The organism is Paenibacillus sp. NEAU-GSW1, from assembly GCF_009737085.1.
Taxonomy (GTDB): Bacteria; Bacillota; Bacilli; order Paenibacillales; family Paenibacillaceae; genus Pristimantibacillus.
In genome coordinates, this window is record NZ_WOVL01000006.1 from 57,672 (window position 1) to 115,342 (window position 57,671).

A 57,671-nucleotide genomic window follows, 5' to 3' on the forward strand; every position below is an offset into this window, starting at 1 on the left:
AACGGCCATCATGCCTTCGCGAAGGTCATTGCCTTCGAGGTTTTTGTCTTTTTCCTTGAGAAGCGCCGTTTTGCGGGCATAATCGTTCATGACGCGCGTATATGCGGTTTTGAAGCCCGTCTCATGCGTACCGCCGCCCCGCGTCGGAATCGAGTTAACGAACGAAGCGATCGTTTCCGTGTAGCCGTCATTATATTGAAGCGCTACCTCAACCTCGATATCATCGCGTTCACCGGTAAAATGAATGACATCATGAAGCACGGTTTTGTCATCGTTCAAGTATTCCACGAATTGGCGGGCGCCGCCCTCATAATGGAATACATCGCCTTTGCCGTTCCGGTCGTCTTTAATCGTGACCTTAAGACCCGAGTTCAAAAAAGCGATTTCCTGCAGCCGTTCCGCAAGCGTGTCGTAGTTCAGCGATGTGCCGCTTTGAAACACGCGTCCGTCAGGCTTAAACGTAACCTTCGTGCCTGTACGGTTCGTCGTCCCGATCACTTCAAGGCCGGTAACAGGCTCGCCGACATGCTCTTTACCGCTATCGTCAACCCAATATTCGAAACGCATCTTATGGATCTTGCCGTCGCGATAAATTTCAACTTCAAGCCATTCCGACAGCGCATTCGTTACGGAAGCGCCTACACCGTGCAGTCCGCCCGACTTTTTATAGCCGCCGCCGCCAAATTTGCCGCCTGCGTGCAATATCGTATATACGACTTGAGGCGTCGGAATGCCCGTTTTGTGCATCCCGGTCGGAATGCCCCTGCCGTTGTCCTGTATCGTAACCGAACCGTTCTTATGTAAGGTAACATCAATCGCTGAGCAAAATTTGGCCAAATGTTCATCCACTGCATTGTCGACGATTTCCCAAACCAAATGATGCAAGCCGGAGCTGCTTGTACTGCCGATATACATGCCCGGCCGTTTGCGCACAGCCGTTAATCCTTCCAGAACCTGTATATCATCAGCCTCATAATTTCGGTCAGCGGCCGGTGAATTCGGGAAAAAATCAAGTTGTTCTGCCATAGGGCCTGGCCCTCCTTATTGTCACGTATCCATACCTTCAAGTATTTTAAAGCAAATCATCCCGATTAGTAAAGACATTCCCTGCGCCGAAACTTGCTGCAATCGCTCGAATCGCAAGCCCCGCAAGGGCTGAGAGAAATGATAATTTCGACTTTTAGATGCCGGTAAGAGAATGAATGATGTCAGCAGCGCGCTGTAAGCATCAGTTTCTCCGAAAAACGAAAAGTTAAGCTTTTTCATTTGTCATTTGTTCAATCCTCAATCAAGAATGGGTCTATTCTCTATTGCTGGAGCACACACCATACTGCTAATCTTGCAATATATTAGCTCTAAATGCATAGTGAGGAGTCATACAACGATGACAATTGGAACAGAACTATATTTAGAGCTGCTCAAAAAAACGATATTGTTCGAGATTTGGCTTGAGCATGAAGGCGGAAACGCAACGTTTCAAAACCGGCTCGAAGGACTGGATTGGCCCAATATCGCACATAGCATGATCGGCAGACTGCGGATGAACCAGCTGCATCAAGCAATGAATATCGTCATTAACGAGCAAATTCCCGGCGACTTTATTGAAACCGGCGTTTGGCGCGGCGGGGCATGCATTTTTATGCGCGGCTTCTTAAAAGCGCACGCGATCCGCAATCGCCGCGTTTTCGTAGCCGACTCCTTTGAAGGGCTGCCCGCTCCCGATCCGAAGTATCCAATTGACGCGACATCCACTTTCCATACGCAAGATTTTTTACGCGTCACCTTGCCGGAAGTCCAGCAAAACTTCAATAAATACGGCTTGCTTGACCGGCAAGTCACGTTCTTGAAAGGCTGGTTCAAGGATACGCTGCCAACCGCGCCGATTACACAACTCGCGATCGCCCGCTTGGACGGCGACATGTATTCCTCAACGATGGATAGCTTGACTCATTTGTACCCTAAATTATCTATCGGCGGATTCCTCATTATAGATGACTATTCGATCGGCTATTGCTCGGCTGCCGTTCACGATTACCGCGCAATGCATGGAATAACCGACCCCATCTTGCCAATAGACAATTACAGCGTCTACTGGCGCAAGACGAAATAGTGGGAAGCGTAAGAAAGGACGGGGCAGTATGCTGCAACCCGTCCTTTCTTATCACTATTAGTATTCAATACGCAGCGATTCCGCTGCTTGGCGCGCAATATCGCGGGCTTGTTCTACATCGCCTGCGGAAGCAAGGGCAACCGCCATCCGGCGTCCAACCTTCGTCTCCGGCTTGCCGAACACACGAACTTGCGTATTGGGCAGCGACAATGCTTCTTCCACGCCGGCAATCCGGAAATTCGCCGCTTCACGATCGGCTTTAAGCGTATGCGAAGCGCCAGCCGTAAGCAATCGGATGGTCGGAATCGGGAAGCCCAAAATCGCCCGGACATGCAAAGCAAATTCGGACAAGTCCTGCGTCGCCATCGTCACCATGCCGGTGTCATGCGGACGCGGGGATACTTCGCTGAACAATACGCCATCCTTCGTAATAAACAATTCTACACCGTAGATGCCGTAACCGCCAAGCTCATCCGTAATGCGCTGCGCAATGCTTTCTGCTTCCGTGATTTGTTCAATCGTCATCGCATGCGGCTGCCAGGATTCGATGTAGTCTCCGTCTTTCTGCACATGTCCAATCGGCGCGCAAAAGCTCGTGCCGGAAACGGAACGAACCGTCAACAGCGTAATTTCCGATTCAAACGTTATAAAGCCTTCCACGATAATCCGTTGTTTCTTAGCGCGGCCGCCTTCCATTGCGTAATTCCAGCAGCCCTCAATATCTTCCTCCGTACGGCAAACGCTTTGGCCTTTGCCCGAAGAGCTCATAATCGGTTTAATGACGCAAGGCAGGCCAAGCTCTTTAACAGCCGCTTTCAGCTCGTCCAGCGAGTCGGCGAAACGGTAAGGCGCAGTCGGCAGGTCAAGCGTCTCCGCTGCCAAACGGCGAATGCCTTCGCGATCCATCGTCAGCCAAGCTGCGCGCGCAGTCGGAATAACGTGAAAGCCTTCCTTCTCAAGCTCAAGCAGCGTTTCTGTCGCAATCGCTTCAATCTCAGGAACGATAAAGTCCGGGCGCTCGTCTTCAATAATCCGACGAATAGCAGAGCCGTCAAGCATATCCGTTACATAATGACGGTGAGCAACTTGCATGGCAGGCGCATTCGCATAACGGTCTACTGCGATTGTTTCCACGCCAAGGCGCTGCGCTTCCAAAATAACTTCTTTCCCCAACTCTCCTGAACCGAGCAAAAGAATTTTTCGAGCTTGCTGCGATAATGGTGATCCGTACATAAAATCAAAGAACCTCCCGAAAGATTGTAAAGGAGCGCTGCAATAGTTCGTATTCAAAAAGTCCAGTTTCAGTTGGATGAAGCTAGGGAATGAGGATATTGGACTTTTTGAACAACCTCTAATAGGCATCATCGCTTTACGCTTTTTCTTTCATTTTGGAGGTTCTTTCATTAAAAATCAATACTTAAGCCGACAAGAATCGATATTGCGCCTCAATTAAGCCGTTATAGACGCCGCCTTTGGCGATCAGCTGTTCATGGTTGCCTTGCTCAACGATCCGCCCATGGTCAAGCACGATAATCTCATCCGCATTGCGAATGGTCGACAGCCGGTGCGCGATCATAAAGGAAGTGCGCCCTGCCAGCAGCGTTTTTAACGCTTCCTGAATATGAAGTTCCGTCTCCGTATCGATGCTCGCTGTCGCTTCGTCCAGAATGAGGACGCGCGGATCGGAAAGCAGCGCACGGGCAAACGACAGCAATTGGCGTTGCCCCATCGAAAGCACGCTGCCGCGTTCCTCTACTTCGGTGTCGTAGCCGTCAGGCAGCGACATAATAAATTCATGGGCGTGAACCGCTTTCGCCGCTTCTATAATTTCTTGATCTGTTGCATCAAGCCGCCCGTACCTAATATTATCGCGAATCGTTCCTGCAAAAATAAACGTATCCTGGAGCACGATTCCGACTTGTGAACGCAGGCTGTCGATTGTTACGTTTCGAATATCTGTTCCGTCTATCAGCACTCGGCCTTCAACCGGATCATAGAATCGGCAAAGCAAGTTAATAATCGTACTTTTGCCCGAGCCGGTATGACCGACCAGCGCTATCGATTGCCCTGCTTTCACGTCGATGCTGACGCCTTTAAGCGCAGGCCGTCCTTGCTCATATTCGAAAATAATGTTGTCGAACTTGACGTCGCCGCGAATGCTCAGCAACGGCTTCGCCGCAGCCGATTCGCCAACCGTTGGCTCTTCGTCGATAAATTCGAAAATCCGCTCCGACGAAGCCATTGCAATAAGCAATTGGTTGTACATTTGACCAAGACGATTTATCGGATCCCAGAAGTTTCCGATATAATTGGCAAATCCGACCAGAACGCCGACTGAAATTTCGTTCGACTGGATAAGATGCGCGCCGTACCAGAACAAAATCAAGGTGCCGACGGCAGAAGTGACTTCAATGACCGGACCGAACATTTGGTTAAGCGCGGATGCCCGGTTCCACGATTTCAAGTTGTCCTCGTTCATATGCTCGAAAAAGCTCATATTGTCTTTTTCTTGCACATAAGCCTGCGTAATTTTCATTCCTTGAATGCTTTCATTCAAATGCGAATTGATCCGGGATTGCTTCATCCTCACCGTCTGCCAAGCGTAACGAATTCGTTTGCGCAGCGTCGTTGAAACGACGAACATAAGCGGCACGGTTATCATAATCGCAAGGCCCAGCTTAAAGTTCCAAGCAAGCAGAATGACAACGATGCCGAGCAGCTGAACGCAGTCCATCAACAGGTTGATGACTCCGTTCGTAAACAAATCCTGGAGCGAGTTTACATCATTTGTTACTCGAACAAGAACGGAACCCGCCGGCCGCTTATCATAGAACCGGAACGACAGCTTCTGAATATGCTGGAACAGATGCTGCCTAAGATCGTAAATAACTTTCTGTCCAATAATGTTCGTATACTTGATGCGATAAGTATTGGATGCCCATTGAACGACGAACAGCGCAAGCATGCTGCCGGCTATCCAATAAAGCTTTGCAAAGCTTGGATCTCCATGTTTGGGAGCAATCGCTTCATCAATGGCTAGAATGACTAGCGCAGGTATCGCCAGCCTCGTCAGCGTGCCGAGAATCATCATTATAATGACAGGAATCAATTGCCTCTTATAAGGACTCATATAAACCATCAATCGGCGAACTTGCGCCCAGTTGAACGGTTTTTCAATGGCGTCGTCATCTTTATAAATGAAACGCGCGTTTTTATCGTTAATGTTGCTTTTATTGGCACTCATTAGACGCCGCTCCTTTTCCGCTCCGATTCGGGCATCGACTGATCAAGCGCCGGATGATCCGCATATTGAATATTGTACGTTTCGCGGTACGGTCCAGCCATCCGAAGCAGCTGCTCATGCGTGCCGCGCTGAACGATATGCCCTTTATCCAGCACGATGATTTCATCGGCATGACGCAGCGACGAAATCCTGTGCGCGATAATAAAGGTCGTTCGGCCCGCCATCAGCTCATTGAAGCCGGCTTGAATCTCATGTTCCGTTTCCATGTCGACAGCGCTGGTCGCATCGTCAAGAATGAGAATGCGCGGATTTTTAATGAGCGCGCGTGCAATTGCGATGCGCTGCTTCTGTCCGCCTGATAAGCCCATCCCCCGTTCGCCGACGATCGTATCGTAGCCGAGAGGCAATTCCGTAATAAAATCATGAGCTTTGGCCATTTTAGCCGCTTTGATGATCTGCTCTTCCGATACTTCCTTCACGCCGTAGGCGATGTTGGCGCGGATCGAAGCCGAGAATAAGAACGTTTCCTGGAATACCGGAGCAATTTGATCACGCAGGCTTTCGATATCCATATTGCGTATGTCGATGCCGTCGATTGTAATCGTTCCGTTCTTTACATTGTACGCACGCATGAGCAACTGGATAATCGTCGACTTGCCGGAACCTGTGGCGCCTAGCAAGCCGATGACCGAACCGGCCGGAGCATCTATCGAAATATCGGTCAATGCCGGCGATTTGTCCGGATAATTGAACGTTACACGATCAAAACGGACATGCCCTTTAACCGTCTCGCCGTTCATTACGATCGCATGCTCGATGTTTTTCACATGCACATGCTCGTTCAGCAGCCCCAATACGCGTTCGCCCGACGCCTTCGATTGCGTGTAGTTGTTAATGTGGAAGCCTATGCCCCACATCGGTCCGATAATGTACCAAATCAAGCTGAAGAAAGCAACCAGCTCGCCTAGCTTCAACTCATCCCGCATAACGAATGTTCCGCCGGCAACGAGCAGAATAACGACGCTCAAGTTTGCGAAGAGCTCCATATACGGGAAAAACTTTGCCCAAATCGAAGCCGCGCCGACTTGGTTCGTTTGATAGGCTTCATTGCGCGCCGAGAACTTGTTAACCTCGTGCGGCTCGCGAGCGAATGATTTTACAGTTCGTACGCCCGTAATATTTTCCTGCACGGCAGTCGTCAGATTGCTCATCGCTTGGCGCATTTCACGGAAAGCCGGATGAATTCTTTTCTCGAATCGGACAGCGCTGAATGCAAGAAACGGAATCGTAACAAGCGTAATCAACGTTAATTGCCAATGGATTGAAAGCATCATAACGCCGCCGAAAATGATCATCAGAAATACGTTCAGCAGCTGCGCAAAGCCGAAACCGATAAAGTTGCGGATCGCTTCAAGATCGGCCGTTAACCGCGACATCAAATCACCGGTTTTCGCTTTATCATAATATTGGAAAGAAAGCGTTTGTAATTTGTCGTAACAAGCGTTACGAAGACGCGAAGCTACCCGGTTGCCTAGCCTGCCGCCGAAAAGTCCGTGAAGAAATTGCATAAAGCCTTTAAGCGCCACGACTCCTACTACTGTCAACGCAAGCGCGGGGACTTTGCCAAACTGTTCATTCATAATGACATCATCGATTAGAATACGCAGCATATTCGGATAAACAAGTCCGAGCGCCGTCGCACACATTAGGCTAACGATGGAAGCCAGCAGAAACTTTCGTTCTACCCAATAAAATCGTTTTAATTGCCTAAAGACGTCCAAGTAAACCCATCTCCCCGTTCTGTTATTAAAAATCGTTTTGTATGAGTGAAATATTAACAGCATCAACATGGAGGAGCAAACCGGATAAATTTTCGAATAATAGACTGTTTGCGCCGATAATGGCGAATTGTTACATATGAGGGGGGTATGCTCTTAAATAGTCTCAAATCATCCCTATAGTGCGTGTATTGCTCCATTTTTGCACACAATCACACAACCGACAAAAAAATACACCAAGCGGCCAATGAGGCCCGCTTGGTGTATTCAGCGATTCATGCGATCAATATTTATTCAATTGTTGACAATTGGATATCAATTAATTGCTGATGCAATTGTTTCAGCTGTTCGACATTGGCGTTGTCGCCCAACGAGTTTTGCATGCCTTCCGCATAGCTCGACATGTCTTCCATCAGGTTAGCCCCCGCTGCTCCGGCCGCTTCCGACCACAGCTTCGCATAGGTCGCCGACCAGCTTTCATTATGGACGTTCATCCAAGATTGCAGCGCCGGCGTGATGAACTGTTCCATATCTTTGCGCATTGCCGATTTCCCTTCGCCTTCAAAGAAATGGCGCGGCGACTTAAAGCGGCTCCACAGCCATTTGGCGTCGATCTCGCTTGAAGCCTGCCATTCCGCAACAGCTTCCAATGTCGGCAACGGCGCAGGTTCAAACTTCGCATACTTGTAACCGGCAATTAACGACTCTGCATGCTCCCCGAACGTCCCGTATTGCTTCTGCAGCAATTTGTTCAAGTTACGCTCCATGCGCAGCGTCGTCGCCTGAAGCTCCTGCGACAGCTCCGTACCGACAAGCCGCTGCAGCTCCAGCCACGAAGTCCATATCATCCGCTTCAAATCGCGTCCGTCATCCTGAAGCGACGACGGATTGAAGGCATAATTGTAAAACTCGCCAAATCGCAATTGAATCCGCTGCACGACGTAGTACAGCAGCTCATTCAGCTCTTGCGTCAGTCCGGCTGGCGCAGCCGAGCTCATAAATTGCTGCAGCTGCTCCTCCGCCTGCTTACGGCGCTCCGTTAATTGCTCGCTTTCCCGCTTGCGCGAAGCGGCATCGCCCGCCGCGCTGGTCAACCAACCGCTGACCGTCGCCGCAGAACGGGCGATTTCCTGCTCGGCTGCGTCAACGGCAAGCTTGCCGAGATCGTTCTGGACAAAATGAAGGAATGATTGCTCGAATGCGGCTACGCCGGAACGCTGCAGCCTTTCTTCATTGTCTGCAAGCTTGGCGTCCAGCGCTTCCAGACTGGATACCGGATAAAGACGCGGATTGCGAATGCCGTGCTGAAGCAGATTTTGCTCCACATGCTTTAATACGCCTTGCAGCTCCTCCTCGTCCGCAGCCAAATCGGCGGCGTTGACTAGGAAAAACATTTTATCCAGCTCGAACTGGTCCTTCACGCGGCCAAGCTGCATCAGAAACTGGCGGTCGGCTTGCGAGAAGGCATGGTTATAATAAGTGACGAACAAAACGGCGTCCGCATTTTTAATGTAATTGAAGGCAACGCCTGTATGCCGGGCGTTGACGGAATCGGCTCCCGGCGTATCGACGAGCACGATGCCCTGACGCGTCAATGGGCAATCGTAATAAAGCTCGATTTCGCTCACGAAGCAAGAACGCGATTCCTCGGCGACGTAGCTCTCGTATTCTTCTTGCGGGACCGTAATTTGCTGGCCGAGCAGCTTTTCATGCTGCTCCCATCCTGTGCGGGCCGCCTTTAAAAAGCTGAAATGCGGCCGGCCGCCGGCATGAATCGCATCCGGCGACAGCTTGTCGATGGCGCGCATGATCGCCGCAGCTTCCGGCAAAGCCGATGCCGACGCGTCCTCGCCGAGCAGCGCTAGCGAATAGCGCAAGTCTTCGATAATGGCGTCGCGCGACTTCATGACGACAGTCGCGGTGCCGTGCTCGTGCCCGTCGCCAGGCGGCACGAGGCGGTTGATCGCTGCGGTCGTCGGATTCGGCGATACCGGCAAAGCCGAATCGCCGATCAGCGCGTTCGCAAGCGAGGATTTGCCGGCGCTAAACGCGCCGAACAGCGCGATAGTGAACCGGCTGTTCTGCAGCCGGTTTGCCTTGTCGCGCATCGCGTGCGCCGCTGCGGCGAGCAGCGCGTGCGGCGCGAGCAGCTCCGCCGCGCGCTCGAGCCGCGCGGCCGCTGTGCGCTGCTGCGCGAGCGCGGCGCGGCCGGCGAGCGCAGCGCCAGCGGCGCCGGCTTTGGCGCGCGGCGCGGCCGCTGCGGCGCTAGGCGCGGCGTCGCTGCTTGGCGCCGTCGCGCCGCTGCGCGCTGCTGCGCTGGCAGCTGCGGCGCTTGGCGCCGGCAGCGCCGGCCGCGGCGCCTGCGGCGGCAGCGCAGCCGCGAGCCGCGCCTCATGCGCAGCGGCGCGCTCGTCAAGCGCCGCCAGCTGCGACAGCGCGCCGGCTTGCGCGCCGAGCGCCGCCAGCTGCTGCTGCGCCGCTTCGGCGCCAGCAGAGCTTGCTGCTGCTGCATATTCCGTCAACGCCTCAACGATTTCGAACGCGCTTTTGCGGTACAATCCTTTCACTTGACTCTCCAGCTCACGAGAATAGACAAGCGTGTACTCATTGCCGAATACAGCGGCTGTATTTACTTTATCAATAAACCATTGAGCCTCTGCCTGCCAATCGAACAGCGCCTTGAATTGCTCCTCCAGACGATCTGCCCCAAAGCCGACCTTGTCGCCTGCTTTGCGCAAATAATCTTTCACATGCCAATCGATAGCTGCATTGACCTGACCGGCAAAGTCAGTGCGGAACGACTCCAGCCTGCGTTCTTGCTCAGCCGCCGTCTTAGCGCCCGCAAACAGCAATCCTGCTTTAAAGCCCGGTTTGCGGCTTTCCAGAAACGAATGCGCTTTATCCCGAACAGGCGCCGGCGTGACGATTGCGTTATCGATTAACGCTTGCAGCTCGCGCCTCATTTCAATCCGCACGCGCTCCGGCTCCTGCCGCAGCCGTTCGACTTCAGCTTGAAGTCTTGCCGTTTCATCCCCGACGCGAGCAGCCTCCTCCTCGCCGCCTGCTTCCGCGATGAGCTTCTCGCGCTCCGGCTCCGCGCGAAGCGCAAGCAGCTTCTTGTGCTCGCCGAGCAAGTGCCGCAGGGAGGCGTCGACGCTATAGGCTGCGAGTGGCTGTCTGATTTGCGCCAGCTTCGCAAGCAGTTCAAGCAGCTCCTCATATTGTTGATAAGGGTGATCCGGCTGCCTTAACGACAAATAAACGATTCCTGCCGGCTCCAAATGCCAGGCCTGAAACGCTTCGGCTACACTTTTACGGTATTGCTCGAATGAAAGCTCGCGATCGCGATGCTTATCGATTTGATTGACGATAAAGTATAAGGGCTTCCCCCAATCCTTCAACTGTTTGGCAAATGCAAAGTTTATTTCGGATTGGACATGATTATAATCCATTACATAAAATACGACATCGGCCAAATGAAGCGCCGATTCCGTCGCCATCCGATGCGCGTCATCCGTAGAATCAATGCCCGGCGTATCGAGCAGAACGGTATGATTGCCTAATCGTTCGGTCGGATAAGCGATCGAAACCGAGGCTATGCCTTCACCGTCTTTGCAATAATCGTCAAGCTGATCCAGGGGTATCTCCGCTTGAAAGCTTTGACCGTTTTGAATGCGTACAACTGTCGCTTGCGCTTTGTCTCCCCCGCGGATCGATACGACGTTCGCGCTTGTCGGTATCGGACTTGAAGGCAACAGCTTAGCGCCGCAAAGCTTGTTAATAAGCGTGGACTTGCCTGCGGAAAAATGTCCGCAAAAAGCAACAGTAAGCCGACCTTCGGTCAGCTTACTGCTCAGCTCCAACGCTTGCTTCGCATGAAGCGCATCTCCGGCGGCGTTCATTTCATCAGCCGCAAAGGCGATAGCATCCGCCATGCTTGTTAGCGTCGTTTCTACCATGGCTTATACAGCTTCCTCTTCTGACGGCAAGCAAATTTCAAATACGTTGCCGTGCTGCAAAATCATAATGTTGCGGCCTTTTTCCTTCATTACAACAACCTCAGGCTTTTGGCGCATGCGCTCGATGTATTGATCCGGCACGTCGCCCGAGCCGCTTACGGTTACGCCTTCAACGAGAATATCTTCGTTCTCTTGCGGCGGCGATTCCAGCACTTGCTCATAAATATCGGAGAACAGCTCAAAATTGTTCGTGTAAACGGAAATGCACTTCATCTTCATCATCCTTCATTGGCTATTTTCGGTTTTGTTGCCTTATTTTTAGTGTTCTTCATGACGCCTGGCTTCATACGTTTCTGTCCTTCTTTGCACAAATCAATAAGCGGACAGATCGGACATTGCGGATTTTGCGCTTTGCAGTGATATCGCCCGAAAAAGATCAACCGATGATGCGTAATGGTCCACTCGTCTTGCGGGACGAGCTTCATCAGCTTCTTCTCCACTTCAAGTACCGTATCGTCCGGCTTGGCTGCGCCCAGCCGCTTCGAAACGCGCTCCACATGCGTATCAACTGCAATCGCTGGCACTCCAAATGCATTGGAGACGACGACGTTAGCCGTCTTTCGTCCTACCCCGGGCAGCTCGGTTAGCTGCTCATGCAAATGCGGAACTTCGCCGTCATATTTATCAATCAATATGCGACAGAGCTTTTGAATATTGGAAGCTTTGCTTCGAAAGAGTCCAATTCTTCGAATATCCTGCTCCAGCTCATCGAGCGGCACTGCCAAATAATCCTCTGGCCGTTTATATTTCTCGAATAGCGTAACCGTTACTTTGTTGACTGTCTCATCCGTGCATTGCGCGGACAGCAGCACTGCAATGGTAAGCTCGAACGGATTGCTATGACGCAATTCGCAATGCGCGTCGGGAAACATTTCAGCTAATGTATCCAGTATATGGCGCATTTTCTGTTTCGCATTCATCGTCTTTCGCTCCCCCGTCCATACACTATCGTTCAAAGTGTAGCGAAATTTGTCACGGCGCGCAACCATTAGAACGGTTAAAAAACGAAAAAACTGCCCAATTGAGCAGTTTTTTCACAAAATAGTTTAAATCGCAACGATCGATTCGATCGATTTGCCGATGTAATTGATATTCAAGACAGTTCCAACCGCAAGCTTATCAACAGTCAGCTTCGTTCCTTCGCTGTCCACAATATCTATGCTCGACAAGTAAATTTCAAGCGTCGTTCCGTTCGCATGCTTGACCGTCACTTTTCCGAGATTCGTATTGACAGCGGTAATTGTATAAGGATGCGATTGTTGTACTTGAATTTTGCTGATGATCGTTTGCGTAGGATCCAGAGTAGCCGTTACCTTGTCCCCTGCTTTCAAATCAGTGAGCTCCGAATTGCTTTTGCCTAAAATATCCACCACGACATCGCTTGCTAGCGGAAGCGTAACTTCTATCCCGTTCTCAAGCATCGTCATTTCGCTCTTCGCGATATCGACCTTCTTGATTGTACCCTCGTAGCTGAAAATAAACTCGATCGAAATGACCGTTTCGCCCGATTTCACAATGTTGATTTTTCTGCCTTCAGAGAAGAAATCATTCGCTTCCTTCAAGGTCAATTCTTCGCCGTAGTAATCGATTTTCGTCTTGTCGGTCAAATAAATGACGGAAGCTTTTTTACCGGAAGCATCAAATACGAATAACACTTTCTTTTCTTCGGAATAGCTGTCAATTTCCATATTGGACAACGTTTCAACCTTACGGTTTACGACTTTAATGGCCGTCACTTGATCTTTCTCGTTCAACGTAAGCTCCAGCTGGTCGGCTTGCTCAAACAAGTCGTCCAAGCTTGGGGCAGCCAAGCCGTCGATCGTAATCGTTACTTTGCTCGTCATAAATTTAGAGACTGGCTTGTTATCCTTGTCCAAATAAGTAATCAAATTATTATTGACGTTATAGAAAAGTCCGGTAATCGTTTTTGTTCCGCTTTCTGACGGCGCAACCAGCTTCACGGCAAGACGCTGTTCACGGAACGTGTCCATCGTAATTTGCAGCTCGCTGTCTCTCTTCAGATCGGTCAGCGATAATGTTTTGCCAGCCGTATCGGAAATGGCCACTTCGCTGTCATAGTAAATTTTCACCGGCTCATCGTTGATCCACACGTACAAAAATTTGCCTGACTCGTTTACGCGGTCCAGCTTCGCGGTAATCGTCTCCAGCTGAACCTTGTCGCTCGTAGATTCGATATAAAGCGCGCCGCCCAATTTTTCAATCAGCGTAACGTTCGTAAAAGCCTTCAAATCCGCAGCCGTAATCGCCTTATCGCTGTCGCTCCGGTAGAACAGCGTATTCGCGCCGATCGTATACGTCAGCTCTTTGCCTTCTGAGTAAATGGTAACGGAATCGCTTTTCAGCTTCGTAATGACACCGTTGTGTTGTCCTTCGTAAGCAACCGGGAAAATCGCTTCCGCGCGGCTGAACAAAGCAGCAAGGCTCATCCGGTTCACCGGTGCCTTCGGATCGAACTTATCAGCTGTCACGCCTTTAACCAGACCGAGAGAGACAGCCGCATTTACGTATCCGCGATAGGTAGATGCGATTTGAGCGTCATCCTTAAAAGCAGACTGCGTCGTATTCATCGCTTTTGCTGTACTTTCCTCTCCGATTGCACGGACGAGCAGCTTCGTAATCCATTCCCTTGTTGCCGGCAGCGTGCCCCAGCCTTTGCCTTCATTGCCGGCCGCAATCGCATACTCTTCAGACTCTTCCAAAATCCCTTTGCTCAGCGCAAGCTTGACAAAAGGCTTAAAGTATTTGCTCACTTGGAACGACTCCGGAAATTCAACCGTTTCCGATTCCTTCACTTCACTTTGCAAACCGGCGAAACGGATCGCCATAACGACCGCTTCTTCTTGCGTTACGCTATTTGCTGGACGGAACTCGGACGTTCCGTTTACGGTATTATAGCCGTTAACAATGCCTTGCAGCGCAAGCTTTGCGATATGCTTCTCAGCCCAGTGGCCGGCGGCGACATCGGTGAAAGGCGTATTTAGCGTCGCTGCATAAGCCGATTGAACGGGCAGAACAGTTGCCGCGCCGCCTGTAAGCAGCGAGAACGCCAGTGCGCCGGCAACGATTTTAGTACGAGTAGACTGAATAGACATGATGAACACCCTCCTAAAAGTTTTGCGAAGCAAAACTGCTTCGTAAAGCATGAACCTAACTTTGTAAATCAAACTGCTTCGTAAGCGTAGAATTAGCAGTTTTGCTTCGCAAAACTGCTAATTACATTTCCTTATTGCGCTGCTTGGCGCTGCTTGGGATGCTCAAGCTCCAAATGTCCCATTAAGCTTTCGGCAGGCTCGCCCTCCACTAACAAATCATACGATTTCACAAAATCAAATTGGAACAAGGTTTTCTCCAGCGTTTCGAGTACGAGCGCTTCACCCGGAGCGCCAAGACGCGCCTCATCCGGCAAATGAATATCGATCGTTACAGCGCCGTCGTTCAGCTCCGTCTTGCGAATTTCGATGAGTTTCCAAGGCGATTGAATTTCGCCGTCTTGTTCGATCTGCAATGCGCCAACCGCTTGCTGAACCAGCTCTTGATCGCTTCCATAAGCAACTTCAACTTGCTTCTGAACAGAGCTGCTAAATTCTTTATCGGCATAATAGACCGAAATTGTTGAATTTCTTTTTGCCGGTGCTTCGGATTGTTCTGGCGTAGGTTCAGGCGTCGCTTCTGGCGATACGGACGGTGATGCTTCCGTTGAAACGATTGGAGAAGCAGAAGGCGAGGCGGCCTGATCCGAACCGTTCTTCGTTGTTGATTGGTTTCCGCACGCCGATGCAACGATGGTTACGAGCAGCAGCATGACAGCCAAGTTGGTCGGTTTGCGCATGATGACATTCACTCGCTTTCTACGAAAGTTTCAAATACTCTTTTATTCCCGCAACGATGGCCGCGGCCATCTTGTTTTGCGCGGATTCATTGAACAGCACTTTGGAATCCGATTCATTGGACAGAAACCCTGCTTCAAGCAATACAGCCGGCATGGTCGTCTCCCGAATAACCCGGAAGCTTTGTTGCTTCACTTTTCTGTCTTTAAGTCCTGTCGCTTTTACGAAATGCTTATGAATGACGTCTGCAAACGCTTTGCTGTCATCCCGCGTATAATACGTTTCCGTTCCTGTAACATCTTTGTTTGTATTGCTGTTTGCATGAATCGATACAAATAAGTCCGCCTTATTGTCTTTCGCGAATGTAACCCGATTGGCCAGCGTTACAAAATTGTCATCCGGACGGCTAAGCATCGGTTTGATCCGTTTCTCTTTATCGAGCAGCGCTTTCACTTTCAGCGATACGGCCAAATTGAATTCCTTTTCCCATTTCCCGCTCAAAACGCTTTTTGCGCCTGGATCTGTTCCGCCGTGTCCCGCATCAATAACGACGGTATATATCTTCTCCTCGTCTGGAGGCGGCGTTGCGGACGGAGATGGCGTTGTTTCCGGTGAAGGCGACGGTGTTGGTTCCGCAGGCTTTGCAGGCGCTGTCAATTGGATGATCAACTCGTTCCCGCCTTGCGCGAGCGCCACATCCGCATCTGCAGTCAAATCCAGCACAAGCCGGGCAGCGGCAGGCGATGATGAGTAAATCGAATATCGTACCTGTTGCAGCGCGGAGTGGCCTGTAATCGGCATTTTCACTTCGGCGCCTGTAAACTGTGAGGCAAGCGTATCGGAATATCCGACATTGGGAATATCAATAACGATCCGTTTCGGATTGTCCAGCTTGAACGGTTGCTTGGGAGCAATCTTTCCTTCAAAATTGACAATCACATTATTAATGCCGTCATATGCGATTGATGTCAGCTTGCCTGTCGGCTCAGCCGGCACTGAAGGCTTTTCCGTTTCCACAGGCTTGTCCTCTTTGTACAAATAAGCAGACTTGGTTTCATTAACCCACTTTACCCGAATCCCAAGATTCTCGGCAACAAATCGCAGCGGAATTAATGTCGTATCGTCTTGCAATATTGCCGGCGTATCCATTGGAACTTTCTCGTTGTTTACGAGCGCTATGTTGTCATTGATCTTGAGAGAGATTTCGTCAGTATCATTATGTATGATGACGGTTTGCGTTTGTTTCAGCCAAGTAACGTCGTATCCGATATTCTCCGTAATAATTCGGATCGGAACAATCGTATACTTGTTTTGAATGATCTGCGGAGCGACTGAAGTCTGCAGCAGCTTATCGTTTAAATACAGCTTCGGGACAACATTTGTGCCGGATGCTTGTCCGACGCCAGGAAAAAGAGTAAACAAAACCGACAGAAACAACAGAATAGGTACAAACTTCTTCATTTTTCACCTCGATGACTGAAATTGCCCGCATCGAAATTGCTTATTCGACTTAACCAGACAAAATTTAGACGCAATCCGTCAAAAAAAGTTGCGAATTAGAACAAAAAAAACGGATTTTCCTTCCTCGGGCGGAAAAACTTTCGCACTTAAGCTGAATTGCCGCCTTATTGTAGCGTCAGACACCCCCTCCCTGCACAAATGCGACAAAAAACCGCCGACCAGAGCACATACTCTGATCGGCGGTTTCATTCAATGGCTATTAGCCAAGTTTTGCGGCATGTTTTTGCTCGTATGCCGTAATTTTGTCTTCATGCTGCAGCGTCAGGCCGATGTCATCCAAGCCGAGAAGCAGGAACTGGCGGCGGTGCTCGTCGATGTCGAACGAAAGATCCAGACCGTAGTCGTCAGTCAGGCGTTTGTTTTCCAAATCGACAGTCAACTTGTAGCCGTCGTTTTTAGCTGTGCGTTGGAACAAATCTTCTACTTGCTCCTCGCTTAGTTTGATAGGCAGGATGCCGTTTTTAAAGCAGTTGTTGTAGAAAATATCAGCGTACGAAGGCGCGATAACAACTTGGTATCCGTAGTCGAGAATCGCCCATGGCGCATGCTCACGGGACGAGCCGCAGCCGAAGTTAGCGCGGGAAATAAGAACGGAAGCGCCTTGGTAACGCGGTTTGTTTGGCTCGAAATCAGCGTTAATTTCGCCGTTTTCGTGGAAACGCCATTCGAAGAACAAGAATTGGCCAAAGCCGCTGCGCTCGATGCGTTTCAAAAATTGTTTAGGAATGATAGCGTCCGTGTCGACGTTTACGCGGTCGACCGGGGCAACGATGCCTGTAAGTTGTTTAAATGGTTCCATATCGGTAATACCCCTCTCTCACACGTTCAATTAGTTCAACACTTCGGATTTGATTTTCCAGTCGCGAACGTCAGTGAAACGTCCGTTAACTGCTGCTGCAACTGCCATTGCCGGCGATACAAGGTGCGTACGTCCGCCGCGGCCTTGACGGCCTTCGAAGTTACGGTTGGAAGTCGATGCGCAACGTTGTCCCGGCTGGAGAACGTCAGGGTTCATCGCAAGGCACATCGAGCAGCCTGCTTCACGCCATTCAAAGCCTGCTTCGATAAACACTTTATCGAGGCCTTCTTTTTCAGCTTGGATTTTAACGCGGCCGGAACCTGGAACGACGATTGCCGTTACGCGGTCGCTTACTTTGTAGCCGCGCGCGATTTCCGCTGCTGCGCGAAGGTCTTCAATCCGGCCGTTCGTGCAAGAACCGATAAAGACATAGTCGATTTCAATTTCTGTCATTGGCGTGCCTGGTTTCAGATCCATATATTCAAGCGCTTTTTCTGCTGCTTTGCGCTCGTTTTCAGTTGGCAGATCTTGAGGGAATGGCACTTTGGACGTAATGTCTGTGCCCATGCCCGGGCTTGTGCCCCAAGTTACTTGCGGAATCAGGGAGTCAACGTCGAAGTCAACAACCGTATCGTAAGTTGCGCCTTCATCCGTAGTCAGCTGTTTCCATGTTTCTACTGCCTCGTCGTAGTTAGCAGGCGAATACTCGCGGCCTTTGAGGTAGTTGAAAGTCGTTTCGTCCGGTGCGATCAGACCTGCGCGAGCGCCGCCTTCGATCGACATGTTGCAGACTGTCATACGTTCTTCCATCGTCAGGCTGCGGATCGCTTCGCCAGTATATTCGATTACATAGCCGGTAGCGAAGTCAGTGCCGTATTTAGCGATTACGCCGAGAATCAAGTCTTTCGCCGTTACGCCCGGTTTGCGGCTGCCGTTAAAACGAACTTCCATCGTTTTTGGTTTCGCTTGCTGCAAGCATTGCGTAGCCATTACGTGCTCGACTTCGGAAGTACCGATACCGAAAGCAAGCGCGCCGAAAGCGCCGTGAGTCGAAGTGTGGCTGTCGCCGCAAACGATCGTTTTGCCCGGATGCGTCAGGCCGATTTCAGGACCCATAACGTGTACAACGCCTTGGTCGATGTTGTCGAGATCAAACAGCTTAACGCCAAAATCTTTACAGTTTTGCGTCAGCGTGTCGATTTGTTGTTTGGAGATCGGATCCGTAATATTGTAGCGATCTTTAGTCGGCACGTTGTGGTCCATCGTTGCGAAAGTCAGGTCTGGACGGCGTACTTTACGGCCGGACATCCGGAGTCCTTCAAACGCTTGCGGCGATGTTACTTCATGCACAAGCTGCAAATCGATATAGATAATGCTTGGCTTGCCTTCCTCTTGATGAATGACGTGATTGTCCCAAATTTTTTCAAACAGTGTTCTTTTCGTCATTATTATCACCCCGTCGTTTCAATGTTTCTCTATAAGATGGAACTAGCATATCATTTCTTTCTTGATTGATCTAAGATATAATATCTATAATGTTTATAGGTAACAACTATAGAAGTTGCGCAAACGCGCATGAATGAGAATACCCTATCTGTCAGTGAGAATAGCGAGAATATGAATAAATGAAAGGGATGGATTTACCACTATGGAGCTTCGGCAATTGCAGTATGTGAAACAGATTGCGCTTGAAAAAAACTTCTCCCGAGCAGCCGAAAAACTGCATATCGCCCAGCCTTCGCTCAGCCAGCAATTATCAAAGCTCGAACAGGAGCTTGGCGTGCTGTTATTTCGGCGCACGACCAATTCCGTCGAGCTGACGCAAGCCGGAGAAGTTTTTATAACGAAATCCCAAACCATTCTTGATGCTGTCGAGCAATTAAAGCAAGAAATGGACGATATGGCGCAAATGCGCCGCGGCCGTCTTGTCGTCGGTACGATGCCGATTACAGGCTCGCACATATTGCCGCTCGTTCTTCCGATTTTCGGCGATTTATATCCTCAAATCGAGGTTGTTCTCGTCGAGGAAACATCTGCGCGCTTAGAGCAATTGACCGCCAGCGGCGGCACCGACATCAGCTTGCTCTCGCTTCCTCTCGAAGATTCATCATTAGCATGGGAAGTATTAATGGAAGAAGAAATTTGCCTGGCTATTCCGCCGAATCATCGGCTGGCCGGACGTTCCGATGCGGTCAAGCTTCTTGAATTGTCGGAGGAACCTTTTATCGGGCTGAAAAAAGGACAAGGCTTCCGGCAAATTACAGTAGAACTATGTCAACGTTCAGGATTTACGCCTCAGTTTGTGTTCGAGAGCAGCAACATGGAGACGATCCAGTCGCTCGTGGCCGGCGGCATGGGCATCGCTTTCGTCCCTCGCATGCTGACTCGGTCAAAGGGAAGTGAACTGGCGCCGATCTATCTGTCGCTGGAATCGGACCCTTCGAGGACGCTTGTTATCGCGTATCGTAAAGGCCGATATCTCTCGAAAGCGGCGGATGCGTTTATTAAGACAATGAAGAGTACGTTTTGAGGCGGGTTAATGTTACATGCTGCCGTTCCACTGCGTAGTTTCGGTTCAAGCTGCCGTTCTCGATTCCATTTTTCTATCGTCTTTGACGAATTTAAATGGACAGAATCTTCAAAAAGCCATCCTGAACTCGAAACTGCTCCGTTAAACTTTTCGAACCATATTCAATAACTATTACATCTTTTATAGGGGTACATTGTGAGAAGCCGCTTCCATCGGCATATGTTTTATAAATGATTAAATTCCACTTGGATTATTTTTTTAATACTCGCCATTATATTCAACGTAGCTCGATTTTTTAAAGCGAGCTACGTGATATGGCATATATCTATTCTTTGCATGTGGCAGTAAATCCTCTATGTAATCAATTGCGGCTTCTACCATATCATCAGTTACAAAAATACCTTCATCTAAAAATCCGCTTAATAATGCTCCTTCGCCCTTGATTTTCAAGCAAAGATACCCATGACCTGGATCAACAATAACAAGATCAATAATTTCTTCTTCTTTTTGTTCTTTTGTTTTATCATAAAACCTTACTACAACATCGTCTTTATCTTTATTAAATATCTCAACATCACATGTGAAATTATTAAATGTGAACTTCATACGCCATCCCCTTTCTGTCATTCAAAGTATCAGAGCCTTAATAAAAAAGCTTACCTGCTTCGGGTAAGCTTTTGATTCCACATAATAAGGCACATAATAAGGCAAGGTCTTGGATCTAATAAAGCGTAGGCCGGCGATCTTCAAAGACCGGGATTTTCGCTCTGACTGTGTCGACTACCGACAGGTCAATTTCAGCATACAAAATGGCTTCCTCGTCCCCGCCTTCAACGATAGTCTCACCCCAAGGGTCCAGCACCATCGAATGACCGAAAAATTCAGTCGTGCCGCTTGTTCCGACGCGATTGCAGGCGATGACGTACATTTGATTTTCAATCGCTCTGGCTGTCAGAAGCGTGCGCCAATGATGCAGACGCGGATGCGGCCATTCCGCCGGTACGATGAGCAGCTTTGCGCCTTCAAGCGCGAGCTTGCGCGACAGCTCAGGGAAACGGATATCGTAGCATATCATCATGCCTGCGTCCGCGCCTTCGATTGTTAACTTGCCCGGCTGATCGCCGGCTGCCAAATACTTCTCCTCATCCATTAAGCGGAACAGATGAATTTTGGAATATTCGCCGATTTCATTGCCTTGCCTGTCAAACGCGTGAATCGTATTGTATACGCCGTCCGGCTTTTTCTCCGCAATTGAACCGGCGACGATATTTACGTTATGCTTTCGTGAAAAATCGGAAATTAACGCTTTCGTCCGTTCTCCTTCGCGATCTGCAAGCTCATTGATTTCCGTCAAAGCGTAACCCGTATTCCACATCTCCGGAAATACGATGATATCCGGTTTATTCGGCTGGGCAACTGCCTCCTCAAGCATTGACGACAGCTTCGCATAATTCGTCTCCGGGTTTCCAGCTTCAATGTGCATTTGCAGCAGCGCAATTCGCAGCTTTTGTGTCATATTCTATAACTCCTTTTCTTCCGTCATTTACGTACGCAATTTTCCCTAATGATACCTTCTCATGGTTCTGTGTCAAGTTGGGAACTCTAATTTTGATGATTGAACGATTCCCCAACTTAAAGGAGAGAATGAAAATGCAGCTTCAACGTATGGCAGCTACGCTGCTCGCTTTATGCATGATGATCATTGCATTTGCTTCGCCTGTATTTGCCGGTGCCGCAGCCGCCCCAGACCCGGAACCGTTCAGACCGGTTCAAGTTTTCGATGTCAAAGCCGGCAAAGTTATAAAATCGGTCCCGAACGATAAAGATTTCCAACGTTTCGCAAACGATTGGATCAGCTCGGTCACGGGACTTGCGCCGCAATTAACGAACGATGACAGCTGCAGCTATGTATATCGGATTCCGCTTGAGAAGCCGGTCACCATTAAAGTGAATGGCATTAATGTCGCTGCCGAAGATGTCTTCTTATTCAACTGCGATCAAAAACCGCCGCTATTGCTCGTGTTTGACGAACAACGCCGGCCGTATTTGCTTCTCTTCAGCGCTGACATTAAACCGTTCGTGCAAAAAGTCGGCATTCCTGCGGCGTAATTTGCCTGAGCGTTAATCGCTTCTGCGCAAACTTTTGACGCGGGCGGAGGCTGCGCCTTATTTATGCATGTAACGCTCACGGCGCTCCTGTCGCCCAATCCTATCTCCATGCCGACTAATATACTCGACATAAATGGTTTTAGCATGCTACATTAATTTTAATGTCGATTGTATTCGAGAGCAACTTTTTAATGGAGTGTGAGCGAGCAGAAATGGAAACGCAAATCGGTCAGCATACAATTAAACCCGCGGAACGGATGACAGGATTGCCGACGCAGTTTTTCGCCAAATTGGTAGCCAAAGCTAATGCGCAAGCAGCGAAAGGCCGCGATGTCATCAATTTGGGACAAGGCAATCCCGACCAGCCGACGCCTTCCCATATCGTAGCAAAACTGCAAGAGGCTGCGGCCAATCCGCTGTATCATCGTTATCCTCCGTTCAGCGGCTATCCTTTTTTAAAGGAAGCGGTCGCTAAACGCTATAAAGAAGATTATAACGTCGATGTCGATCCGGCTACCGAAGTCGCGATTTTGTTCGGCGGCAAAACAGGACTTGTCGAAATTAGCCAATGCTTGCTGAACCCGGGCGACGTTTGTCTCGTTCCCGATCCCGGATATCCGGATTACTGGTCCGGCGTCGCACTTGCCGGAGCGGAAATGCATTTTATGCCGCTTAAACCGGAAAACGGCTTCCTTCCCGATTATGAAGCCATTGACGGTGAAGCTTTGCAACGCGCCAAGCTTCTGTTCATGAACTATCCGAACAATCCGACTGGTGCGGTAGCCACTTCGGCATTTTATGAAGAAACGGTTGAATTCGCGCGCAAAACAGGCGTTGTTATCGCCAGCGACTTCGCATACGGCGCCATCGGCTTTGACGGCAGCCGTCCGATCAGTTTTTTGCAAACGCCTGGAGCTAAAGAAGTTGGCGTTGAGTTTTATACGCTGTCCAAATCGTACAACATGGCCGGCTGGCGCGTCGGCTTTGCAATCGGCAACGCTGAAATCGTATCACTAATTAATTTGATTCAGGACCACTATTACTGCAGCCTGTTCGGCGGCATTCAGGAAGCAGCAGCCGAGGCGTTAACCGGTCCTCAGCAATGCGTTGCAGATTTGAACGCAACCTATGAAAGCCGGCGCGAAGCGCTGTTTGGCGCTCTGGATCGTATCGGCTGGAAAGCGGATCGTCCGGGCGGCTCTTTCTTCTGCTGGCTTCCTGTGCCTGCCGGTCATACATCGGAATCGTTTGCGGATCTCGTTCTCCAGGAAGCAGACGTTGTTGTCGCTCCAGGCGTCGGATTCGGATCCCATGGCGAAGGCTATGTCAGGCTCGGTCTGCTGACGACTGAAGCTCGACTGGTCGAAGCGGTTGAACGAATCGGCAAGCTTGGATTGTTCTAAGAAAAGCGTCAAACAGAAAACGCTTCGCCTTCCTGTCGAGGCAGGACATCGTTTCGCGCTGTTCCAGGCCCGCCTTGCTTTACAGCAGATGGCAGGTCATGTTATGCTAGAACGTAATTAAACATGTAACGTGATGACGGGAATAGTAAGCTTGAATAGGTCGTGAACAGAGAGTAAATTCCTTAGGCTGCAAGAATTTACCTCGATCGCTCGCCGAACCAGCCCCCGAACGGCCGGCGATGAGCCGGACAGCGCCTCCTGTTACGAGGCATAAAGCAGGACTGAATTGGATCGGTGCGTGTAATAACGCTACGCTCGCTCTATCAGTCAACAAAGGTGGTACCGCGGAAGCACAGGCTTTCGTCCTTTTATGGACGAGAGCCTTTTTATTTTGTCATGAAATGGGATGAGAACGGATGCCTGAAACTATCGTCGTAAAAATCGGAAGCAGTTCGCTAACCTCGGAGGAAGGCGGGCTTAACCGTGAAAGTATCGCCTATTTCGCTCAGGAATTGGCCGCCCTTCATCAGAAAGGGCTAAATGTCATTCTCGTTACTTCCGGGGCAGTCGCCGCCGGGTTTAAACAGGTCGGTTATGCTTCAAGGCCAAAAGTATTGCATGAGAAGCAGGCTGCCGCAGCTGTCGGTCAAGCGCTGCTCATGCAAGCCTATCAGGAAGCATTAACAAAATTCGGTATCGTTGCAGCGCAAATATTGCTGACACGCGCCGATTTCTCAAACCGCAAACGGATTAACAATGCGCTGATGACGATCGAAGAGCTGCTGCGGCTGCGGACGATTCCGATCATCAACGAAAACGATACCGTCTCGACCGATGAGATCGTGTTGAAATTTGGCGACAACGACTACCTGTCCTCGCTAGTCGCTGCAATGACGAAAGCGAGCCAGCTCGTTATCATTACGGATATGGACGGTTTGTACACGGAAGACCCGCGTAAAAATCCGCAAGCTGTCAAAATCGAGCGCGTTGACCAAATATCCGAGGACATTATGAAACTCGCGGGCGGTGCCGGTTCCGCAGTCGGCACAGGCGGCATGCGCTCCAAAATTGAAGCGGCGCGCATCGCAATGCGCGGAGGCGTTGGCGCTTTTATCGGCAAAGTACAGCAGCCGGGCGACCTTGAGCTTGCCATTGCCGGCGAAGGCAGAGGCACTTATTTCGATACGCAGCTGGATAATTTGCCAATGAAAAAACAGTGGCTCGGCTTCCACTCGCTGCCGAAAGGCAAAATCATCGTTGACGGCGGCGCGGCGGACGCGCTGCTGACCGGCGGCAAAAGCTTGCTGCCGGCAGGAATTCGCGACATTGAAGGCGAGTTCCATCCCGGAGATGTCGTTGAAGTTTCCAGCCAATCCGGCGAAACGATCGGCCGCGGCGTCGTCAGCTATGCCGCATGGCAAGTACAAGCGGCCGCTGGCCTCAGCACCGAGGAAGTGCGCAGACGTATCGACGTCAACCGGATAGAAGTGATCCATCGCGACGAATGGATTTCGTTGCGATGACGAAGACAACAAAACGAATGAAACATAAAGAGCGGAGGTTTTCGATATGATAAGCGAAGTTAGACAAAAAGCGACTCTTGCAGGCATTGCCGCAGCACAAATGAATAAGGCGACCACCGAGCAAAAAAATGTTGCTTTGCAAGTAATGGCCGATGCCTTGATTGCCAATCAAACATCCATTATTGAAGCCAATCAAAAAGATCTGGAGCGCGGTCGAGAGCTTGGAACGAGCGCTTCCCTGCTCGACCGCCTAGCCCTGGATGAGAAACGGATTTCCGGCATCGCCGAAGGCTTGCGCCAGGTAATCGAGCTGCCAGATCCAGTCGGCGAGCTGCTGCAGCAATTCGACCGTCCTAACGGCTTGAGAGTTGAGCAAACCCGTGTGCCGCTTGGCGTCATCGGGATGATCTATGAAGCCCGTCCAAACGTAACCGTCGATGCTATCGGCCTTTGCTTAAAGACAGGCAACAGCGTCGTATTGCGCGGCGGATCAGCCGCGCTTGAATCGAATCGCCGCATTGCGGAAGTGCTGCGCGAATCGTTGAAAGGCACGGCCCTCCCATCCGACGCAATTCAGCTTATTGAAGATTCGGATCGGGCATCGGTTAACGAAATGCTGAAGCTGAACGGATTGCTCGACGTTGTCATTCCGCGCGGCGGCGCGGCGCTAATCCGCAACGTTGTCGAGAATGCGACCGTGCCTGTTATTGAAACCGGCGCAGGCATTTGTCATACGTTTGTCGACGAAAGCGCCATTTACGATATGGCCGCTGACATCGCTTTTAATGCAAAAGTACAACGCCCTTCGGTATGCAATTCGATGGAAACGCTGCTCGTACATGAACATTTCGCCGCAAAGCATTTGGCTCAATTAGCCGATCGTTTTACAGCCGCTAATGTCGAGCTGAGAGGCTGCGAGCGTACTCTTGCTTTGCTGCCGCAAGCAAAATCGGCGACCGAGCAAGACTACGCAACCGAGTACGGCGATTATATTCTTAATATCCGCATTGTTGCGGGCTTTGATGAGGCGCTTGACCATATCCGCAAGTACGGTACGAAACATTCCGAATGCATCGTTACCGAGGATGGAAGCAACGCTGAACGATTCCTTCAGGAAATCGATGCCGCAGCTGTTTACCATAACGCCTCTACCCGCTTCACCGACGGCTTTGAATTTGGCTTCGGAGCGGAAATCGGCATCAGCACGCAAAAGCTTCACGCTCGCGGCCCAATGGGCCTGCCAGCGCTCACTTCAACGAAATACCGGATCTACGGAAACGGTCAAATTCGCGGATAAACGGAGGTTCCTACTATGGTATCACTCACTAAAGATACAGCGGCTGCCATTCAGTCGCTCCAATTATGCTTCTACGGCGCAGGCTCGATGGCTGAAGCCATTATGCGCGGCATTTTGAACGAAAAGCTGACGCTCCCGACGCAAATCTCGATGCTGAACCGTTCGAACAATGACAGATTGACTGAGCTGAACGAGCGTTACGGCATTCAAACGACGCTTTCCGGTTCGACGAATGAGCAGTTTTTGAAAGACGCCGACATTATATTTCTCGCTATGAAACCAAAGGATGCTGCAGCGGCGATTGCGTCGATCGCTCCTTTTGTAAACAACAACCAGCTGATCGTATCCGTCATTGCCGGCATTTCGATAGCGACAATCGAGAAGCTGCTCGGCAATCAAGTGCCGATCGTCCGCACAATGCCGAATACGTCCAGCACAATCGGGCTTGGCGCTACCGGCATCAGCTTCTCGCATTCGGTTACGCAAGAGCAGAAGCAGCTGGCCGAAGCGATTTTCCAATCGGTAGGCATTACCGCCGCTGTCGATGAGTCGCTTCAAAATGCCATTGTCGGCATATCCGGCAGCGGTCCCGCCTATGTATATTACTTTATGGAAGCGATGATGGCTGCAGCCGATAAGCTTGGCTTGGAACCGTCCGCAGCGAAAGAGCTCGTCGTGCAAACTGTGCTCGGAGCCGTTGAAATGGTTCGCCAGACCGGAGAAGAGCCTGTGGATTTGCGACGTAAAGTAACATCGCCAAATGGCACGACACAAGCGGCAATTGAAACGATGGCTGCCGGACAATTGACGGAAACGATTGTTAAAGGCATGCTCCGTTCGGCAGAGCGCTCAGGCGAGCTGGGCGCCGAAATCGAAAGGAGCATCCTGTAATGAGCCAAGTTTGCATTGCGACTTATCGAAGCTTTGACGAGAAAGCTGACTTTAACAAAAAAGCGCAATCCATCGCCGTTGGCTTGACGGTAGGCAGCTGGACAGACTTGCCGGAAGCTCGCAAAGCAGACATGGAGAAGCATCTGGGCAAAGTGCTCTCTGTTGAGGTGCATGAGCCGGCAGGCGGCGAGCGTTATGCTGACATTCGCATTGCGTATCCGGATATCAACTTCAGCCGCGACATCCCGGCTCTGCTCGTAACGATCTTCGGCAAACTGTCGATGGACGGACGCATTAAGCTTATTGATCTGGACGTCTCCGAGCAATTCCAGTCGGCGTTCCCCGGCCCTGCTTTCGGCCTGCAAGGCGTTCGCGATTTGCTTGGCGTACATGATCGCCCGCTGCTCATGAGCATTTTCAAATCGGTAGTTGGACATGATCTGGCGAATTTGGAGGATCAATTTTTCAAGCAAGCGCTTGGCGGCGTCGATCTCATTAAGGATGATGAGATTTTGTTCGAGAACCCGCTTACTCCGCTGGAGAAAAGGGTTGAAGTATGTATGGCGGCGGCACGACGCGCGGAAAGCGAAACCGGTCAAAAGCTGCTCTATGCCGTCAATCTGACAGGCCCGACATCCCAACTGGCAGACAATGCCCGCAAAGCGATTGCGGCTGGCGCAAATGCACTGCTGTTCAATGTGCTTTCTTATGGTTATGACGTGCTGCATGAGCTAAGCAAAGATTCATCGATCAACGTGCCCATTGCCGCGCATCCCGCGATGGCAGGCGCTTTCTATCAATCGCCTTATTACGGAATCGGGGCGTCAGTGCTGCTCGGCAAGCTGATGCGCCTTGCGGGCGCCGACCTCGTCCTCTTCCCTTCTCCATACGGCTCCGTCGTCATGCCGAAGGAAGAAAACTTAGCCGTTAAAGATGTACTGCTTGCGCCTTCAGACACATTGCGCAAGAGCTTCCCTGTTCCTTCCGCTGGCATTCATCCAGGATTGGTGCCGCTTATTTTGCGCGACTTCGGCAATGACGTTGTCGTCAATGCCGGCGGCGGCGTACACGGTCATCCGATGGGCACCGCAGCAGGCGGACAAGCTTTCAGAATCGCCATCGACGCGACCCTTGCCGGGACATCACTCCGCGAAGCCGCTTCGCAAAAAGGCAATGAGCCGCTTCAAGCGGCAATCGATGCATGGGGAGTAAAAGAATAATGACAACAGAGACAAATACAGCTAAGAAACGCATTATTTTTTGCGATTTTGACGGCACAATTACTGTAAACGATAATATCGTAGCGATCATTCGCCATTTCAATCCGCCGGGCTGGGAGCAGATCGTCGAGAAAATCGTCGCACTAGAAATTTCGATCCGCGACGGCGTAGGCCAACTGTTCCGCCTGCTCCCCTCTTCCATGCAAAAGGAAGTTGTAGAATACGGCATCTCGAATGCCCGTATCCGCGACGGATTCGCTGAGCTTTTGTCGTATTGCAAAGGGAATGACATCGAGTTTTTTGTGACGAGCGGCGGCATCGACTTTTTCGTTTATCCGATTCTCGAACGGTTCGGCATTTCCCCGGATCATATTTATTGCAACGGCAGCGACTTTAGCGGCGATCAAATCGAAATTACGTGGCCAAATCCGTGCGACGAACATTGCCAAAATGATTGCGGCATGTGCAAAACGACCATTATGCGCCGTTATCCAAAGAGCGATTTCGAGCGCATTCTCATTGGCGACAGCGTAACCGACTTTGAAGGCGCAAAACTGGCGGACCTCGTATTTTCCCGCTCGATCCTAACTGACAAATGCCGCGAGCTTGGCTTGCCGCACGTCGAGTTTAACGATTTTCACGATATTATCCGCCAGTTGAAGCAAGAAAGGACGGAATAAGCAAATGGCTTACCAACACGTAACATTGGAACAAAAACAGAAAGCATTCGCCGATTTGCGCGAAGTAAAGGAGCTGTTCGCCTCACGCGGCTGGTTTCCCGGCACGAGCGGCAATCTTTCAGTTCGCGTAGGCAACTTTGCGCCTGACGATTTTCATTTCGCCGTTACTGCAAGCGGTAAAGACAAAACGGTTCATACGCCGGAAGATTACTTGATCGTCGATCAGAATGGCAAGCCGTGCGAAGCGACCTCCTTGCGCCCTTCGGCTGAAACGTTGATTCATACCGAAATCTACCGTCTGACTAGAGCAGGAGCTATCTTTCATATTCATTCCGTCTATAACAGCATCGTTTCCGAATGGTTCTGGGATCGCAAGGCGGTGCCGGTGACGGCAGTTGAGCTCATCAAGGGGCTGAACATCTGGGATGAAGACGCTCATATCGACATTCCGATTGTCTCCAACTATGCGGACATTCCGCGAATCGTGCCGGAAGTTACTGCTAGCTTGAACCCGCGCATTCCGGGCGTGCTGCTGCGCAACCACGGCATTTACGCATGGGGCGCCAACGCTTTTGAAGCGAAACGCCATATTGAAGCGTTCGAGTTTCTATTTGAATATGTGTATCGCTGGGAGCTTTTAAAAGGAAGACAATCATAACGATCAAGACTGGCATGCTGTCCGCAAAAGCGAAGCGGTTCGCCAGTCTTTTTTATGAACCGGAGGGCTTTGGGTGAAAGTACATGAGGCGGCAAAGCTGCTTGGCGTCTCGCCGCGGACGCTCCGATTTTATGAGGAAAAAGGGCTTCTCAAGCCGCGTAAAGAACAAGAAAATGGATATCGAATGTACAGCGAGAATGATATTACCCAGCTTCGCTGGATCGTGGCGCTGCGCGAGCTCGGCTTGCCGATTGCAGCCGTTTCGGAGGCATTGGGAGCTTCAGGCTCCGGCGATCCCGATACTTTCATACGCAAAATGGATGAAGCGCGGGCGAAGCTCTATTCGGAATGGGTGGAAGCCGGGGCGCGACTGCAAGCGCTGGATGAAACGATTGGAGACTGGATGAAGCATCGTTCGCCTCAGCTTGCGCAGGCTGAATCGCTAGCTGGGCAGTTTAGGCAAACCCGGATCGACCGTGAATCATGGAGCGACAAATGGCACTATAACGAGCTGGCGTTGTTGCATGGAAAAGATGCGCCGATTGCTGCGCTAGCCAATGAAATCACACCGGCGCAATACGAGATGGCGTTGCTGCGAACGACGGATTGGACGGATCCTGCAAGCGGCGAGACCGGTCTTGAGCTTGGCGGCGGCACCGGGAACTTAACGGCTCTGCTTGCTGCCGCAGGCGCCAATATGACCGTCGTTGAGCAATCGCAGGAAATGCTGAATGTGCTTCGAAAACGGTTGCCAGCTGTGGAGACGCGGCTTGGCAATCTGCTTACGCTCCCGATCACCGGCAAATCGTTTCACTTTATCGTATGCAGCTTTGCCATTCGTCACTTGGATCGCAATCAGCAATTGCTGGCGCTTGCCGAAGCGGATCGCCTGCTGTTGCCGCATGGCCGACTGGTCATTACCGACAGAATCGCCGATGACTCCATGATGGAAGCTTGGCTGAACGGGCGCGGTTACTCCATCGTCACAGAGCCGATGGATGGCGGGCTGACGATTTTGTATGCGGTGAAGCCTTAATACAACGCCAAAAACCGACTGACCAAAGCTGGTGATGAACAAAAATAATCTATAAATCAGCAATCCTTGCCCATGGACTTGCTTACCGGTCAGTTCCGCCCGCCGCGGAATTTTTGCGAGTAAGTGCGCGCCTCGTCCTCGTTCGTGACCCGGTTCCGGCTCCATTCGATTAATATCCGGTCAATATACTTGAAATTCAGCTTGCCTGCGAACACGGCTTCCTTCAGCGCAAAGCGGATCAGCTCGTCTGCGTAGCGGTCCTCATCGAGCCAGGCGGTAATCGTCTCGCACTCGATTGGAGAAAGCAGCCTGCCGAACTCTTGTTCAAAGACGTTAAACAAATTGTTCGGATCAACCGCCCGCTTGACCGCCGGTTTACGTTCCGTTTTACGAGTCTCGCGCCGCTCCTGAGCCGCCCATTCCGCTGCTTTAAGCAGCCATCCGCTCCAGTTATATTTTTCGGATTGAATGCCTGTCACGCTGTCCAGCTGCTCGTCTATCGTCAGAAAGCCTGCTTTCATTAACATAGCAATATGCTTCTCGGCTGCAAGCGCCGTTATGCCGAGCCGTTCGCCCAATTGCTCAGGCGTCGGAAACTCGACCCCTTCATTGTCGCGATACAGCATCAGCTGCAACAACAGCATCGCGTCCGTATCCGTCAAGCCCAATTGACGGTACGAGCGCAGCAGAAGCGCCGAAACGTGAATGCCGCCCTCGTTAAGAACGGCGGCCATGCCTCGCGAATATGCCTTCCACAACTCATCATTGCTCACTGCACTCACTGCTCCTCTATCCTTTTGCGTTTGCCTGTACCAGCTTGTAAGTATCCCGAGCGATCAACAGCTCTTCATTTGTCGGCACGACAAGCACTTTAACACGCGAGCTTTCCGTCGAAATATACCGAGGTTCTTTGCTGCGCTCCGCGTTTTTAGCATCATCGAGCTCCAGACCGAAAAAGGTCAGACCGTCGCAAACCGCCTTGCGCAGGATCGATGAATTTTCGCCTACGCCAGCAGTAAAAATGAGCACGTCAAAGCCGTTCATCGCCGCCGCATAGGCGCCGATATATTTGCGCATCCGATACGTATACATATCAAAAGCGAGCTTGGCGTTCTTATCGCCTTCATCTATCGCTTCCTGCACCTCGCGCATATCGCTGCTAAGTCCGGAAATGGCCAGCATGCCGCTGTGCTTGTTCAGCATCGAATTGACCTCGCTCATCGTCAATTCTTCTTTGTTCATGACGTATGGAACAATTGCCGGATCGATGTCCCCGCTGCGCGTTCCCATCATTAGCCCTTCAAGCGGCGTCATGCCCATGCTCGTATCGAAAGACTTTCCGTCCTTGATTGCCGTTACGCTAGCGCCATTGCCAATATGGCATGAAATCATGTTAAGCGATTCGAGCGGCACGCCGAGCAGCTTCGCGCCTTGCTCGCTCACATATTGATGCGACGTCCCGTGAAAGCCGTAACGGCGAACTTTATGCCGGCGATAAAGCACTCTTGGAATCGGATACAAGTAAGAGGTGTTTGGCATCGTCTGATGGAAAGCGGTATCAAAGACGACCGCCTGCGGCACATCGGGCATATTCGTTTCAACCGCGACAATGCCCATCATATGAGCCGGATTATGAAGCGGCGCTAAATCGAACAGATTGCGGATTTCAAGCTTGACCTCCGCATTGACAAGCACCGAACTTTTGAACACCTCGCCGCCGTGGACGATGCGATGGCCGACTGCTTCGATTTCGTTCATCGATTGAAGCACGCCGTGCACCGGATGCAAAAGCGCGTCCAGCACCTTTTTAACAGCCGTCACATGATCCAAAATTTCGCTCACTTCCCGAACCTCCGGCTTGTCCGCAGGCTCATGCGTGAGAATCGAGGAGTCCATCCCAATCCTCTCGACACGCCCGCTTGCGAGAACCGATTCTTCGGTCATATTGTACAATTGATATTTTAAGGATGAGCTTCCTGCGTTAATAACGAGAATTTTCATTAGATACGGTCTCCATCCTTATCGTATTTGAAAAAGCCGGCGCCCGACTTGACGCCCAGTTGTCCCGCGCGCACCATTTTTTTCAGCACGATGGACGGTCGATATTTCAATTCGCCGTATTCGCGGAACATAATGTCAAGCGCTGCTTGAACGGAATCAAGGCCAAACCGGTCCGCCATTTCGAAGGGACCGTGCTGGAACGAATAGCCGATTCGCATCGCGCTGTCGATATCCTCTGCCGAGGCAACGCCTTCCTCCAGCACATGGAGCGCCTCGTTAATGAAGAGGCAGATCAGCCGCGAAGTGACAAATCCCGGAGATTCGAACACCATGACTCCTTTCTTATTTATTGTTTCTTCGACGAAATGCTTCGTTTGAACAAACGTATCCTCCGACGTCCGCAGGCCGCGAACGATTTCAACCAGATCAATTTTAAACACCGGGTAAATAAAGTGAAGACCAATCACTCGCTCCGGACGGGCAGTTGCGCTTGCAAGCTCGGTTAAGCTTAGCGTAGACGTATTGCTGGCCAGAATCGTATCCGGGCCGCAAATGCGGTCGATATGCGCGAATACTTCCTTCTTGGCTTCCAGATCCTCCGTAATCGTCTCAATGACGAGCTCGCAATCGGTCAAGCCGTCATAGCTTTCCGCAAACTCGATTCGGCTTAGAATCAGCTTCTTCTCCGTCTGCGTTAGCGCCCATTTCTCAATCTGTTTGTCCAGACTGAGCTCGATCATATCTTTTCCGTATAATAAACGTTCTTTCGATATTTCAATTAAGTAAACTTCCAATCCATTTGAAGCGAGCATTTCTGCAATGCCCTGGCCCATGGTGCCGGCTCCGATGACTCCTATTTTTCTGATCGACATCGACTAAATTCTCTCCTCGGTCAGTCTCTCCCCAATGATACATAATGGAAGTTCGGGTGAGCCTATATTGTAAATTAATGATTTCGTTTCTCACACTCCATTATAACGATTTTCGCTAAAAAAAGAAGGCAGACGATACGTCTGCCTTCAAATTGTAATACTTTACGCGCTCTTCGATAAGCTGCCGAGCAGCTCGCGGAAATTGTCTCCGCTAATCGTTTCTTCGCGAATGACGATATCGAGAGCATCCATGAATACTTGGCGTCTTTCCTCCAGCATTCCCTTCGTTCTCGCCATCAAATCATCCAAAATCGAACGGTTCACTTTGGCCCACACCTCTGGCGTCATCATATTTGCGTCGATGATCCCGAGCTCTGTCAAGCCGCTTTCAACCATCGTCCTTACGATGCCCATCGCCTGCTCAAAGTCGTTGCGAGACCCAGTGCTGCGTCCGCCGTAAAAAATTTCCTCTGCGGCTGCACCGCCGAGCGCAATTATGATTTGACTGTCCAAAAATTCGCGCGTGTACAAGTATTTATCCTGCTGCGGATTATGACGCACATAACCAAGCGCTTGGCCGCGCGGCGAAAGCGCAACTTGCGATACGCTGCCCGGACGGACCAGCTCAGCTGCTATCGCATGGCCCAGCTCATGCAGCGCGACCCGGTCCCGCTCCTCTTTCGTCGCTTCGCGGTCAGTCTTCTCGCCCATCATTACTTTATCGATGGCCATAGCCAAATGGCTTTCCTGAATAAGCTCGCTGCCTTCCCGCATGGCGTAAATCGCGCCTTCGTTCATAACGCTCTCCAGCTGCGCGCCAGAGAAGCCGAAAGATTCGGAAGCGATTCGCTCCAGATCAATGGACGGATCAATCGGTTTATTGGCCGCATGCAAATTCAAAATATGCAGCCGTCCTTTTTTGTCCGGCAGTTCAACGCCGATATGGCGATCGAAACGGCCCGGGCGCAGCAAAGCGCTGTCGAGCATTTCTTTCCGGTTGGTCGCCGCAATAATGAGAATGCGCGGCGCTTCATCCGAACGAATGCCATCCATTTCGGTCAACAGCTGATTCAGCGTCTGGTCATACTCGCGATGCTGACCGCCATCCCTTTTTCCGCCTATGACGTCGATCTCGTCGATGAAAATAACGGCGCTGCTCTTGCCCGCTTTCTTCGCTTTCTGGCGCGCTTCCTTAAAGAGGTCGCGGATACGGCCAGCGCCGACGCCGACGTACATTTCGACAAACTCAGAACCTGAAGCGGCTAAATAAATCGAATCGGTATATTGTGCCGCAGCTCTCGCAAGCAGCGTTTTGCCTGTGCCCGGAGGACCCGTCAGCAAAATCCCTTTCATCGGCCGAATGCCCAGCTTCTTAATCTCTTCATGCCGGACCAAAAAATCGAGCGCTTCAATGAGCTCCGATTTGGCCCGCTCTTGTCCGCCGATTTGCTCGAAGCTCATCGAGGCAGCCGATACTTCCAGCCTTTGCTTGCCGCCTTGCATCGCCGTCATTTTTCCTCGGCTCATAAGCGCAAAGGTTACGCCGCCCGCAAGAATGGCAATAAGAAGAAACGGCATGATATTAACGCCTGCATATATTAAGAAAATCAACAAAACAGGAACAATCCCGATCAGCAGCTCCAGTCCATACTTACGCATAAGTCGGCACCTCCAGCATGATCGGCGTACGCGGCAATACGACATATTTGCGATGATCGCCGTCAATGATCGTAATGTAAACGTTCTTCTCATCGATTTCCGTTACCGATTTCACGCCTTTGCCTTCATCTGTTTGAGCCATCTTGTCCATGGCGGTCGGAATGCCCGAATAGTTTTTCTTCTCCATCGCCTCAGCAACATCAAACAGTACCGTCGACCATAACCGCTCCAGCTTGTCGCTCGAATCCGCATTCGAAATATCGAGTTTCAGCTCTCGGCCGCCAATAACGTCTTTACCTTCTTTATTGATCGAATCGTATACATCTTTCAAGCTTGCGTCTGGCGCAAGCGTCAATTTAATTGTCACTTGATCACGCTCTATAACAGGGGCATCAGCCGAAGCGATGTCCGCTATTTCATTTACCGCTTTATCCAAAGGACCCTCTACCGCTACTTTCGTATAGAGCAGCCAGCCGCCGAATAATACAAGCGCAGCAGCTGCCGCAGTAAACAATACGGGAACAATACGAATTTTTCTCATCATGCAAAAATCCCCCTTTCAATGCTACATGCAACCGGCGTATATCAGCTTTGCTATACGCTAGTATATCACATGAACATCTAAAAAAGGGGGTGTAAAAACAGGTAACAGTGCCAGCTGTTACGGCGCGTATTTGGCCGGCAACGCATACTCCGTCACATAGGAACCGTCACGGAAACGATAAAATTCATAATAGTATTTCGTCGTGTGTTCATCGCGTGAATAATATATTTCCCACACCGGCTCGCCGTTTAGCATACCCGGCTGAATCCGTTTAATATCAGCATCCGGCTTGGCTTGTTTGAAAATATCTTTTATATCGGATTTGCTAACGGATTCCGAAGCTTTAATAACGAGCGGAAGCATTAACGTATCATAAGCAGGCTTGTCTTTATCCGCTTGCGTCCATATGTACACGTCTTCGCCTTCGCCGTCTACGCCCTCGATAATCCAATAAGTGTGCTCCCATACATACTTCGTCGCTTTAGATACAGAATCGAGTTGAGCGGCTTCCTTCGTTTCTGTTCTTATTTTCGCTTCATCGGACCAATAGGGCAGCTGCACATAACGATAATAAATGAATACGGCGGCAACGATCGCAATGCCGCAAATGACGGCTAACGTTACCCAGCGTTGAACCGTCATAAACGGCTTCCGTTTTTTTATTACAGCTCTCATTTAGCCGTTCAACAGCCGATCAAAGCTGGCGGCAGCTTCAAAACGGATTTTCTCCTCATCCATTTGCGTGCAAATTCGGTCACGGACAACTTGCTTGCCGTCAACCCACACATGCAATACATCTCGTCCCGATGCCGCATAAACGAGATGGGATACGATATCGGTTTGCGGGTAGAAATGCGGCTGTTCTGTATCGATTGCGATAAAATCAGCCTTCATGCCTGCCGCCAGAACGCCCAGCTTATCTTCCTGCCAGATCGATTTTGCGCCGTAGACCGTGCTCATGCGAAGCGCTTCGATCGCCGGAACGACCGTCGGGTCGCCCGATACGCCTTTGTGCAGCAGAGCCGCAAATTTGATTTCTTTGAACAAATCCAAATTATTGTTGCTAGCTACGCTGTCTGTGCCAAGCGAGACTGTAACTCCGGCGCGGAGCAGCTCAGGCACGCGGGCAATGCCGCTGGCGAGCTTCAGGTTGCTGACCGGATTGTGCGATACGGCAACGTTTCGTTCCGCAAGCAGCGCAATTTCTTCATCATTCAGATGAACCGCATGAGCAACCAGCGCAGGACGAGAGAAGAGACCCAGCTTGTCAAGATGCTCAACCGGACGCGCTCCATAGTCGCGCACATTTTGCTCAACTTCAGCCAATGTTTCCGACATATGCGTATGCAGCGGCAAATTCAAATCATGTGCAGCTTGCACGATTTTCTCGATATAGTCCGGGGGACAGGTATACGGTGCATGCGGCGACAGCATCGTCGAAATTCTGCCGTCCGCTTTCCCGTTCCAGTCGCGGGCGAATGCAGTCGCTTCCACTAATTTGGCTTGCTGCACATCCGGCGGGCAAAGACCGATAACACCGCGTGTCAGAACGCCGCGAATGCCCGATTGCTCAACCAGTTGCGCAACTTGATCCATTCGATCGTACATATCAACAAATGCGGTAGTGCCGGTTTTCAGCATTTCTACAATCGCTAGTGCAGTGCCGGCACGCGTATCGCTGTCGACATATTTGCCTTCCATCGGCCACATTTTTTGCTCTAGCCATACTTGCAAATTTTGATCGTCCGAGTAGCCTCGAAGCAGCGACATTGCCGCGTGGCCGTGCGTATTGATCAAACCGGGCATAAACGCAAGCTTGCTGCCGTCGATGCGCTGCACATCCGGAGCTAATGAAGCTTGTTCAGGCGCTTCAGCTCCAATATACGTAATCCGATCATCTGTCACGACCATATGTCCGCGAAGCACGGCTTCTGAATCATTCATCGTAATGAACAATCCATTCTCAATCCAAAGTTGACTCATTGCTCTCGTTCCTCTCTTTTTCCAAGTAATAAGCGAGGCTTAACAGCTCTCTCGTAAAATCGGCATGATGGATTCGCACTTCCTCAGGCACCCGCAATATGGCTGGCGCAAAGTTCAGTATCCCTTCAATTCCAGCGTCGATAAATTGATTGGCGACGTTTTGCGCTTCAAATGCCGGCACTGTAATGATGCCGATACGAATTTGCAGCTCTTTGACCGTATCCTCTAACGCATCCATCGGCAAAATCGTCAAATTGTTAATTTTACTGCCGACTTTGCTCGGATGCGCATCGAATACCGCTACAATCTTCATGCTGTCCTTCGCATAGCGGTTATAGTTGCAAAGCGCGTGGCCCAAATTGCCCGCGCCGACAAGCGCAACATTAATCGCTTGGTCCAGCTTCAAAATTTGTTTGATTTTATCGATTAAGTACGTTACGTCATAGCCAATCCCTTTACGGCCGAAATCGCCGAAATAGGCTAAATCCTTGCGTATCTGCGCCGGATTTAGATCGAGCTTCAAACCGAGCTCCTGCGACGAAATCGTCTGGATTTCGCGATGATGCAGCTCATTGAGCACCTGCAAATAAATTGGCAGCCGGCGAACGACCGCCTCCGATATTTTCGTTTGCTTCAACTGCGAACACCCTCCATCTCCGAGTCATCGGCCAGCCATTCACGTATTCGCGGCACCATTTGATCGGTATGCATCGTCTCAATTTTCGGTCCCGGCAGCGAATATAAGAAATGTTTGCCGTAGTACGTATCAATAACCCGCGTATCGTACAAAATAACGATTCCTTTATCCTTTGCCGTCCGCACAAGCCGTCCAAAGCCTTGCTTAAACCGGATAACCGCCTGCGGGATCGACAGCTTCATAAACGGATTTTGCTTTTGCTTTTGCAACAGCTCCGATTTTGCTTCGACCAGCGGATGATTCGGCGGTTGAAAAGGAAGTCTAACAATGGCGAGCGTAGTCAGCGCTTCGCCGGGAATGTCTACGCCCTCCCAGAAGCTGCTCGTGCCCAGAAGGACAGATTCCGGCTGCTGTGTGAACCGGCGCGTCAGCTTCGTCCGATTGCCGCTGTCGATGCCTTGGCCAATCACTTGAATACCCGCGCTCGACAAAGCTTCCTTAAGCAGCTCATAGACTTGCTTTAGCATCCGGTACGATGTAAAGAGCACTAACATACGTCCCTTCGTCTCCACCGCCGTTTCCGCCAGCGATTGTACGAGCATCGTAATAAACTGCGGGTCGCCTGCCGCGCCTTTCATGGTCGGAAAATTGCGCGGTATCATGACAAGCGCTTGCTGACGGTAGTTAAACGGCGAAGGAAGCTGTACCGTTTTGAGCCGATTATTTTCTTCGAACCCGCCAAGCCCTAGCTGCTCTTCCGCAAATTGAAACGACTTTTGCACCGACAAGGTTGCCGAGGTCAAAATAATACTGTCTTTCACATTGAAAAAATATTGCTGCAATTGGCTGCTCACATCAATCGGAACGGAAAATAGCTGCACGGACCGATAGCGGTATTGCGTGCTCGCTTCAATCCAGAATACGTCCGTCGTTTGCTCGACCTTCATAAATTGACGCAAATCGTCTTTCACGCGCGTCAAATCTCGCAAGGCGCCGTTAAAGTCGGTCAGCAGCGCCTGCGTTGCATGATCGTCAAGCCGATCCTTCATATCGTTGCTCAGCTTCTCGGCAGTGCGAAGCACGCGGCCCAGCTCGGTCGAAATATTCATCTCCAAAGTGAGCGCATGCTCCCAGCCGCTCGGCAATTGATCGGCGCGCAAACGGCATACAGCCGATGCTTGGCCGTTCTCTGCGCCGCCTTCCACGCTTGGCCCGACAAAGGTGTATAACAGCTCGAACAGCTTCTCCCAATGCTCTTTGACGTCATTGAAGACGGGAATAATCGTGTCGATCGTTTCCGTCCATACCGCAGTGCGATCCTCGCCCTCCTGCTGCACCTTTAACCGCAATGCTGGCAGCAAGCCGGTGCGGCTGTCTTTAAACAGCCGGGTTGTTGCATGAGTCAACGAAAAATAGTTCAGCTGCATGCCAAGATGCTTGCTGGCTACTTCCTCCACATGATGCGCTTCGTCGATGACAAGATGGCTGTAAGTCGGCAATAGCCGGTGATCTGCCTGAACGTCAGTAAACAGCATCGAATGGTTAGTGATGCATACATCCGCAATATTTGCTTCGTGTTTGGCACGGTGATAATAGCAGCGCTTGAACCACGGACAAGCCCGATTCAAGCATGAATCCGCATCGCTAGCCACTGTTGACCAAAAGTCGGCGCCTTTGCTGCTGAAATTCAGTTCCTCCTGATCGCCCGTCTCGGTTTCGCCAAGCCATACGATCATTTGCGATGCGGTAATCGCATCGTCGACCGGAGCGACAAGATCTTTTGTATTAATTTTACTTTCAAATTTACGCAGACATAAATAATTGCCTCTGCCTTTAAATATCGAGGCGCGGAAATCGAAAGGCAGCACTTCTTTCAGAAGCGGCAGGTCGCGCTGGCGCAGCTGCTCCTGCAAATTAATCGTATGCGTGCTAACGACAATTTTCTGCTCTGCTTTCACTCCATAATAAAGCGAAGGTATTAAATAACCGAGCGATTTGCCCGTTCCGGTTCCCGCTTCAATCAGCAAATGTCTGTCGCTGTTTAAAGCGTCGAATACTTCATGAAACATCGTCGTTTGCGCTTCGCGCTCTTCATAGTTCGTGAACTTCTCCATAAAACGCTGTTTGATGCCGTCTAAGTATTGTTCGAATGAAACGCCTTCAAGCGGATCATGAACTTGATCGGTGCGCGCAGGCTGTTCTTCCGTCCATTCGCCAGCTTTCATCGCAAATTGATTAAAGTACTGGTACGCATTAAGATCGATTGAAGATTGCTGTTCCGCTTGCTGCAGCGTTGAGCCGATAAACCAGCTCAAATCTGATCCGTTATCAATAAGGAAGGATAGCCGCTGCAAAGAAAGCAGCGGCAAATTGCGCAGTTTGCGAACAGATTCGGCAAACAGAAGCGCCGTCGCCATCGCGTCGCTGTCCGCGCGGTGATGCTGTTCATGCGCGATGCCAAACAGCTCCGATACGGCTCCAAGCTGATAAGTCGTAATAGACGGGTATAGAATGCGAAGCAATTCGATTGTATCCAATCTTCTGCCCGCAAACGTATGATACCCGCTTCGATCCAGCGCCTGATTCAAAAATCCGGCGTCGAAATTCACGTTATGCGCAACCAGAACGGCGTCATCCAAATAAGGAATAAGCTGCATCAGCACTTCATCGATCTCGGGAGCGTCAGCCACCATCGCTTCATCAATGCCGGTAAGCTGTGTAATATATGTCGGTATAGGTATTGTAGGACGCACAAACGAATTAAACGTATCGACAACGTCAAGCTCGTCGTTTACAACGACGAGCCCGACTTGCAATATTTCATCGCCAACGCCATGCCCTGTCGTCTCCAAATCCAAAACTGCAAATTTCATCGTAATTACCGATCTCCTCACAAGCAGCAAAGCTCGGTACTACCGAAAAACAAAGACAATTGCTGCGGCGTTTCTTTGCAGCACTTCAAGTTGCTGAGCGGATCCTTAAAGCTTGGACAAACTTCGTAAGCCTTCAAGAAAAACTGCTCCGCATGCTCCATATTCAAATGGACCGCTTGAATGCACCCAAGGGCATTATAGCCTAAAGCACGCCACTTCGGATAGTCCGTCAACGCAACTAATAATTGAAAATGCCGCTGCGCCTCGCTCCAATTTTGCAAATGCATGAACGTCATTGCCAGAAATAATCGCGCTAAATTGCATTCTGGAGCCTGTTTGACGGCTTGCTGAAATTGAGCCGCCGCATTCGAAAACATAAAAAGTTTATAATACCCTTGACCTTTAGAAATTAAATCTGCCATTTCATACGGAATAACCATGTCAAGCTCAGCTTCATACAATTGCTGCTCGGGGGTCTCTACAGTCGTTTGAACTGACGTCTGCTGCATTACTTTGGCATTGCTAATCGACATCGCTTTTGCCATCAGCTGCGTTTCATCTGCACAAGGCTGGCTTGCATGCGCAGGCGCATTCTCCAACAATAAAGACAGCTTTTCTTCAAAATCGATCCATTGCTCTACGACCGAATCGCTCATCTGCTTCAGCATTTGAATTTGCTCATCGTATTGACATTTTTCATCGCCGACCGAGCTTGGATAAGCGTCGATCAGATGATCCAGCATTTCGTGCATGGTTTCGAATATATGTTGAAACATTAACGCATCCCCGCCTTCACCAAAGAATTAAGGAGTTGTTATGCTCATTCTTTGTTTCGGCGGGGTTTTTCATACCCGATGCCAGCCGTTACATACAGCTGCCGCTAATGATCACGAATAAATTAGGAAGTTATGCCGCTGCTCTTACAAGATGGTGGCGTGAATTTCTTCGGTCAAGCTTTTTAAAGGGCGATTGTCGCTGTCCAATATGGTAACAATCGGTTTATGTTTTTTAGCGTCTTCATTCGACATTGTCGCATAGGAAATAATGATGACGGTATCGCCGGGTTGAACTTGCCGTGCAGCCGCGCCGTTTAAGCAAATGACGCCGGAACCTCTTTGACCTGTAATGACATACGTTTCAAAGCGGGCTCCGTTATTGTTATTCACGATTTGCACTTTCTCGTTTTCGAGAAGATCGGCCGCATCCATCAAATCTTCATCAATCGTTATGCTTCCCACATAATTTAAATTGGCTTCCGTCACCGTCGCGCGATGCAATTTCGACTTCATCATCGTTCTAAACATGGCAATTATCCTCCAAAAGTACCAAATAAATGATTATCGATAAGGCGCGTTGAACCGAATTTGACAGCCAACGCCAAAATATAGCATTCCGAAGCCGTGTTGATCGGAGCTTCCGGCTCCGTCGCCTGCAGGCTTGGATATTGCAGCCATTCTACATAATCAATATCGGCAAGCTGTGCTTCTCCGATCATTGCTTTCACGCGAGCGACGAGCTCGGCTGCAGTAATGTCCGTCTCCTTGACCCACTTCTCTGCCTGCTTCAACGATTGCGACAGCACGACCGCCTGGCTTCGCTGCTCAGCCGACAAATAAACGTTGCGCGAGCTAAGCGCCAGTCCGTCAGGTTCCCTGACAATGGGACATGGGATGATTGAAACCGGAAAATTCAAATCGTCGGTCATTTGCTGAATAACGGCAACTTGCTGAGCGTCCTTCATTCCGAAATAAGCGCGATCAGGCTGAACCAGGTGAAACAGCTTGCTGACGACCGTTCCGACGCCGTCGAAATGGCCGGGCCGCGAAGCGCCGCACAGCCGGGCCGTTACTTGATCAACCAGCACCTTCGTAAGCGGCTTGGTCGGATACATCACTTCCACCGACGGAATAAAAACAATATCGATTCCGTTTTGTTCTGCAATCGCGAGATCGCGCTCTTCATTGCGCGGATACCGTTCAAAGTCTTCGTTCGGTCCAAATTGAAGCGGATTGACGAATATCGACAAAACCGACAGTCCGTTCTCCTCTGCGCTTTGCCTCATTAAGCTGGCATGGCCTTCATGCAAGAAGCCCATCGTCGGCACGAAGCCGACAGTCGACTCATTGGCAAGCAAAGGCGCCTTGCCGTTTCGAATCGCTGTACGAAGCTCAGGAATGGTTCGACACACAATCACGTTTGGATTGCTCCTCTCTTTGCAATGACGGCATATTCAGGCTTCCGGCTGCTCCATAAAGCGTCACTTGTTCCTGGATTTCGGTTTTCGCAACGCCAAAGGAATGCTCTTCCGCAGGAAATGCTTTCGTCTTTACGTCACTGACATAATCTTTAATCGCATTGCGAATCGTATCGCCTATGCTCGCATACGTTTTCACCATCTTTTTCGGTATCGCTGGAGAACTGTATTGAATGAGATCATGATAGACCAGCACTTGCCCGTCACAGCCTCGCCCTGCTCCAATCCCAATGGTCGGGATCGACAGTTCTTGGCTGATAGCAGCAGCAAGAGGCTCCGTCACGAGTTCCAGCACAATTGCAAACACGCCTGCTTTCTCCAGCGCCTTCGCGTCTTCCATCAGTTTTTCCGCTTCACGGTCGAGCTTGCCTTGCACGCGGTAACCGCCAAGCTGATGAACCGATTGCGGCGTCAGACCGATATGCCCCATAACCGGTATGCCTGCTTTAACGAGAGCTGCCACTTCATCGGCAATATCGCTGCCGCCTTCCAGTTTAAGCGCATGCGCTCCGCCTTCTTGCATAATGCGAGCTGCATTGCGCATAGTCGATTCTCGTCCAACGCCATATGTCATAAACGGCATGTCGGTTACGATAAACGTTTCCCGCGCGCCGCGAGAAACGGCTTTTGTATGATAAATCATGTCTTCAAGCGTAACAGGTATTGTCGTATCGTATCCGAGCACAACATTGCCAAGCGAATCGCCGACCAGAATAGCATCAATGCCCGCTTCCTCGGCCAGAACCGCTGACGGATAATCGTACGCTGTCAGCATCGTAATCGGATCTTTTTTAACTTTCATTGCTTTCAGGGCCGTAATCGTTAATCGTTTCCTCATCAAGCTTCATCCCCTTTAAGTTTTAGGATAAACACAAAAAAACCTTTTAGCCGCTGCTAAAAAGGTCCTCGATCGAAAAAGGAAACGTTTGCTGCTATGTTGCTTCCTTCTGTCTCGGTCCCTACGGCTCAGAGCAGAGTTATGTTGCCGGTTTGTTAACGCGTTGCATAAAATTGGCGAGTGCAGCTCCATTTGGATACCGCCTGCTGTCTTCATAGTAGCAAAAAACTAGCGATTCGTAAACGATTCGCTAGTTTGCCGGTTCGCCCATTTCCGCAGAAAAAACAAGCACAGTATTTCCTTCTTCCAATCTCACTTCGATAGCGCCGCTCTGGTCAAGCGCAATCGGCACGCCGTCAATAACGCCTTGCGGCGTTGTGAGCCTGGCCGGCTTATGGAGCGATACGGATAACGACTCCCATAGCGCTGCTATCGGTTCAAATCCATTTGCTTGATAAGCGTTGTACAGCTGCTCGTATTCCAGCATGAAGTCGGCAATTACCGCCTCGCGTTCAAGCTTTTTGCCAGACGCGATCCGCAGCGATGTAACCCGTTCAAGCAGCTCATCCGGATAATCGGAGGTTTCAAGATTGACACTGATGCCGATGCCTGCAATGATGTAACGGAGCATCGTATCTTGTGCCGCCGATTCAAGCAGAATGCCGCTTATTTTTTTGCCGTCGATCAGAAGATCGTTGGGCCATTTAATGCCAATCGGCATCGCTGTCAGCCTTCTCAAGCTGCGGCATAACGCCACCGCCGTCAATAAAGTCAATTGCGGCGCGAAATGAACCGGGATCGTTGGACGAAGCACCATACTCATCCATATCCCTTTCCCTTTCGGCGATATCCATCCGCGTCCCATTCTGCCGCGTCCGTTGTTCTGCTGCTCGGCAATGACCAGCGTTCCTTCGGGCGCGCCGTTTTCCGCCAATTGCTGGGCTACGTTTTGCGTCGTATCGACCGAATCAAACCAATGAACCGGGCGGGCAAAATGCTGCGTTTGCAGCAAGCCGTTCAGCTTCTCCGGCGAATATTGATCTGGAATAGACAGCAGCTTGTAACCAAGCCGTCTTGAAGCTTCGAACTGGTATCCTTGCGACTCAAGCTTGCGAATTTGCTTCCATACCGCCGTGCGGCTCACATTTAATTCTCGGCTGATCAATTCGCCGGATACATATTCGCCATCATGATTGTCGAACAGATCGAGCAATTTATTCGTGGTCATGGTCATTATCCTTTGACATCCATATTTTCGCTTGGTCGAGAAGCGCTTGCCGTTCATTCGGCAGTTCTTCCGCAGCCGTGCACATTAACAGCTTCCGCATAAGCTTGCCGAGCCACTCGCCCGGTTTCAGGCCAAGCTCCAGCGTCAGCTCATTACCGTTGACTGCGAGCTGCTTTACGGAACAGGCCGGCATTGCTTCAAGCCAAATCGACAGCTTGTCCAGCAGTAAATTTGGCAGCCTCGACTCCAGCTTCATAATGTCCAGCCACCTGTGGGCCGCCTCTTTGCCATGGGCAATTACCGATTCGATCCAACAGCTTCGCAAGCGTTTGCTATTCTCATCCGACAATAGCAGCGCAGATTCCGTCATTTCCTTGTTTATATAAATAACAGCCGCAATGGATGTCTGGCGTTTGCTTGCGAGGCGCAGCGCAGACAATGTTTCTTTGACTTGTTCCATAGAAGCTTCGCTCCAAAGCAGCAATGCCGCCCAACGGGTGTCCGGCTCGGCAATTTGCCGCAAACGGCATATTCGTTCCCGAAGGTTGTTGATTTTCAGAGCATTGCTATACATCTCCAGCAATCGTTCGATGGCTGGCAAAGACTTTGCCGTATGGCGAAGCAGTCCGCTCCTTGCCAACAAATGAATCGCAAGCTCCGGCTCCTTGCCTGCCAGCATCCGGTCCAGCTCTGAAAATACGCGCTCCATCGCGATATGGACAAGCAATTCGCGATGCAGCCGCAATCCTCGCCAAGTCCGATAAGTAAATGAATAGCGAAATTTAGCTGCAAAACGGACCGCCCGCAGCATGCGCAGCGCGTCCTCCTGGAATCTTGCTTCGGCATCGCCGACGCAACGGATGGCATGGCTTTGAATATCCTGAAGCCCGCCGAAAGGGTCGTACAGCTGTCCTTTTTTGTTCATCGCTATCGCATTAATCGTCAAATCCCGGCGCAGCAAATCGCCGTCTAAATTGGAAATGAAAACAACCTCGCTGGGCCTTCGATGCTTCTCATAGGCCGATTCCTCTCGGAATGTGGTCACCTCGTACGACTTGCCATTTTGCCTTACCGTGACAGTTCCATGCTGCAAGCCCGTCGGTATGCATGACGGAAATACGTCCATCACCTGATCGGGCTTCGCCGAGGTTGCAATGTCGACATCGTGTATCGGCAGTCCCATAATCGTGTCGCGAACGCAGCCTCCGACGAATACCGCTTCGAAGCCTCTTGCCGTCAGCAATTCCAAAACCGGAAGCGCCTTATGCATCGGCTCCGGCATTGAAACCGGCTTGGACATATAGACGCCCCCTGAATAGTTATAACTTTACTCGCGTTACTCGCACACCGGCTCAGGCAAGTCTGCCTCAATTCCGAGCACGCGATAATAAATTTCCTCGTACTGCGTCGTAATCGCATCGTTGCAGAAATTGTAGTGCGCGCGTTTCACGCATGCCTCTTTAAATTTTGTGTGCAGCGCTTCATTTTGCAACAAGTAGACCGCATGCTCAGCCATACCGTCCACATCGCCGATCGGGCATAAATAGCCGGTTACGCCATGGGTGACGAGCTCCGGAATGCCTCCAGCCGTCGAGCCGATAGTCGGAACGCCGCATGCCATCGCTTCTAGCGCAACAAGGCCAAAGCTTTCCTTCTCAGAAGGAAGCAGCAGCAAATCCGCAACCGAGATGACTTGCGCGACATCTTCCTGTTTGCCGAGAAAATGAACGCGATCTTCTAATTCAAGCTGTCTGATTTTGCATTGAATTTTCGACAATTCCGGCCCTTCGCCGACGAGCAGCAGCTTGGCGGGAATCCGTTTCGCAACCCGAGCGAATATATCAATTACATCGCTAACCCGTTTCACCGGACGAAAGTTCGAAATGTGCATCAGCACTTTTTCATGCGGCTCCGCATAATCCGCACGCAAAGATGCGGCGTCTCGCGGATAATAAACCCGCTTGTCAATAAAATTGTAAGCCAGATCAATCGGTTTCGTTATATCGAGAAGATTTCTTGTTTCGTTAATGAGATCCTGCGACACTGCGGTAACTGCGTCGCTTTGGTTAATAGCAAGCCGAATCAAATCTTTCAGCGATTCATCCTTGGCAAGCACAGTAATATCTGTACCATGAAGCGTAGTCACCGTCTTCAGATCATCGCCAACCATTTGTTTAGCCAAATAGGCGCACACAGCATGCGGGACGGCATAGTGGACGTGAAGCAGATCCAAATTTTCCATCTTGGCGATTTGCGCCATTTTGCTTGCCAATGCTATATCGTACGGCGGGTAACGGAATACGTAATAATCGTTTGCTTCAACTTCATGATAAAAAATGTTTTTATGAAATTTGCCGAGTCGAAACGGTATGCTGTGCGTTATAAAATGGATCTCATGACCTCTCTCAGCCATAAGCTTGCCTAGCTCCGTCGCAACAACGCCGGAGCCTCCCAAAGTTGGATAGCAAGTAATTCCGATTTTTAATTTGCGAGTCAACGGACGCACCTCCAGTTTTCACCATGCTAACTTTAATTTTATGCCATTTGAAATCAATTTATATGCTCTCGGATATGCTTGCAATTAGAATAAATGAACGGAATGCGGCGACTTGGTGGCGAAGCCCTCGGCATATTTCCAGCCTCGCGGCTGCCCAAGCAAGGAATCGCGAGCTTCAACGCGTTCTACATAACGATCCGTCAACGGCGTCGCTACACGGTCCGCAGCTTGATCCGAAGACGAGAAGGCGGAGGATAAAAACTGCGAGCGATATGCCATTAGCGATTGACGCTTTTGTTCATAAAATTCCGATACATCGACAGTTAGTGCCACATCCGTAATATCATTTATGTAGTAGTACACAAGCTGCTCCACTTGCACCGGCGGCAATTCCGGCATGTAACGCCGCAGCTTGGCGTTAAACACCGCTTCTTCGACAAGCTTGCTGCAGGCGATATGGTCCGGATGCCGGTCGACCCAGTATGGCGCAAAAACGATGCGCGGCTTTGTTCGCCGTATTTCCGCAACGATTGCGTCGATATGCTCCTTCGACAATGACAGGCCGCGATCCGGCAAACCTAAATTAGTCCTCGAATGCAAACCAAGCACCGCAGAAGCCTCGGAAGCCTCTTGCTTCCGAAGTTCAACGGTGCCGTTCGACGACATTTCCGCTTGCGTTAAATCGCATATGCCGACGCGCATGCCGGCTGCCGTATGCTTAGCGATCGTACCGCCCATTCCAATTTCAGCATCATCGGCATGAGCGCCAAATATTAATAGATCAAGCTTGTGCTTGCTCATTGCTGCTCTCCAGGCTTGTACTTATGCACAAGCTCGCGCCAAGCGAAGTCTCCGCGTTCCAGCGCCTTTACAAGCAGCTCAGCAGAAGCGACGTTTGTCGCAACTGGAATGCCTTGCACATCGCAAAGGCGAAGCAAAGCGATAATATCCGGCTCGTGCGGCTGTGCCATAAGCGGGTCGCGCAAGAAAACAATTAAATCCATTTCATTTTGCGCTACCAAAGCGCCGATCTGCTGGTCGCCGCCAAGCGGACCGGACATAAACCGATGTATGTTAAGCTTCGTTTGCTCCATAATGCGAGTCCCGGTTGTACCAGTCGAATACAAGCGATGAGGCGTAAAAACATGCTCGTAAGCAAGCACGAAATTAACCATTTCCTCTTTCTTGCGGTCATGAGCGATAAACGCGATATTCAACACTGTTGTTTCCCCTCTCCTGCTGATTATTATTAATCCATCAAATGCTCAAAGCCGTATACGAGACCGCTGTAAGTCATTACCTTCTTAATTGCTACGTTTACGCCCGGCATATAGCCCGCACGGTCGTATGAATCGTGGCGAATTTTTAGCGTTTGTCCGTAACCGCCGAATACAACCTCTTGCTGCGCAAATACGCCCGGAAGCCTTACGCTATGTATGCGGAATCCGTTATAATAGCCGCCTCGCGCTCCTTCGATCGTCTCGTGCTCGTTCGGGTTGCCCTGGCGCAGCTCCTTGCGAACTTCAGAAATCAGCTCGGCCGTTTTAATTGACGTGCCGGACGGAGCGTCGAGCTTCTGATCGCCGTGATACTCGATAATTTCAACATGCGGCAAATATTTCGACGCTTGCGCTGCGAATTGCATCATAAGAATCGCGCCGATTGAGAAATTCGGAGCGATGAGCGCTCCAAGACCCTTTTCTTTGCTGAGCTTGTCCAGCTCCTCGATTTGCTCCGGCGTAAAGCCTGTTGTGCCTACAATCGGACGAACTCCATATTCAAGCGCCGTTCTCGTGTTGCTGTATGCGACCTTAGGCACTGTAAAATCGACAAGCACATCCGCTTGCGCGCTGTTCAGCGCATCCTCAAGCGTAGCGCACGCGAGGACGCCGGTTGCAGGCTTGCCGGCAAAAACGCCGGCATCTGTTTCGACGGCTGAAGGAGCAACTGCTGCGACCAGCTCCAGCGTGTCATCCTCCAGCACCATTTTTACAACTTCGCGGCCCATTCTGCCGTTTGCTCCAATAACTGCTACTTTAATTTTATCCATGATCGATCACCTGTTCCTTTTCCGATGTCTTTCCTTCGCGCGATCTCGCATCATTCGCCGTTTTCGGCGGATGTCGGCAAACAGCCTTCGAGCAGCCGAATGGCCCGGATCAATTCGAATGGCCTCGCGGGCATTGTTGACGGCAGTGTCCAAGTTGCCCAGCTCCGCATGCACGAAAGCCATGAAGTAAAACGCTTCAAAGCTTAGCGGATCAAGCTCTGCAGCCTCGTTAAGCATATCCAGCGCTTCCTCATATTGCGGCGGATTGGACTGTATCAATTGCTCAGCCGACAGCACCAGCTGCTTCGCTTCGATGGTTTGCAAGTAATATTGATATTCCGTATGGCTGGCGTCAAGCTCGACAGCCTGCTTAGCAAAGCGATGCGCTTTGTTCCATTTGCCGCTGCGCGCGCAAGAAATTGCGCATTTATAATGGTAGCCTGCATTGTCCGGTTCAATCGCGATGGCCCGCTCAAACCATTCAATCGCTTGCTCGAAATCATTGTTCAATATAAAGGCGTACGCCTGTTTCACACAGCTCTCGCCGTCCATCCGCCCATCCTCCTTGTACACAGGGTGATGGTACAGCATATGTACGGAGGCAGTCTACTGTTCAGCGTTTTTTCTCGTCCACCGGTCGGCGTCGCGAGTATTGAATTTATGCATCACTTTATTATGGGCTTCTGTTAAATCGATGCCAAGCGAATTCGCAAAGCAGGATAAAATAAATAAAATATCGCCCAGTTCCATTTCGACCGTGTTTTCGGCTTCATCGGCTTTTTTCGGCTTCTCGCCGTAATAATGGTTGACCTCGCGGGCCAATTCGCCTACTTCCTCGCTCATTCTGGCCATCAATGCAAGAGGACTGAAATAGCCTTCCTTGAACTGGGATATGTAGGCGTCTACTTCACGCTGGATTTCAGCTAACGATTTCTCGGTCATTCCGCTATATCCCTTTCCGCTATACATTTCGTTCATATCAATTCATATGTTAACGTAAAGAGACCGTGAAAACAATCATTTTTGCACAACCCCTTTTTGAGCTATACTAACGATGATTCGAATTTCGCCTAAGGAGACCGCTATGATTCGAAAAATGACCTCTCAATTAAAAATAATATTTCCGATTATGATTGGGACCGCTATTTATGCGTTCGGTCTGCATTACTTCGTCATTCCGAATCAATTAACTGAGGGCGGCGTAACCGGCATTGCGATTCTGCTTAACTATGCAGCGGGCTGGCCTCTATCACTGTCGACGCTGCTTCTTAACATACCGCTCTTTATCGTCGGCTGGCGAACGCTCGGCAAGCGTGAAATGGCCTATACGCTGATCGGCGTTTTGTCATTATCGCTATTTCTCGCCCTGCTCGAACGATTAATTCATAAAGGCTGGCTCGTCCCGTTCCATACTTCGCAGGATTACATACTGGCTGCATTGTACGCGGGCGTTACGCTTGGCGCGGGTCTTGGAATCGTTTTTCGATTCGGCGGCACGACAGGCGGCATCGACATCATTGCGCGCATCACGTCCCGTAAAAAAAACGTAAGCATGGGGCAGTTGATTCTCGCTTTCGATGCCCTCATCATTGGCGCCGCTTTGTTCTATATCCCGATCGAGAAAATTTTATATACACTGGTAGCCGTATTTGTCGCTTCCAGACTTATCGATTTTATTCAAGACGGCGCTTATTCGGCAAAATCGTTCACCATCATTACCGACCACGGATCTTCAATGGCTGCGCGGATTGCCGCAGAATTAGAGCGCGGCGTTACCTTAATGCCGGCAAAGGGCGCTTTTTCCGGGCATGCAAAAGAGGTCGTATACTGCGTCGTCCAAAGGCAGGAAATGCGCCGCCTAAAGTCGATTATCCGCAGTATAGACCCCCGTGCGTTTACTGTCATTAGCGAGGTTCATGATGTGCTCGGCGAAGGCTTTAAAGAAGAATAACGAGCTTTCCGCCAGTTGAACCAAGCTTAAATCTTTTTCACTCCATAAGGCATATGCTTATATTTCTTCCAGCCTGTATACGTAAGCGCCGCCATGATGATTGCTCCAAGGAGCAGGCTCCATGTAATCGGATTGGCGGCATTAACGGGAGCAAACGCCGGCTCATCGTTGACGTTCAGCCCGTCGTCAAACAAATTGCTCACCGCGTATTCCAAATCGCGAATGGAATCGTCCGTCCAATCTTGCTTGGCCTGTCCTCTCGTCCCCGCATCAAGCAGCAGCTGCGTATAGCGCATACGTTCTTTCAGTTCATCCAATCGAGCGCTCGGCCGCTGCATGGCTGCAGCTCCTTCGATTTTAGCAAGATGGGCCGTAAAGCTGTCCAGCGCCGCTCTCGCCGCCAGTGCTCCGTCCCCGGTCTGCCGATTCCAGGATTGATTAATCCGGCGCAAATCTTCCATCATGACTTTCTCGTACTGCAGCCAAAGCGCATGCTGAGGCCGCAACAGCGCATCCGTCGCTAAATGAATGCTCGCCGATGCGGTAAGCCAATCGGACGGCTGTGTGCCGTTCTGCAATGCGGTTTCTACCATTTGCAGCCGTTGCTCGAACAGCTGCCAGCCTTCCGTTTGACCGACTGCGCGAATCGTTTCGCTCTTCGTCTGCCGTTCCAGCAGCTGCGCGTATTTATAGCCTGCCTGGCGATTATTCGTGTATGCCGCTTCATACAGTTCATCGGCGGTCTCATCAAGCTTCTGAAGCTTTTGCTTCATAACCGGCTCTTGAATGGACTCCCACGCAACAGGCATAGCAAAAACGGTCGATACTGACCCGATCGTCATGACGATACAGGCGATTAATGGAACAACGATACGTATCTTCATGAACATGGACATCCCCCCATACAAACTCTATGAGGGGATGTCCATGTTTATGCCGATTTCTTCTGTTTCAAGGCAATCCAGCCAACAATGAAACTGAATATAGACAAGCAATACGTAAATAACTCCACTTGAGGCAAATCATCATAGAGCACATCCGCTAACCACGGGAACACTTCGAAGTTGTAGTCAACGGTATCGTTAAGCAGCAACCACAGCGTGCCGATGACCGCAGCGGCAGTGCCAGCTTTCATAAATCGGGCGTACAGCAGCACTTCAGCCGCCATACCCAGATGTGAAGCGCTAAGCATCGCATGCTGCCAATAAAGCTCATCGCCTTGTGCGCCTCCTGCCACAATCATCGCTACTGCCCATATGCCGTATTTAACCGACGTTACGACAGCAAGCCCTTCAATAATTATGCGCGTCCCTTTAATCCAGCGGGAATCCGACTGCGGGGGAAACAATAAATATAGCAGTACAAGCGTAAAAAACAAGCTGGCCGTTGGGCTGTCTGGCACGAATACGAGCTGCCAAAGCGGATGATTGTCCGCCGTATCGGCCAATTGGTTGCCATACCATATATAACCGTAAATCGTACCGAGTAAATTAACGATGAACAGCAGCCAGAGCATCCGCCGATCCATCAGAAATGAGCGGCTCCAAAACCAAGAAATAGTCACGACAAGCTCTCCCCCTGCCCGCATTTTCGAGAAAAAACCTGACCGTATGATACGATCAGGTTTTTAAGTAAGCGTATTATTCTGCTGGTGCTTTTTGCTTCGCCAGCCAAGTTGTCAGTTGGTCGATTTGTTCAGCGGAAAGCGATTCTTTGAATGCAGGCATTCCACCGCGTCCGTTTGTTACGATATCAACTAACTCTTCTTTCGAATACTTGTCGCCGACACCGGTCAATGCAGGGAAATTGCCTTGGCCCTTCAGATCTGCTGCATGGCAGCCGATACATTGCGCTTGCTTGACGATATCCATTGCTGGGTCATTCGCGTCAACAAGAGCAACTGGCTTTTCTTTCTGCGTTGGGTTTGGCGCTTCTTTACCGCTTTCAATAGCCTCGCGAGCTTTTTCTTCCCGTTCATGATGCTCAGGAATTGTATTCGTTTTTTCCAGCTGATGCGTGTAGTGATCCCAAGAGATGAGTGTCAAATAAACGCAAGCTATCAAAGAAAGAATCATTAAGGACGAAGCGATTGGACGGCGATAGAAGCGGCGCTCCTTGCCCGTATCCAGGAATGGTGCGAGCAACAGACCGCCGAACATAACGCCCGGTACGCCCATCGTGCCCAGCACGATGTAGTCTTGCGATACATATGGGTATTTCAAAAATTGATACAGGAACAAGAAGTACCAGTCCGGCATCGGAATAAACGCCGCGTTCGTCGGGTCAGCAGGATAGCCGAGCGGAGCCGGCTCTGCAATCGTCCAACAGAGGAAGCCGACGAGAACGACGCAGCCTACCATCCATTCCTTAAGCAGGAAGTTCGGGATGAACGCTTCCGATTTACCGGGAAAGGACGTATAGTCAGGAGGCACTTGAGCGCCTGCGCCCTTTTTTACGCGCGAATCCCCAACGTAAACGACTTTCTCGTTCGATTTATGACCATGCGCCATTGTAAGTCCTCCCTTCGCTTAAAGTGGTCCCGAGATCCCTTGCTTCCGAATCATCAAGAAGTGAGCGGCAAGCATAGCGATCAACGCGCCAGGCAAGAAGAATACGTGAATCGCGAAGAAGCGAGTCAGCGTCTGTGCGCCTACGATATCGCCGCCATACAGGAATTGCGCGATATACGGTCCGATGTAAGGAACCGATTCTGCAATTTGGACGCCGACTTTAGTCGCGAAGTAAGCTTTGTTGTCCCAAGGCAGCAAATAGCCTGTGAAACCGAGACCCAACATGATGAAGAAAATAAGCATCCCTACTACCCAGTTCATCTCGCGCGGCGCTTTATACGAGCCGGTAAAGAATACGCGCAAGGTATGTAAGAACATCATAACGATAACCAAGCTTGCCCCAAAATGGTGCATACCGCGAACGATGCCGCCGAATGGGACCTTATGGTTTAAGTAATCAACGCTGGCATAAGCATTGATAATATCCGGCACATAGTACATCGTCAGGAACATACCGGACAAAATTTGAATTACGGTGATGAAGAACGTCAGACCGCCAAAGCAATAAACAAAGGCGGAGAAGTGATGCGCCGGATTGACATGCTCAGGCACTTCATGGTCCGCTACATCGCGCCATAGCGGCGTAATATCAAGACGTTCGTCGATCCAGTTGTACACGCTTTTAAACATCTGAAATACGCCTCCTATACTCGAGTATTCGCTTTAATCGGACCTACATACACAAAGCCGTCTTCGACTTTCACTTCATATTCGTCGAGCGGATTCGGCGCAACGGAAAGGTTCTTTCCGTCCTTCGAATAGCGCGCGTCATGGCAAGGGCAATCGTATTCATTCTTGCCCTTCGTATTCCAACCGATTGTGCACCCAAGGTGCTTACATACCGGCGAAAGAGCGAATATTTGATTGTTCGCGTCCTTGGAAATCCATGCCGCAAGCTCAGGATCGCTGACATACCAGCCGTCGACCTGGTGAATTTGAAACTTGAATTCTTGCGGGTCGTTCGTAATTTTGCTTTCTTCAACTACTTTAACCCAAGTGCCTTCGCCCTTTTTTTCTAACAGCGGGTCTACTGCAAAACGGACCATAGGCAAAACCGCGCCGCCCATCATAAATGCAGTCGTACCGCCAAGCGTATACGACAAAAATTGACGCCGGGACATCTCTTTACGCTGAACCGGTCGATGCGCGGTCTCGTGATGTTCGTGGTTACTCATCTTCTGTTCTACCCCCTTTGCCAACCATTTCTCGTGTCTTGCCCTATGGCAAAACACATGACGAACTAGGACATAACTATAATAGCTTAGGTGCTTGGGAGCGTCAAGAATATGGCCGGAGTTTTGTTTACCTATAAAATGTCGTTCATAAATTTGTTGTCATTTTGTCACATTTGACCTTGTCTGCCAATTGTTTTCCCCATATGTTGATTTTTTTATACAAAATTTATTTAACCTTGCTCTCTATTGCCCCCGCTCCACATCGTTTGAATCGCGCTCGCGACTGCAGACGCCGCCGGCTTCTCGCCATGCTCGTCCGGACAAAGCACAAGGTCTGCGCTTTTGCAGTTTAATTCGGCAGCGTTTGCGGGTGTTGCCACAACCACAAATCGAAACCCGGACTGTTTCAATCTTTCGCACATTCGATCAATGACGTTTGATTGTTGTTCTTTCTCGGTATAATGCATGGCCGGATATGTAACGACTCTTCCTTTAAACGGAATTTCAACGAGATCCATCACATCGCGCAGCCGTTCAAGCGCGGTTGTCGCCTCGTAGGGCTGTTCATCACCCGTCATCCCCGTAACGGGCAACAGGCAAGTATCCAAATAAGGCCGGAGCTCCTCCCATTGTTCTGCCGATATATCGCTAAATTTCATTGCCAATTCTCCTTCAATCCTTAATCATGTTCAGGTTCTGGCACACTTTATCCATGTTACTCCGAATTCGCTTATTTGCCAATGCCCTTCGGCATGCAGAGAAGCAGAGAACGGCATTGTTGACCTTTTTATATGAAACCTAATAATTAAAAAAACTTCCGCATGCGTTTTCAGGTTTGCTCGCCTGGACGCAACTGCGGAAGCTTTATCGTTTCAACGCTTCATCTTCATTAACGCTTCATATCATTTAGCTGCTTAGCCAAGCGGTAGAACGTATCCTCGTCTCCGGACGAGAGCGCCTGATCGATTGCCTTATAAATCTGTTCAGTGCGAAACTTAAGCACGGCTTCATCGAGCACCATTTCTGCTGCCAGCCCTAACATAGCTTCATACGTAACCTTCATTTTGTCCATAGGATACACCTCCATACCGGTGTTCTTGCCTTCCCAAATGATGACAGCCAAACCGGCTTCTATTAAATGATATTCAGCGAATCCATAGCAGTAGAGTGCGCTCGCCCTTCACTGCTTGAATATGCTCTTGCCTATTTCCCTTAAAACGAAAACCGTTGCTCATTCAAATCGATTCCCGACATCACTGCTCTTCCTGCTATCGTCATTCGAATGACCGGGCCATGCGTTTCATGCTCGCCGAGACGAAGCAAGCCGAGATGCACCATCATGCCGATTAACCGCTGTTCCAGCACGGTAATCGCATCATCATAATAGAAAGGCTTGATTAGAGGGAGCAGCACCTTACGGATTGAAGCAACCGTAACCCATTGCTCGGCAAGGCTGTTGATCCACTGCGCCAATGCCATAATGTTCGGAATCGGGTTTTTGTATAGCTTCAGCCATAGCTTATACAATTGTTCCGTCTCGTCGATCAAAGCATTCTCAAGACGTTCTTTCCCTGCTGCTGTCACTGAGAGCGACAAATTGTTTTCTTCGATGTAACGCATAGAACAGCAATAGTCAAACAAATGGGACATGCGATTCGGATATTGGTGAAAGTGCTTGCCGTAACCGAAACGCCATTCGCCCTTGCCGGGCAATTCCTCACGAACCGCCAACCTCTCCAGCAGCTGCGCGCTGAATCGCTTATACATCGAGCCGTCCGCCGCAAGTTGCACTTCATTATGGTAAATATAATGAAGCACTTGACGGATATCGTCGGACATAAGCCTTTGTTCGTCGCGGTACATGGTCGGTTCA

At 50.4% G+C, this 57,671-nt stretch carries 55 protein-coding genes (2 of these 55 cut by a window edge); 12 read left to right on the forward strand and 43 right to left on the reverse strand.

What is annotated here, in order from left to right; genetic code table 11:
- Positions 1-1,026: the 5' portion of a DNA topoisomerase IV subunit B gene (gene parE / locus GOM71_RS05635; RefSeq protein ID WP_156278785.1), read on the reverse strand. The gene continues 945 nt to the left of window position 1, outside the view; only the first 1,026 of its 1,971 coding nucleotides appear in the window; the start codon lies at positions 1,024-1,026; the stop codon falls past the left edge of the window.
- A 358-nt stretch (positions 1,027-1,384) separates the two neighbouring features.
- On the opposite strand from parE, the gene GOM71_RS05640 reads away from it, so the two are divergent.
- Complete coding sequence (locus tag GOM71_RS05640; protein WP_156278786.1) at positions 1,385-2,110, forward strand: TylF/MycF family methyltransferase; 726 nt, start codon at positions 1,385-1,387, stop codon at positions 2,108-2,110.
- A gap of 57 nt (positions 2,111-2,167) precedes the next feature.
- Here GOM71_RS05640 and purT read toward each other — a convergent pair whose 3' ends face one another.
- From purT to leuC, 11 genes are all read right to left on the reverse strand, one after another.
- Positions 2,168-3,343, reverse strand: coding sequence for a formate-dependent phosphoribosylglycinamide formyltransferase (gene purT / locus GOM71_RS05645; protein ID WP_156278787.1), 1,176 nt, complete (start codon positions 3,341-3,343; stop codon positions 2,168-2,170).
- Between the two features lie 184 nt (positions 3,344-3,527).
- Complete coding sequence (locus GOM71_RS05650; protein WP_156278788.1) at positions 3,528-5,354, reverse strand: ABC transporter ATP-binding protein; 1,827 nt, start codon at positions 5,352-5,354, stop codon at positions 3,528-3,530.
- The gene (locus GOM71_RS05655; protein WP_156278789.1) at positions 5,354-7,135 is read right to left on the reverse strand and encodes an ABC transporter ATP-binding protein; all 1,782 of its coding nucleotides are present in this window, start codon (positions 7,133-7,135) and stop codon (positions 5,354-5,356) included. Before GOM71_RS05655 ends, GOM71_RS05650 begins: the two co-directional genes overlap by 1 nt.
- A gap of 287 nt (positions 7,136-7,422) precedes the next feature.
- A complete protein-coding gene (locus GOM71_RS05660) occupies positions 7,423-11,091 on the reverse strand; it encodes a dynamin family protein (RefSeq protein WP_156278790.1) in 3,669 nt (1,222 codons plus the stop codon).
- Positions 11,092-11,094: 3 nt separating this feature from the next.
- Positions 11,095-11,364 (reverse strand): NAD/NADP transhydrogenase alpha subunit, encoded by a 270-nt coding sequence (locus GOM71_RS05665; protein ID WP_156278791.1) that lies wholly within the window; start codon positions 11,362-11,364, stop codon positions 11,095-11,097.
- A gap of 5 nt (positions 11,365-11,369) precedes the next feature.
- Positions 11,370-12,071 (reverse strand): endonuclease III, encoded by a 702-nt coding sequence (gene nth / locus GOM71_RS05670; RefSeq protein ID WP_156278792.1) that lies wholly within the window; start codon positions 12,069-12,071, stop codon positions 11,370-11,372.
- Positions 12,072-12,197: 126 nt separating this feature from the next.
- Positions 12,198-14,264, reverse strand: coding sequence for an S-layer homology domain-containing protein (locus GOM71_RS05675; RefSeq protein WP_173275263.1), 2,067 nt, complete (start codon positions 14,262-14,264; stop codon positions 12,198-12,200).
- Between the two features lie 131 nt (positions 14,265-14,395).
- Positions 14,396-15,001, reverse strand: a complete 606-nt coding sequence (locus tag GOM71_RS05680; RefSeq protein ID WP_156278794.1) for a GerMN domain-containing protein — start codon at positions 14,999-15,001, stop codon at positions 14,396-14,398.
- A 19-nt stretch (positions 15,002-15,020) separates the two neighbouring features.
- The gene (locus tag GOM71_RS05685; RefSeq protein WP_156278795.1) at positions 15,021-16,460 is read right to left on the reverse strand and encodes an N-acetylmuramoyl-L-alanine amidase; all 1,440 of its coding nucleotides are present in this window, start codon (positions 16,458-16,460) and stop codon (positions 15,021-15,023) included.
- 259 nt (positions 16,461-16,719) lie between these two features.
- Positions 16,720-17,319 carry a 3-isopropylmalate dehydratase small subunit gene (gene leuD / locus GOM71_RS05690; protein WP_156278796.1) on the reverse strand — a complete coding sequence of 200 codons (600 nt, stop codon included), beginning with the start codon at positions 17,317-17,319 and terminating at the stop codon, positions 16,720-16,722.
- Positions 17,320-17,349: 30 nt separating this feature from the next.
- The gene (leuC, locus tag GOM71_RS05695; RefSeq protein WP_156278797.1) at positions 17,350-18,765 is read right to left on the reverse strand and encodes a 3-isopropylmalate dehydratase large subunit; all 1,416 of its coding nucleotides are present in this window, start codon (positions 18,763-18,765) and stop codon (positions 17,350-17,352) included.
- Positions 18,766-18,967: 202 nt separating this feature from the next.
- Between leuC and GOM71_RS05700 the strand changes: the two genes are divergently transcribed.
- Entirely contained in the window at positions 18,968-19,849 is an 882-nt protein-coding gene (locus GOM71_RS05700; RefSeq protein ID WP_156278798.1) for a LysR family transcriptional regulator, read from the forward strand.
- A 258-nt stretch (positions 19,850-20,107) separates the two neighbouring features.
- Here GOM71_RS05700 and GOM71_RS05705 read toward each other — a convergent pair whose 3' ends face one another.
- Positions 20,108-20,455 carry a hypothetical protein gene (locus GOM71_RS05705; protein ID WP_156278799.1) on the reverse strand — a complete coding sequence of 116 codons (348 nt, stop codon included), beginning with the start codon at positions 20,453-20,455 and terminating at the stop codon, positions 20,108-20,110.
- Between the two features lie 115 nt (positions 20,456-20,570).
- On the reverse strand, positions 20,571-21,365 hold the full coding sequence (locus GOM71_RS05710) for a carbon-nitrogen family hydrolase (RefSeq protein ID WP_156278800.1): 795 nt from the start codon (positions 21,363-21,365) through the stop codon (positions 20,571-20,573).
- A 134-nt stretch (positions 21,366-21,499) separates the two neighbouring features.
- Between GOM71_RS05710 and GOM71_RS05715 the strand changes: the two genes are divergently transcribed.
- The 9 genes from GOM71_RS05715 to GOM71_RS24845 all read left to right on the forward strand — a co-directional run bounded on the left by GOM71_RS05715 (position 21,500) and on the right by GOM71_RS24845 (position 30,666).
- Positions 21,500-21,958, forward strand: a complete 459-nt coding sequence (locus GOM71_RS05715) for a hypothetical protein (RefSeq protein WP_156278801.1) — start codon at positions 21,500-21,502, stop codon at positions 21,956-21,958.
- A gap of 212 nt (positions 21,959-22,170) precedes the next feature.
- Positions 22,171-23,361: a pyridoxal phosphate-dependent aminotransferase gene (locus GOM71_RS05720; RefSeq protein ID WP_156278802.1), complete on the forward strand. Its 1,191-nt coding sequence runs from the start codon at positions 22,171-22,173 to the stop codon at positions 23,359-23,361.
- Between the two features lie 416 nt (positions 23,362-23,777).
- Complete coding sequence (gene proB / locus GOM71_RS05725) at positions 23,778-24,884, forward strand: glutamate 5-kinase (RefSeq protein ID WP_156278803.1); 1,107 nt, start codon at positions 23,778-23,780, stop codon at positions 24,882-24,884.
- Positions 24,885-24,930: 46 nt separating this feature from the next.
- Positions 24,931-26,181 (forward strand): glutamate-5-semialdehyde dehydrogenase, encoded by a 1,251-nt coding sequence (locus tag GOM71_RS05730; RefSeq protein WP_156278804.1) that lies wholly within the window; start codon positions 24,931-24,933, stop codon positions 26,179-26,181.
- Positions 26,182-26,196: 15 nt separating this feature from the next.
- On the forward strand, positions 26,197-27,072 hold the full coding sequence (gene proC / locus GOM71_RS05735) for a pyrroline-5-carboxylate reductase (RefSeq protein ID WP_156278805.1): 876 nt from the start codon (positions 26,197-26,199) through the stop codon (positions 27,070-27,072).
- Entirely contained in the window at positions 27,072-28,292 is a 1,221-nt protein-coding gene (locus GOM71_RS05740) for a 2,3-diketo-5-methylthiopentyl-1-phosphate enolase (protein WP_156278806.1), read from the forward strand. Before proC ends, GOM71_RS05740 begins: the two co-directional genes overlap by 1 nt.
- The gene (locus GOM71_RS05745) at positions 28,292-28,972 is read left to right on the forward strand and encodes a 2-hydroxy-3-keto-5-methylthiopentenyl-1-phosphate phosphatase (RefSeq protein WP_156278807.1); all 681 of its coding nucleotides are present in this window, start codon (positions 28,292-28,294) and stop codon (positions 28,970-28,972) included. Before GOM71_RS05740 ends, GOM71_RS05745 begins: the two co-directional genes overlap by 1 nt.
- A gap of 4 nt (positions 28,973-28,976) precedes the next feature.
- On the forward strand, positions 28,977-29,630 hold the full coding sequence (mtnB, locus tag GOM71_RS05750) for a methylthioribulose 1-phosphate dehydratase (protein WP_156278808.1): 654 nt from the start codon (positions 28,977-28,979) through the stop codon (positions 29,628-29,630).
- Positions 29,631-29,703: 73 nt separating this feature from the next.
- The gene (locus tag GOM71_RS24845) at positions 29,704-30,666 is read left to right on the forward strand and encodes a MerR family transcriptional regulator (RefSeq protein ID WP_156278809.1); all 963 of its coding nucleotides are present in this window, start codon (positions 29,704-29,706) and stop codon (positions 30,664-30,666) included.
- An 89-nt stretch (positions 30,667-30,755) separates the two neighbouring features.
- Here the strand turns inward: GOM71_RS24845 and GOM71_RS05760 are convergent, their stop codons facing one another.
- From GOM71_RS05760 to GOM71_RS05860, 21 genes are all read right to left on the reverse strand, one after another.
- The gene (locus GOM71_RS05760; protein ID WP_367649475.1) at positions 30,756-31,439 is read right to left on the reverse strand and encodes a DnaD domain protein; all 684 of its coding nucleotides are present in this window, start codon (positions 31,437-31,439) and stop codon (positions 30,756-30,758) included.
- Between the two features lie 16 nt (positions 31,440-31,455).
- The gene (locus tag GOM71_RS05765) at positions 31,456-32,667 is read right to left on the reverse strand and encodes an acetate/propionate family kinase (RefSeq protein WP_156278810.1); all 1,212 of its coding nucleotides are present in this window, start codon (positions 32,665-32,667) and stop codon (positions 31,456-31,458) included.
- Positions 32,667-33,539, reverse strand: coding sequence for a 3-hydroxyacyl-CoA dehydrogenase family protein (locus tag GOM71_RS05770; RefSeq protein ID WP_156278811.1), 873 nt, complete (start codon positions 33,537-33,539; stop codon positions 32,667-32,669). Before GOM71_RS05770 ends, GOM71_RS05765 begins: the two co-directional genes overlap by 1 nt.
- Positions 33,540-33,701: 162 nt before the next feature.
- A complete protein-coding gene (locus GOM71_RS05775) occupies positions 33,702-35,198 on the reverse strand; it encodes an AAA family ATPase (protein WP_156278812.1) in 1,497 nt (498 codons plus the stop codon).
- The gene (locus GOM71_RS05780; RefSeq protein ID WP_156278813.1) at positions 35,191-35,742 is read right to left on the reverse strand and encodes a hypothetical protein; all 552 of its coding nucleotides are present in this window, start codon (positions 35,740-35,742) and stop codon (positions 35,191-35,193) included. Before GOM71_RS05780 ends, GOM71_RS05775 begins: the two co-directional genes overlap by 8 nt.
- Before the next feature lie 117 nt (positions 35,743-35,859).
- Positions 35,860-36,417, reverse strand: coding sequence for a cell wall elongation regulator TseB-like domain-containing protein (locus GOM71_RS05785; protein WP_173275269.1), 558 nt, complete (start codon positions 36,415-36,417; stop codon positions 35,860-35,862).
- Positions 36,418-37,725 carry an amidohydrolase gene (locus GOM71_RS05790; RefSeq protein WP_156278815.1) on the reverse strand — a complete coding sequence of 436 codons (1,308 nt, stop codon included), beginning with the start codon at positions 37,723-37,725 and terminating at the stop codon, positions 36,418-36,420. It abuts the gene before it with no gap.
- Positions 37,706-38,362: a redox-sensing transcriptional repressor Rex gene (locus GOM71_RS05795; RefSeq protein WP_156278816.1), complete on the reverse strand. Its 657-nt coding sequence runs from the start codon at positions 38,360-38,362 to the stop codon at positions 37,706-37,708. Before GOM71_RS05795 ends, GOM71_RS05790 begins: the two co-directional genes overlap by 20 nt.
- Positions 38,359-41,235: an ATP-dependent DNA helicase DinG gene (gene dinG, locus GOM71_RS05800; RefSeq protein ID WP_156278817.1), complete on the reverse strand. Its 2,877-nt coding sequence runs from the start codon at positions 41,233-41,235 to the stop codon at positions 38,359-38,361. The genes GOM71_RS05795 and dinG overlap by 4 nt, the downstream gene beginning before the upstream one ends.
- Positions 41,236-41,252: 17 nt before the next feature.
- Positions 41,253-42,011, reverse strand: a complete 759-nt coding sequence (locus GOM71_RS05805; RefSeq protein ID WP_156278818.1) for a hypothetical protein — start codon at positions 42,009-42,011, stop codon at positions 41,253-41,255.
- A gap of 144 nt (positions 42,012-42,155) precedes the next feature.
- Positions 42,156-42,539, reverse strand: a complete 384-nt coding sequence (gene panD, locus GOM71_RS05810; protein WP_156278819.1) for an aspartate 1-decarboxylase — start codon at positions 42,537-42,539, stop codon at positions 42,156-42,158.
- A gap of 5 nt (positions 42,540-42,544) precedes the next feature.
- On the reverse strand, positions 42,545-43,429 hold the full coding sequence (panC, locus tag GOM71_RS05815) for a pantoate--beta-alanine ligase (RefSeq protein ID WP_367649476.1): 885 nt from the start codon (positions 43,427-43,429) through the stop codon (positions 42,545-42,547).
- The gene (gene panB / locus GOM71_RS05820; protein WP_156278820.1) at positions 43,404-44,327 is read right to left on the reverse strand and encodes a 3-methyl-2-oxobutanoate hydroxymethyltransferase; all 924 of its coding nucleotides are present in this window, start codon (positions 44,325-44,327) and stop codon (positions 43,404-43,406) included. The genes panC and panB overlap by 26 nt, the downstream gene beginning before the upstream one ends.
- 250 nt (positions 44,328-44,577) lie before the next feature.
- Positions 44,578-45,555, reverse strand: a complete 978-nt coding sequence (locus tag GOM71_RS05825) for a biotin--[acetyl-CoA-carboxylase] ligase (protein ID WP_156278821.1) — start codon at positions 45,553-45,555, stop codon at positions 44,578-44,580.
- Positions 45,542-46,855: a CCA tRNA nucleotidyltransferase gene (locus GOM71_RS05830; RefSeq protein ID WP_156278822.1), complete on the reverse strand. Its 1,314-nt coding sequence runs from the start codon at positions 46,853-46,855 to the stop codon at positions 45,542-45,544. The genes GOM71_RS05825 and GOM71_RS05830 overlap by 14 nt, the downstream gene beginning before the upstream one ends.
- 36 nt (positions 46,856-46,891) lie before the next feature.
- Positions 46,892-48,052, reverse strand: coding sequence for an N-acetyl-alpha-D-glucosaminyl L-malate synthase BshA (gene bshA, locus GOM71_RS05835; RefSeq protein ID WP_156278823.1), 1,161 nt, complete (start codon positions 48,050-48,052; stop codon positions 46,892-46,894).
- Between the two features lie 84 nt (positions 48,053-48,136).
- Positions 48,137-48,853, reverse strand: coding sequence for a bacillithiol biosynthesis deacetylase BshB1 (gene bshB1 / locus GOM71_RS05840; RefSeq protein WP_156278824.1), 717 nt, complete (start codon positions 48,851-48,853; stop codon positions 48,137-48,139).
- Positions 48,850-49,272, reverse strand: a complete 423-nt coding sequence (locus tag GOM71_RS05845) for a methylglyoxal synthase (RefSeq protein WP_367649477.1) — start codon at positions 49,270-49,272, stop codon at positions 48,850-48,852. Before GOM71_RS05845 ends, bshB1 begins: the two co-directional genes overlap by 4 nt.
- A 29-nt stretch (positions 49,273-49,301) precedes the next feature.
- Positions 49,302-50,105, reverse strand: a complete 804-nt coding sequence (gene dapB / locus GOM71_RS05850; RefSeq protein WP_367649490.1) for a 4-hydroxy-tetrahydrodipicolinate reductase — start codon at positions 50,103-50,105, stop codon at positions 49,302-49,304.
- A 3-nt stretch (positions 50,106-50,108) separates the two neighbouring features.
- Entirely contained in the window at positions 50,109-50,654 is a 546-nt protein-coding gene (locus GOM71_RS05855; RefSeq protein WP_173275272.1) for a tetratricopeptide repeat protein, read from the reverse strand.
- Positions 50,655-50,708: 54 nt separating this feature from the next.
- Positions 50,709-51,044 (reverse strand): nucleotide pyrophosphohydrolase, encoded by a 336-nt coding sequence (locus GOM71_RS05860; protein ID WP_156278827.1) that lies wholly within the window; start codon positions 51,042-51,044, stop codon positions 50,709-50,711.
- A gap of 142 nt (positions 51,045-51,186) precedes the next feature.
- On the opposite strand from GOM71_RS05860, the gene GOM71_RS05865 reads away from it, so the two are divergent.
- The gene (locus tag GOM71_RS05865) at positions 51,187-52,053 is read left to right on the forward strand and encodes a YitT family protein (RefSeq protein ID WP_156278828.1); all 867 of its coding nucleotides are present in this window, start codon (positions 51,187-51,189) and stop codon (positions 52,051-52,053) included.
- 26 nt (positions 52,054-52,079) lie between these two features.
- Here GOM71_RS05865 and GOM71_RS05870 read toward each other — a convergent pair whose 3' ends face one another.
- The 8 genes from GOM71_RS05870 to GOM71_RS05905 form a co-directional block, all read right to left on the reverse strand.
- On the reverse strand, positions 52,080-52,943 hold the full coding sequence (locus tag GOM71_RS05870) for a sporulation protein YpjB (protein WP_173275275.1): 864 nt from the start codon (positions 52,941-52,943) through the stop codon (positions 52,080-52,082).
- A gap of 41 nt (positions 52,944-52,984) precedes the next feature.
- Positions 52,985-53,617, reverse strand: a complete 633-nt coding sequence (locus GOM71_RS05875; protein WP_367649478.1) for a DUF1405 domain-containing protein — start codon at positions 53,615-53,617, stop codon at positions 52,985-52,987.
- Positions 53,618-53,693: 76 nt separating this feature from the next.
- A complete protein-coding gene (locus tag GOM71_RS05880) occupies positions 53,694-54,563 on the reverse strand; it encodes a menaquinol-cytochrome c reductase cytochrome b/c subunit (RefSeq protein ID WP_156278831.1) in 870 nt (289 codons plus the stop codon).
- Positions 54,564-54,581: 18 nt separating this feature from the next.
- Positions 54,582-55,253, reverse strand: coding sequence for a menaquinol-cytochrome c reductase cytochrome b subunit (gene qcrB, locus GOM71_RS05885; protein ID WP_156278832.1), 672 nt, complete (start codon positions 55,251-55,253; stop codon positions 54,582-54,584).
- Between the two features lie 14 nt (positions 55,254-55,267).
- Positions 55,268-55,798, reverse strand: a complete 531-nt coding sequence (locus GOM71_RS05890; protein WP_156278833.1) for a Rieske 2Fe-2S domain-containing protein — start codon at positions 55,796-55,798, stop codon at positions 55,268-55,270.
- Positions 55,799-56,028: 230 nt separating this feature from the next.
- Entirely contained in the window at positions 56,029-56,457 is a 429-nt protein-coding gene (locus GOM71_RS05895; RefSeq protein ID WP_156278834.1) for a DUF2487 family protein, read from the reverse strand.
- Between the two features lie 230 nt (positions 56,458-56,687).
- On the reverse strand, positions 56,688-56,870 hold the full coding sequence (locus GOM71_RS05900) for an IDEAL domain-containing protein (protein WP_156278835.1): 183 nt from the start codon (positions 56,868-56,870) through the stop codon (positions 56,688-56,690).
- Positions 56,871-57,010: 140 nt separating this feature from the next.
- Positions 57,011-57,671 carry the 3' portion of a hypothetical protein gene (locus tag GOM71_RS05905; protein ID WP_156278836.1) on the reverse strand. 527 nt of this gene lie beyond the right edge of the window, so only the last 661 of its 1,188 coding nucleotides appear in the window; the start codon falls outside the window, past its right edge; its stop codon occupies positions 57,011-57,013.

Excerpts from the sequence above, each read along its gene's own strand:
- nth (WP_156278792.1), bottom strand. The coding sequence starts at position 12,071 with ATGAATGCGAAACAGAAAATGCGCCATATACTGGATACATTAGCTGAA.
- GOM71_RS05895 (WP_156278834.1), bottom strand. The coding sequence starts at position 56,457 with ATGAAATTTAGCGATATATCGGCAGAACAATGGGAGGAGCTCCGGCCT.
- GOM71_RS05900 (WP_156278835.1), bottom strand. The coding sequence starts at position 56,870 with ATGGACAAAATGAAGGTTACGTATGAAGCTATGTTAGGGCTGGCAGCA.
- GOM71_RS05680 (WP_156278794.1), bottom strand. The coding sequence starts at position 15,001 with ATGCGCAAACCGACCAACTTGGCTGTCATGCTGCTGCTCGTAACCATC.
- GOM71_RS05880 (WP_156278831.1), bottom strand. The coding sequence starts at position 54,563 with ATGGCGCATGGTCATAAATCGAACGAGAAAGTCGTTTACGTTGGGGAT.
- GOM71_RS05870 (WP_173275275.1), bottom strand. The coding sequence starts at position 52,943 with ATGTTCATGAAGATACGTATCGTTGTTCCATTAATCGCCTGTATCGTC.
- proB (WP_156278803.1), top strand. The coding sequence starts at position 23,778 with ATGCCTGAAACTATCGTCGTAAAAATCGGAAGCAGTTCGCTAACCTCG.
- bshB1 (WP_156278824.1), bottom strand. The coding sequence starts at position 48,853 with ATGAGCAAGCACAAGCTTGATCTATTAATATTTGGCGCTCATGCCGAT.
- leuD (WP_156278796.1), bottom strand. The coding sequence starts at position 17,319 with ATGGAACCATTTAAACAACTTACAGGCATCGTTGCCCCGGTCGACCGC.
- GOM71_RS05685 (WP_156278795.1), bottom strand. The coding sequence starts at position 16,460 with ATGAAGAAGTTTGTACCTATTCTGTTGTTTCTGTCGGTTTTGTTTACT.
- mtnB (WP_156278808.1), top strand. The coding sequence starts at position 28,977 with ATGGCTTACCAACACGTAACATTGGAACAAAAACAGAAAGCATTCGCC.
- GOM71_RS05640 (WP_156278786.1), top strand. The coding sequence starts at position 1,385 with ATGACAATTGGAACAGAACTATATTTAGAGCTGCTCAAAAAAACGATA.
- leuC (WP_156278797.1), bottom strand. The coding sequence starts at position 18,765 with ATGACGAAAAGAACACTGTTTGAAAAAATTTGGGACAATCACGTCATT.
- qcrB (WP_156278832.1), bottom strand. The coding sequence starts at position 55,253 with ATGTTTAAAAGCGTGTACAACTGGATCGACGAACGTCTTGATATTACG.
- panB (WP_156278820.1), bottom strand. The coding sequence starts at position 44,327 with ATGAGGAAACGATTAACGATTACGGCCCTGAAAGCAATGAAAGTTAAA.
- GOM71_RS05700 (WP_156278798.1), top strand. The coding sequence starts at position 18,968 with ATGGAGCTTCGGCAATTGCAGTATGTGAAACAGATTGCGCTTGAAAAA.
- GOM71_RS05780 (WP_156278813.1), bottom strand. The coding sequence starts at position 35,742 with ATGATGAGAAAAATTCGTATTGTTCCCGTATTGTTTACTGCGGCAGCT.
- GOM71_RS05825 (WP_156278821.1), bottom strand. The coding sequence starts at position 45,555 with ATGACCACGAATAAATTGCTCGATCTGTTCGACAATCATGATGGCGAA.
- GOM71_RS05650 (WP_156278788.1), bottom strand. The coding sequence starts at position 5,354 with ATGAGTGCCAATAAAAGCAACATTAACGATAAAAACGCGCGTTTCATT.
- GOM71_RS05675 (WP_173275263.1), bottom strand. The coding sequence starts at position 14,264 with ATGTCTATTCAGTCTACTCGTACTAAAATCGTTGCCGGCGCACTGGCG.
- proC (WP_156278805.1), top strand. The coding sequence starts at position 26,197 with ATGGTATCACTCACTAAAGATACAGCGGCTGCCATTCAGTCGCTCCAA.
- GOM71_RS05740 (WP_156278806.1), top strand. The coding sequence starts at position 27,072 with ATGAGCCAAGTTTGCATTGCGACTTATCGAAGCTTTGACGAGAAAGCT.
- GOM71_RS05730 (WP_156278804.1), top strand. The coding sequence starts at position 24,931 with ATGATAAGCGAAGTTAGACAAAAAGCGACTCTTGCAGGCATTGCCGCA.
- GOM71_RS05710 (WP_156278800.1), bottom strand. The coding sequence starts at position 21,365 with ATGACACAAAAGCTGCGAATTGCGCTGCTGCAAATGCACATTGAAGCT.
- GOM71_RS05705 (WP_156278799.1), bottom strand. The coding sequence starts at position 20,455 with ATGAAGTTCACATTTAATAATTTCACATGTGATGTTGAGATATTTAAT.
- GOM71_RS05770 (WP_156278811.1), bottom strand. The coding sequence starts at position 33,539 with ATGTCGATCAGAAAAATAGGAGTCATCGGAGCCGGCACCATGGGCCAG.
- GOM71_RS05830 (WP_156278822.1), bottom strand. The coding sequence starts at position 46,855 with ATGTCCAAGCCGGTTTCAATGCCGGAGCCGATGCATAAGGCGCTTCCG.
- GOM71_RS05785 (WP_173275269.1), bottom strand. The coding sequence starts at position 36,417 with ATGAGAGCTGTAATAAAAAAACGGAAGCCGTTTATGACGGTTCAACGC.
- panD (WP_156278819.1), bottom strand. The coding sequence starts at position 42,539 with ATGTTTAGAACGATGATGAAGTCGAAATTGCATCGCGCGACGGTGACG.
- GOM71_RS05775 (WP_156278812.1), bottom strand. The coding sequence starts at position 35,198 with ATGCGTAAGTATGGACTGGAGCTGCTGATCGGGATTGTTCCTGTTTTG.
- GOM71_RS05665 (WP_156278791.1), bottom strand. The coding sequence starts at position 11,364 with ATGAAGTGCATTTCCGTTTACACGAACAATTTTGAGCTGTTCTCCGAT.
- GOM71_RS05865 (WP_156278828.1), top strand. The coding sequence starts at position 51,187 with ATGATTCGAAAAATGACCTCTCAATTAAAAATAATATTTCCGATTATG.
- GOM71_RS05860 (WP_156278827.1), bottom strand. The coding sequence starts at position 51,044 with ATGACCGAGAAATCGTTAGCTGAAATCCAGCGTGAAGTAGACGCCTAC.
- GOM71_RS05805 (WP_156278818.1), bottom strand. The coding sequence starts at position 42,011 with ATGTTTCAACATATATTCGAAACCATGCACGAAATGCTGGATCATCTG.
- GOM71_RS05715 (WP_156278801.1), top strand. The coding sequence starts at position 21,500 with ATGCAGCTTCAACGTATGGCAGCTACGCTGCTCGCTTTATGCATGATG.
- GOM71_RS05890 (WP_156278833.1), bottom strand. The coding sequence starts at position 55,798 with ATGAGTAACCACGAACATCACGAGACCGCGCATCGACCGGTTCAGCGT.
- purT (WP_156278787.1), bottom strand. The coding sequence starts at position 3,343 with ATGTACGGATCACCATTATCGCAGCAAGCTCGAAAAATTCTTTTGCTC.
- GOM71_RS05855 (WP_173275272.1), bottom strand. The coding sequence starts at position 50,654 with ATGGACGGCGAGAGCTGTGTGAAACAGGCGTACGCCTTTATATTGAAC.
- dinG (WP_156278817.1), bottom strand. The coding sequence starts at position 41,235 with ATGAAATTTGCAGTTTTGGATTTGGAGACGACAGGGCATGGCGTTGGC.
- GOM71_RS05660 (WP_156278790.1), bottom strand. The coding sequence starts at position 11,091 with ATGGTAGAAACGACGCTAACAAGCATGGCGGATGCTATCGCCTTTGCG.
- GOM71_RS05765 (WP_156278810.1), bottom strand. The coding sequence starts at position 32,667 with ATGAAAATTCTCGTTATTAACGCAGGAAGCTCATCCTTAAAATATCAA.
- GOM71_RS05790 (WP_156278815.1), bottom strand. The coding sequence starts at position 37,725 with ATGAGTCAACTTTGGATTGAGAATGGATTGTTCATTACGATGAATGAT.
- GOM71_RS05720 (WP_156278802.1), top strand. The coding sequence starts at position 22,171 with ATGGAAACGCAAATCGGTCAGCATACAATTAAACCCGCGGAACGGATG.
- GOM71_RS05745 (WP_156278807.1), top strand. The coding sequence starts at position 28,292 with ATGACAACAGAGACAAATACAGCTAAGAAACGCATTATTTTTTGCGAT.